Origin of the sequence: Undibacterium umbellatum (assembly GCF_014284125.1) — a bacterium.
Lineage (GTDB): Bacteria > Pseudomonadota > Gammaproteobacteria > Burkholderiales > Burkholderiaceae_D > Undibacterium > Undibacterium umbellatum.
The window spans coordinates 1-45424 of record NZ_JACOFX010000027.1; the positions used below are offsets into that span (position 1 = coordinate 1).

47 protein-coding genes and 2 pseudogenes are annotated in these 45424 nt (G+C 50.8%); 18 read left to right on the forward strand and 31 right to left on the reverse strand.

Annotation, left to right across the window (positions count from 1 at the left end):
* Nucleotides 1–1168: 1168 nt before the first annotated feature.
* From H8L47_RS27060 to H8L47_RS27070, 3 genes are all read left to right on the forward strand, one after another.
* Nucleotides 1169–2188 carry an extracellular catalytic domain type 1 short-chain-length polyhydroxyalkanoate depolymerase gene (locus tag H8L47_RS27060; protein ID WP_186956936.1) on the forward strand — a complete coding sequence of 340 codons (1020 nt, stop codon included), beginning with the start codon at nucleotides 1169–1171 and terminating at the stop codon, nucleotides 2186–2188.
* Between the two features lie 205 nt (nucleotides 2189–2393).
* On the forward strand, nucleotides 2394–3299 hold the full coding sequence (locus H8L47_RS27065) for a hypothetical protein (RefSeq protein ID WP_230413933.1): 906 nt from the start codon (nucleotides 2394–2396) through the stop codon (nucleotides 3297–3299).
* 539 nt (nucleotides 3300–3838) lie between these two features.
* Nucleotides 3839–4243 (forward strand): hypothetical protein, encoded by a 405-nt coding sequence (locus tag H8L47_RS27070; RefSeq protein WP_186956937.1) that lies wholly within the window; start codon nucleotides 3839–3841, stop codon nucleotides 4241–4243.
* 289 nt (nucleotides 4244–4532) lie between these two features.
* Here H8L47_RS27070 and H8L47_RS27075 read toward each other — a convergent pair whose 3' ends face one another.
* Both H8L47_RS27075 and H8L47_RS27080 read right to left on the reverse strand, forming a co-directional pair.
* Entirely contained in the window at nucleotides 4533–4943 is a 411-nt protein-coding gene (locus H8L47_RS27075) for a DUF4279 domain-containing protein (protein WP_186956938.1), read from the reverse strand.
* A 119-nt stretch (nucleotides 4944–5062) separates the two neighbouring features.
* Entirely contained in the window at nucleotides 5063–5506 is a 444-nt protein-coding gene (locus H8L47_RS27080; RefSeq protein WP_186956939.1) for a hotdog fold domain-containing protein, read from the reverse strand.
* Between the two features lie 167 nt (nucleotides 5507–5673).
* Between H8L47_RS27080 and H8L47_RS27085 the strand changes: the two genes are divergently transcribed.
* Entirely contained in the window at nucleotides 5674–6303 is a 630-nt protein-coding gene (locus tag H8L47_RS27085; RefSeq protein WP_186956940.1) for a TetR/AcrR family transcriptional regulator, read from the forward strand.
* Nucleotides 6304–6585: 282 nt separating this feature from the next.
* Nucleotides 6586–7113 carry a hypothetical protein gene (locus H8L47_RS27090; RefSeq protein WP_186956941.1) on the forward strand — a complete coding sequence of 176 codons (528 nt, stop codon included), beginning with the start codon at nucleotides 6586–6588 and terminating at the stop codon, nucleotides 7111–7113.
* A 247-nt stretch (nucleotides 7114–7360) separates the two neighbouring features.
* On the opposite strand, the gene H8L47_RS27095 is transcribed toward H8L47_RS27090, so the two are convergent.
* The gene (locus tag H8L47_RS27095) at nucleotides 7361–8698 is read right to left on the reverse strand and encodes a hypothetical protein (RefSeq protein WP_186956942.1); all 1338 of its coding nucleotides are present in this window, start codon (nucleotides 8696–8698) and stop codon (nucleotides 7361–7363) included.
* A 306-nt stretch (nucleotides 8699–9004) separates the two neighbouring features.
* On the opposite strand from H8L47_RS27095, the gene H8L47_RS27100 reads away from it, so the two are divergent.
* Nucleotides 9005–9448: a hypothetical protein gene (locus tag H8L47_RS27100; protein ID WP_186956943.1), complete on the forward strand. Its 444-nt coding sequence runs from the start codon at nucleotides 9005–9007 to the stop codon at nucleotides 9446–9448.
* Between the two features lie 1003 nt (nucleotides 9449–10451).
* Here H8L47_RS27100 and rsgA read toward each other — a convergent pair.
* The 3 genes from rsgA to H8L47_RS27115 all read right to left on the reverse strand — a co-directional run bounded on the left by rsgA (nucleotide 10452) and on the right by H8L47_RS27115 (nucleotide 15036).
* Nucleotides 10452–11534 carry a ribosome small subunit-dependent GTPase A gene (gene rsgA, locus H8L47_RS27105; RefSeq protein WP_186956944.1) on the reverse strand — a complete coding sequence of 361 codons (1083 nt, stop codon included), beginning with the start codon at nucleotides 11532–11534 and terminating at the stop codon, nucleotides 10452–10454.
* 341 nt (nucleotides 11535–11875) lie between these two features.
* Complete coding sequence (locus tag H8L47_RS27110) at nucleotides 11876–14059, reverse strand: DUF4214 domain-containing protein (protein ID WP_186956945.1); 2184 nt, start codon at nucleotides 14057–14059, stop codon at nucleotides 11876–11878.
* Between the two features lie 212 nt (nucleotides 14060–14271).
* The gene (locus tag H8L47_RS27115; RefSeq protein WP_186956946.1) at nucleotides 14272–15036 is read right to left on the reverse strand and encodes an SDR family oxidoreductase; all 765 of its coding nucleotides are present in this window, start codon (nucleotides 15034–15036) and stop codon (nucleotides 14272–14274) included.
* 469 nt (nucleotides 15037–15505) lie between these two features.
* On the opposite strand from H8L47_RS27115, the gene H8L47_RS27120 reads away from it, so the two are divergent.
* Nucleotides 15506–16864: a glycosyl hydrolase family 18 protein gene (locus H8L47_RS27120; RefSeq protein ID WP_186956947.1), complete on the forward strand. Its 1359-nt coding sequence runs from the start codon at nucleotides 15506–15508 to the stop codon at nucleotides 16862–16864.
* A 74-nt stretch (nucleotides 16865–16938) separates the two neighbouring features.
* Here the strand turns inward: H8L47_RS27120 and eutC are convergent, their stop codons facing one another.
* From eutC to eat, 3 genes are read right to left on the reverse strand one after another with little or no spacing between them, the layout of a single operon-like run.
* Nucleotides 16939–17739 (reverse strand): ethanolamine ammonia-lyase subunit EutC, encoded by an 801-nt coding sequence (gene eutC / locus H8L47_RS27125; RefSeq protein WP_186956948.1) that lies wholly within the window; start codon nucleotides 17737–17739, stop codon nucleotides 16939–16941.
* Between the two features lie 6 nt (nucleotides 17740–17745).
* A complete protein-coding gene (locus tag H8L47_RS27130; RefSeq protein WP_186956981.1) occupies nucleotides 17746–19143 on the reverse strand; it encodes an ethanolamine ammonia-lyase subunit EutB in 1398 nt (465 codons plus the stop codon).
* 2 nt (nucleotides 19144–19145) lie between these two features.
* A complete protein-coding gene (gene eat, locus H8L47_RS27135; RefSeq protein WP_186956949.1) occupies nucleotides 19146–20561 on the reverse strand; it encodes an ethanolamine permease in 1416 nt (471 codons plus the stop codon).
* A 181-nt stretch (nucleotides 20562–20742) separates the two neighbouring features.
* Here eat and H8L47_RS27140 point away from each other — a divergent pair, with 181 nt between their 5' ends.
* Nucleotides 20743–21150, forward strand: coding sequence for a hypothetical protein (locus H8L47_RS27140; protein WP_186956950.1), 408 nt, complete (start codon nucleotides 20743–20745; stop codon nucleotides 21148–21150).
* A gap of 170 nt (nucleotides 21151–21320) precedes the next feature.
* Here H8L47_RS27140 and H8L47_RS27145 read toward each other — a convergent pair whose 3' ends face one another.
* The 7 genes from H8L47_RS27145 to H8L47_RS27175 all read right to left on the reverse strand — a co-directional run bounded on the left by H8L47_RS27145 (nucleotide 21321) and on the right by H8L47_RS27175 (nucleotide 25324).
* Entirely contained in the window at nucleotides 21321–21527 is a 207-nt protein-coding gene (locus tag H8L47_RS27145; RefSeq protein WP_186956951.1) for a hypothetical protein, read from the reverse strand.
* Complete coding sequence (locus H8L47_RS27150; protein ID WP_186956952.1) at nucleotides 21517–22110, reverse strand: RNA polymerase sigma factor; 594 nt, start codon at nucleotides 22108–22110, stop codon at nucleotides 21517–21519. The genes H8L47_RS27145 and H8L47_RS27150 overlap by 11 nt, the downstream gene beginning before the upstream one ends.
* Before the next feature lies 1 nt (nucleotide 22111).
* Nucleotides 22112–22321, reverse strand: coding sequence for a YgaP family membrane protein (locus H8L47_RS27155; protein WP_186956953.1), 210 nt, complete (start codon nucleotides 22319–22321; stop codon nucleotides 22112–22114).
* Nucleotides 22322–22419: 98 nt separating this feature from the next.
* A complete protein-coding gene (locus tag H8L47_RS27160; protein ID WP_186956954.1) occupies nucleotides 22420–22761 on the reverse strand; it encodes a low molecular weight protein tyrosine phosphatase family protein in 342 nt (113 codons plus the stop codon).
* A gap of 45 nt (nucleotides 22762–22806) precedes the next feature.
* The gene (locus H8L47_RS27165; protein ID WP_186956955.1) at nucleotides 22807–23514 is read right to left on the reverse strand and encodes a hypothetical protein; all 708 of its coding nucleotides are present in this window, start codon (nucleotides 23512–23514) and stop codon (nucleotides 22807–22809) included.
* 143 nt (nucleotides 23515–23657) lie between these two features.
* A complete protein-coding gene (locus H8L47_RS27170; RefSeq protein ID WP_186956956.1) occupies nucleotides 23658–23990 on the reverse strand; it encodes a DMT family transporter in 333 nt (110 codons plus the stop codon).
* A 182-nt stretch (nucleotides 23991–24172) separates the two neighbouring features.
* Nucleotides 24173–25324: a serine hydrolase domain-containing protein gene (locus tag H8L47_RS27175; RefSeq protein ID WP_186956957.1), complete on the reverse strand. Its 1152-nt coding sequence runs from the start codon at nucleotides 25322–25324 to the stop codon at nucleotides 24173–24175.
* Nucleotides 25325–25575: 251 nt separating this feature from the next.
* Here H8L47_RS27175 and H8L47_RS27180 point away from each other — a divergent pair, with 251 nt between their 5' ends.
* A complete protein-coding gene (locus H8L47_RS27180) occupies nucleotides 25576–26397 on the forward strand; it encodes an APH(3') family aminoglycoside O-phosphotransferase (RefSeq protein ID WP_230413934.1) in 822 nt (273 codons plus the stop codon).
* Nucleotides 26398–26561: 164 nt separating this feature from the next.
* Here the strand turns inward: H8L47_RS27180 and H8L47_RS27185 are convergent, their stop codons facing one another.
* From H8L47_RS27185 to H8L47_RS27200, 4 genes and pseudogenes are all read right to left on the reverse strand, one after another.
* Nucleotides 26562–27284, reverse strand: a complete 723-nt coding sequence (locus H8L47_RS27185; protein WP_186956958.1) for a lysozyme inhibitor LprI family protein — start codon at nucleotides 27282–27284, stop codon at nucleotides 26562–26564.
* Between the two features lie 277 nt (nucleotides 27285–27561).
* Nucleotides 27562–27867 (reverse strand): annotated as a pseudogene (locus H8L47_RS27190) (DUF6714 family protein); the annotation flags it as partial.
* An 18-nt stretch (nucleotides 27868–27885) separates the two neighbouring features.
* Complete coding sequence (locus tag H8L47_RS27195; protein ID WP_186956960.1) at nucleotides 27886–28110, reverse strand: hypothetical protein; 225 nt, start codon at nucleotides 28108–28110, stop codon at nucleotides 27886–27888.
* Between the two features lie 28 nt (nucleotides 28111–28138).
* Nucleotides 28139–28891 (reverse strand): SIMPL domain-containing protein, encoded by a 753-nt coding sequence (locus H8L47_RS27200; RefSeq protein WP_186956961.1) that lies wholly within the window; start codon nucleotides 28889–28891, stop codon nucleotides 28139–28141.
* Between the two features lie 253 nt (nucleotides 28892–29144).
* Between H8L47_RS27200 and H8L47_RS27205 the strand changes: the two genes are divergently transcribed.
* Nucleotides 29145–29627 carry a hypothetical protein gene (locus H8L47_RS27205; RefSeq protein ID WP_186956962.1) on the forward strand — a complete coding sequence of 161 codons (483 nt, stop codon included), beginning with the start codon at nucleotides 29145–29147 and terminating at the stop codon, nucleotides 29625–29627.
* A 94-nt stretch (nucleotides 29628–29721) separates the two neighbouring features.
* Here H8L47_RS27205 and H8L47_RS27210 read toward each other — a convergent pair whose 3' ends face one another.
* Complete coding sequence (locus H8L47_RS27210; protein WP_186956963.1) at nucleotides 29722–30249, reverse strand: hypothetical protein; 528 nt, start codon at nucleotides 30247–30249, stop codon at nucleotides 29722–29724.
* 58 nt (nucleotides 30250–30307) lie between these two features.
* Here H8L47_RS27210 and H8L47_RS27215 point away from each other — a divergent pair, with 58 nt between their 5' ends.
* A complete protein-coding gene (locus H8L47_RS27215) occupies nucleotides 30308–30883 on the forward strand; it encodes a hypothetical protein (RefSeq protein ID WP_186956964.1) in 576 nt (191 codons plus the stop codon).
* Nucleotides 30884–31069: 186 nt separating this feature from the next.
* Here H8L47_RS27215 and H8L47_RS27220 read toward each other — a convergent pair whose 3' ends face one another.
* Nucleotides 31070–31231 (reverse strand): hypothetical protein, encoded by a 162-nt coding sequence (locus H8L47_RS27220; protein ID WP_186956965.1) that lies wholly within the window; start codon nucleotides 31229–31231, stop codon nucleotides 31070–31072.
* Between the two features lie 129 nt (nucleotides 31232–31360).
* Here H8L47_RS27220 and H8L47_RS27225 point away from each other — a divergent pair, with 129 nt between their 5' ends.
* The 4 genes from H8L47_RS27225 (at nucleotide 31361) to H8L47_RS27240 (ending at nucleotide 34257) form a co-directional block, all read left to right on the forward strand.
* Complete coding sequence (locus tag H8L47_RS27225) at nucleotides 31361–32041, forward strand: hypothetical protein (RefSeq protein ID WP_186956966.1); 681 nt, start codon at nucleotides 31361–31363, stop codon at nucleotides 32039–32041.
* Between the two features lie 84 nt (nucleotides 32042–32125).
* A complete protein-coding gene (locus tag H8L47_RS27230) occupies nucleotides 32126–32449 on the forward strand; it encodes an HdeA/HdeB family chaperone (protein WP_186956967.1) in 324 nt (107 codons plus the stop codon).
* A 5-nt stretch (nucleotides 32450–32454) separates the two neighbouring features.
* Nucleotides 32455–33006, forward strand: coding sequence for a hypothetical protein (locus H8L47_RS27235; protein WP_222616704.1), 552 nt, complete (start codon nucleotides 32455–32457; stop codon nucleotides 33004–33006).
* 153 nt (nucleotides 33007–33159) lie between these two features.
* Nucleotides 33160–34257, forward strand: a complete 1098-nt coding sequence (locus H8L47_RS27240) for a suppressor of fused domain protein (RefSeq protein ID WP_186956969.1) — start codon at nucleotides 33160–33162, stop codon at nucleotides 34255–34257.
* 380 nt (nucleotides 34258–34637) lie between these two features.
* Here the strand turns inward: H8L47_RS27240 and H8L47_RS27245 are convergent, their stop codons facing one another.
* A complete protein-coding gene (locus tag H8L47_RS27245; RefSeq protein ID WP_222616705.1) occupies nucleotides 34638–35141 on the reverse strand; it encodes a YHS domain-containing (seleno)protein in 504 nt (167 codons plus the stop codon).
* A gap of 332 nt (nucleotides 35142–35473) precedes the next feature.
* A complete protein-coding gene (locus H8L47_RS27250) occupies nucleotides 35474–36091 on the reverse strand; it encodes a TetR/AcrR family transcriptional regulator (protein WP_186956970.1) in 618 nt (205 codons plus the stop codon).
* Nucleotides 36092–36211: 120 nt separating this feature from the next.
* Between H8L47_RS27250 and H8L47_RS27255 the strand changes: the two genes are divergently transcribed.
* Entirely contained in the window at nucleotides 36212–37249 is a 1038-nt protein-coding gene (locus H8L47_RS27255) for a zinc-dependent alcohol dehydrogenase family protein (RefSeq protein WP_186956971.1), read from the forward strand.
* Between the two features lie 387 nt (nucleotides 37250–37636).
* Here H8L47_RS27255 and H8L47_RS27260 read toward each other — a convergent pair whose 3' ends face one another.
* Nucleotides 37637–38539, reverse strand: a complete 903-nt coding sequence (locus H8L47_RS27260; protein ID WP_186956972.1) for a LysR family transcriptional regulator — start codon at nucleotides 38537–38539, stop codon at nucleotides 37637–37639.
* 152 nt (nucleotides 38540–38691) lie between these two features.
* Here H8L47_RS27260 and H8L47_RS27265 point away from each other — a divergent pair, with 152 nt between their 5' ends.
* Both H8L47_RS27265 and H8L47_RS27270 read left to right on the forward strand, forming a co-directional pair.
* Complete coding sequence (locus H8L47_RS27265; RefSeq protein WP_186956973.1) at nucleotides 38692–39276, forward strand: carboxymuconolactone decarboxylase family protein; 585 nt, start codon at nucleotides 38692–38694, stop codon at nucleotides 39274–39276.
* Between the two features lie 63 nt (nucleotides 39277–39339).
* The gene (locus H8L47_RS27270; protein WP_186956974.1) at nucleotides 39340–39621 is read left to right on the forward strand and encodes a DUF1330 domain-containing protein; all 282 of its coding nucleotides are present in this window, start codon (nucleotides 39340–39342) and stop codon (nucleotides 39619–39621) included.
* A gap of 591 nt (nucleotides 39622–40212) precedes the next feature.
* Here the strand turns inward: H8L47_RS27270 and H8L47_RS27275 are convergent.
* The 6 genes and pseudogenes from H8L47_RS27275 to H8L47_RS27300 all read right to left on the reverse strand — a co-directional run.
* The gene (locus H8L47_RS27275; protein ID WP_186956975.1) at nucleotides 40213–40722 is read right to left on the reverse strand and encodes a YHS domain-containing (seleno)protein; all 510 of its coding nucleotides are present in this window, start codon (nucleotides 40720–40722) and stop codon (nucleotides 40213–40215) included.
* Between the two features lie 19 nt (nucleotides 40723–40741).
* The gene (locus tag H8L47_RS27280) at nucleotides 40742–41968 is read right to left on the reverse strand and encodes an ABC transporter permease (RefSeq protein WP_186956976.1); all 1227 of its coding nucleotides are present in this window, start codon (nucleotides 41966–41968) and stop codon (nucleotides 40742–40744) included.
* Nucleotides 41965–42939, reverse strand: coding sequence for an ABC transporter ATP-binding protein (locus H8L47_RS27285; protein ID WP_186956977.1), 975 nt, complete (start codon nucleotides 42937–42939; stop codon nucleotides 41965–41967). Before H8L47_RS27285 ends, H8L47_RS27280 begins: the two co-directional genes overlap by 4 nt.
* Complete coding sequence (locus tag H8L47_RS27290) at nucleotides 42929–44113, reverse strand: 3-oxoacyl-[acyl-carrier-protein] synthase III C-terminal domain-containing protein (protein ID WP_186956978.1); 1185 nt, start codon at nucleotides 44111–44113, stop codon at nucleotides 42929–42931. Before H8L47_RS27290 ends, H8L47_RS27285 begins: the two co-directional genes overlap by 11 nt.
* 60 nt (nucleotides 44114–44173) lie before the next feature.
* Nucleotides 44174–44830 carry a hypothetical protein gene (locus tag H8L47_RS27295; protein ID WP_186956979.1) on the reverse strand — a complete coding sequence of 219 codons (657 nt, stop codon included), beginning with the start codon at nucleotides 44828–44830 and terminating at the stop codon, nucleotides 44174–44176.
* Between the two features lie 492 nt (nucleotides 44831–45322).
* A pseudogene (locus tag H8L47_RS27300) lies at nucleotides 45323–45424 on the reverse strand (IS5/IS1182 family transposase); the annotation flags it as partial.

Consider the following 45424-nt stretch of genomic DNA (forward strand, 5'->3'; position numbering starts at 1 on the left):
CACACGTTGAAGCAAAAGGCACGACGGCATTTTGAAACAAACATGTGGTGGCGCAGTAAATATGATCGCGGTGTGTTGCGAGTATCTTGTTCGACTACTTGACTACCGGGGGCTAATGGGTGACCCCATTTTTTCGACCCCATTTTTTCTGCTGCTGTTTGGGGTGCCGGTACAAGTGTTGGGTGCTCTGTGGCTTGTGCAATGAATAAATGCAGCTATTAGTAGTTTCTTAAAGGTGAAAAAATTGAAACTAAGAGTTCGATCTAAAGATTTGTTTGTCGCTGCCTTGCTTTCCATTATCAATGCTGTGATTTTTGGTTTATTTGAGAAATTTTTTCAATCGACTTTATCTTTCGTTTGTTCATTTTATTTGTATTATCTGGCAAGAAAACTTTCCAAACAGGAGCGATGCGATTTGGAATCCGCAAAAGATCGACCTGATATTTAAAGGATCGAGTAAGTGAAGGCCGGGGTCACCCATTATCCCCCGGTAGTCAAGCAGTCGAACAACATACTCGCAACACACCGCGATCATATTTACCACGCCACCACATACTTGTTTCAAAATGCCGTCGTGCCTTTTGCTTCAACGTGTGGTTGCGTGAATCGCAGCTTCACCCATGTGGATCTAGCGGAACATAAAGCTGGATTTCGCCCAAGTAGCACAGCTACTCCAGAAGCATCTCAGTACCGCGTTGCGTCCAGGTGATGGGCAGATCTATGGCTACCGGATTCGGTTCCAACCCCTTGTGGCTCGCATTGCAGACGGCTTATTGTGAAACAACGATTGCGATGGCAGATATACGCTCAGTCCTTTAGCACTCCGTCATGCTGATTAGTTTTCCCCCGGCCACACTCCCGCCCCGTGTACACCTTCTTGACTTCTAAAACCCGATGCGGAAGTGTGTTCCCGTACATATAAATTCAACGTTACCGTTTACTGTTACCTGATCAGGCTGGGCATGCGATCTGTGTGCCGTCTGCATCTGCTTGCTTTCCATCGATTATTTTTCGGCGTGCCTCTGTGCAAGCTGCACGATGATTGCAGCAACTTTATCGATAAGGTGAAAGCGATGCAACAAATTGTTGCTGGGTTGTTGGCCGTTACTTTGCACGGTGTTGGTGTCCGGTATATGTTTGATTTGGTGCGTAAGCGAAGCAAGCAATCATGACAAAACGCATTAGCAGGGCATTATGGGGTAGTTCTTTCAAGCGCATCTTGGGCACGATGGCAAGGACAGCCACGCGCGCTGGGGCCAGGGCGGTCACCAAGGCGCTGGCACTGCCAAAGACGCGTAAGCCAGCCAAAGCTGCCAAGCCAGCATCCAGTAAGAATAGCAATTGGGCTGCGGGTATCACGGTTGGCGTGGCTGGGGCGCGGCGCTATTGCTTGTACCGGCCTCCTGGTGTGCGGCGTACAGAGCGCCTGCCACTCATGGTCATGTTGCACGGTTGCCTGCAAGATGCTACAGCACTGGCTGCCACTAGCAAGATGAACCGGCTGGCCGCGAGCAAACGCTTTTTGGTGCTTTATCCCGAGCAGGACAAGATCTCAAATGGCAACGCTTGCTGGAACTGGTATGAGACACGTTTGGGCAAAGCACAACGTGAAGCCAGGTCCATTGATGCCGTGATTGACCAGTTGTGCCAGTCGCAGCCGATAGACCCGCAGCGTATAGCCGTGGCGGGTTTGTCCGCAGGTGCCAGCATGGCAGCCTTGCTGGCATTGAGTCATCCCGAGCGTTTCAAGGCGCTTGCCATGCACTCTGGCATCGCCACCGGGCTGGCGCATTCTTCGGCAAGTGCAGTCATGGCGATGCGCGGGCGAAAGCAGGATGCAGCACCGTTACCAACTGGATTGATGCTGCCTGCCTTGCTGGTGATACAGGGCAGCCAGGATCGCGTGGTGGCACCCGCCAATGCCGTCTTGATTGCGCGACAATGGGCAGCCCAGTCCGGCGCGCGGGTGGGGCAGACACGTATAGTGCAACGCGGTACTCGTTACCCTGCCACAGTGACTGATTTTCGCAGCAAGGGGCAAGTCGTGGTCAGCTTGTGCGAGATCACTGGGCTGGATCATGCCTGGAGTGGTGGCGCTGCTGGCCATGCCTATAGTGATCCGAAAGGGCCGGATGCATCAGGCATGATCTGGGCCTTTGCCAGCAAGCAGTTTGCCCGGCTGACTTGACTCCTGGTGCTGGATGACAGCATGGCTGCGCCGTTGGCTATTGTCACGAATTGATAGCCATCAAAGACCGCTGCATTGTGTTGGGCAGCACACAGACATCAAGTCGCTCTATGCCTATGCTGAATGCATATCCCGGTGGTTTGCACTGAGTAAAACCCCGTGTGTCATGTCGAGAAAAACCAATAGAAAGTAGAAGGATAGCCCTATGAACAACAATGCCGCTGACGTAAATATGTTGGTAGTCGCCCAGGAAAATGCATCCCAGACCGAGGCTTCAGGCGTGTCCTGGGGGGCAGTGCTTGGCGGTGCTGTGGCGGCGGCTGCGCTGTCCCTGATACTCTTGATGCTGGGCGCGGGCCTGGGGCTGTCGTCGGTATCACCATGGTCTTATAACGCCAAGGTGATGGGTATATCGACCATCGCCTGGCTGGCATTCACGCAGCTTGCAGCATCTGGTATTGGTGGTTACATTGCTGGCCGCCTGCGCACCAGATGGCTCAATGTGCACGACAATGAAGTGTACTTTCGCGACACTGCGCATGGCATGCTGGCATGGGCAGTTGCGTCGTTGCTGACAGCAGGTTTGCTGACCAGTGCAGCAACCAGTGTGCTCGGTGGTGCTGCCGATGTGGCAGGCACTGCCGTGAGCGCCACCAACTTGGCTGGCAATGCAAAAGTTAATCCGGTAGATTATTTTACCGATTTGTTGCTGCGTTCTGAACAAGTGACAGTTGCAGCAGACAGCACTGTTATTAACAGTAGTGGTAACAGCAATGGCGTGCGCCTTGAAGTCAGCCGGATTTTATCGACCAATGTCGTCAACGGTGCCTTGTCACCAAGCGACCGTGATTACCTCGCCAGACTGGTTGCCAGACGCGCTGACATGAGCCAAATGGATGCCACAAAACGTGTTGACGCAGTGTTTGAACAATTCAACAAGTCAGTCACAGAGGCTAAAAATTCAGCAAAAATTGCCGCTGACCTGGCGCGCAAGGCGGCTGCCAATTCTGCCTTGTGGATGTTTGTCGCCTTGCTGCTGGGTGCATTCGTTGCCAGCCTGGCAGCCACGCTGGGCGGACGCCAACGTGACAAGGCACATTTGACTGCATGATTCTCGCCCTTGTTCAACAACTGGACAAGGGCCTCTACCACCTTACAACTCCTGGAGCTTATCATGCGTTCTATCTTACTTTTACTGCTTGGCATACCACTGCCTATCGTTATCCTGATTGCGCTGTTTGTGCATTAAATGTTGAGGATTTTGCAAGGTCAGCTATCAAGCTGACCTTTGTTTTTTTGAAGATAGCAGTCTGCATAGGTTACGAGTGCGATCGCAGCTGCTGACCATGAAATTTACGCTCTGCTTGCATTGAGTCAGCATGCCGGGTTTATGCATAGTATGTGGCACGTCGATGCGCCGCAATGCTAGAGACAAATAGTGAAAACACATCTGAGCGCAGGAATGTCACATACATGTTGTCACAAGTGATTGTATTTCCTGGGATTGATAATGGGTAGAATGCTTAATTGCGAGTATTCGAAATACTCAAAAGAGACCTGCCACGACTTTTCTGACCTCGATTTTCTGTTTTGATCTCGACTTTCCATTATTATTGATACCTGCCCAAATCGCTTCAACTGAAACTTGACATGCGCTTATCCACTTTTGAAACCAGGCTTACCCAAACAAGGGCCATGCCCGCGCTCCTGTTATTTTGCCTGACATGCGGCGCCCCCAGTCTTGCCATGGCTGATGACTGGAGTGGGTTTCTGGGTCTTCTTATCGTATTGTTTTCATTCCCGGTTGCAGCCATAAGTCTGGTCGTGAGCCTGGTCCTGGTCACCAAGGGTAAGTTCAGGCAACCGGGCTTTTTCGCAAAGTATGCAGCCGCTTTTACTCTATTGGCAGTCATACTCGTGATTGCCAGCTATACGTGGCAAGATCGTAAATCGCTGCATTATGCACTGACAGGTGAATTTGTACTGCTGGTCATCATCCTGCTACCGGGGTTTATACAATATGTGCGGCGTCATCGGCATAATGAAGAATCTTAAGAAGAATGAAGCCCGGGCAGCGTAATCGTACACAACTGTGCTCCCGAAAAAAGAGCATATCTCATGCCTATTACATGCCCATCGCTACGCCATTTCAACATGGTATGGTTTTAATTGATTGAAAACCGCAATCCAGTCATGGTGCAGAAGCGGTGCAATGAAGGCTGCATTCGTACTACAATGATCTCACCGAAATTTTTCAGGAGAGATATTGGATCGCTTGTACGAATTTGGGGTTCTGAAATTGCCAATTCAATTTGAATCACAATTTCATGGTAAGTTCATCCGCTTAACCGCCATAGATGCTGAATTCTACAGGCAAGCCAATTTCAGCAATGACAGCGGCAGATTTGGCATCCAGCATAAACTCAACACAGGAATCCGCTCCATCTTCTTCTGTTTTAACAATGCATATGTTAAGCCAGACATACTCTGCATTTGGCAAACTACCGAACAAATCACGGGCATGTCCAAAAGTCGATTTTAATAAGGCAAGATGATCCATGATAGGCATGGCATATGAGACATCGTCGCTTTTCCAAAACCAAAAACCAAATTTCGAGATAATCTCTTTCGGAGAGCGAGTTGCACGCACACTTCCTTTTCGACCAGAAGATCGAGGATGGACCTTTAGAATTTGTGTGATTTCTTCGGGATCAAGGAGATCACCCGTTATTCTCAGAGCGAGAGTTGTTTGCATAAAAATCTCTGGTTTTCTTGATCCTCGGTATCTTCAACTGCTTGGACCTGATAGCCATGATACTTTATAAATGCATGTGTAACCCGGGTCACCAGATCACACATACAGAAGCTGACAGCTTACTCCGCCAACTTCACATTCATGGTAATCCGCGCCGTGAAGACTTTGAGGCCTGCAGTATCTAGCACATCCACTGTCACGATCTTGTCGCCTGCGGTGCTCCAGTCCAGCCCGCTGCCGTCAGCGATGGCGGTGACATCGGTCTTGGCTTTGGCCAGGTACTCTACCGTCATGCCTTTGGGTATCCAGCGCCCGCCCTTGGGTATGGAGACATCGGTCATGGTGCCTGCCACCAGTTCAGCGGCATTGCACAGGGCAATCGCATGGATGGTGCCGAGGTGGTTGGTGATCTCGCGACGGAAGGGGATCTGGGCTTCTGCATAGCCAGGGCGCAGCGTGCTGAGGGTGGGGTTGATGGTGCTGAAGTAGGGGGCCATCTGGCACACCATTTTGCTGAATTGTTCTGCGCCTGCCATGTTGAACATGTCTAATGCTTGACTCATTTTCTCGCTCCTAAGGTAAATGTGACGAACTTCTATTTATGGAATATTATTCTGTTACAGAAGAATATTCTATAATAATTTTCGGTGTCAAGAGTTTTACTGTGGGCTGTCCTGCGGTATCATCAGGCCCATACTCTCCCGGCAATCCAAATTTTTGGTCGTGAAACTTGGCAACAGCAGACGTACTTGAACGCAATTATCCCGGCAGGCGCGCGCAGTTAAAACGCGATATCTTGCTGGGTGCACTGGCATGTTTTAATCAACATGGCCTGGACCTGACGACGATAGAAATCATCAGGGAGCATTGCGACACCAGCGTGGGCAATATCTATCACCATTTTGGCAGCAAGGATGGTCTGGTGGCGGCGCTATTCTTCAGCGCGCTGGAAGATCAGGCACGCTTGCTGGCGACCTATCTGGAAAAGGCCGACACTGCCCAGCAAGGAGTGGCTGCCATCGTTGGCAGTTACATAGACTGGGTGACAGATCAGCCGGAACTGGCGCGTTTCCAATACCAGGCGCGGGCCGCGATTGCCAAGGGGCCGCAGGCGGATGAGCTGGCGGCAAAAAACCGCAGCCGCAATAAACATATCTTTAGCTGGTGGTCAGCGCCTGCCAGGCATGCTTTTATCAAGCATATCCCCGTTGACTTGCTGCCGTCGCTGTTGATAGGTCAGGCAGAAAACTATTGCCGCGCCTGGTTGTCTGGCCGCATCGTGACCTCGCCCAAAAAATACCGCGCTTATCTGACGCAGGCGGCATGGCTGTCTCTGGCGATTGCGCCAGACTTGAAGTGAACAGTCGTGTAGATTGAGCAGGTCCCGTTCGTACGATTAGCGCAGCGTAATCGTACAAATGCAAGCATGATTTTTGACCTTGGCCGCTGGTCGAGAACGCATTGAGATAGCCCGTTTTTGACAAAATCTGATGCGAGCATTAAGTAGATTAAGATATCGGGGAAAATTTATAGCGGTAATGATTTGAAACTCAACATCAGTACGATTACGCTACGCCAATCACACCTACAGAGCTAATCTATAAATAGAGGTATTTTTTAAGCCATTTGACAGAGGTAATAAATGTACTTTTCAAAAAATCTAATTGCGCAAAGCTTATTCATAAGGCATTTTCAGTACTGTCTCAAGTCGTTAATCATTATTCTTGGAATTGTATTGACGTCTGGCTCGCAAGCGTATCGTCCTGTTCCACCGACTTTGATATATGAAAGTGTTAGTTTGAACGGGTTAAAGTTAATTTACAAAACTGCGTTTGAAAATGAAGGATTCATACTCACAGAAGAAAATGAAATTCCAAACCGTGGTCTAGTGCATACGTCTTTGGTTTTCAATTTTCCCCTTACAGAAAATTGTATAAGGAAGGTGAACGGCAATATCAACTTGCAGATTACCGCTGAAGATTTACAGATGAAGAGTGAGAGCTCAAAAGCAAAATGTCAGCCTTGTCGTGTCACATTGGGAAGTATATCGTCTCTCCAATTCCCTGATATATCTATGGAGGAACGTGATAAGTTATATACAGCAATGTCGAACGCTTTGAAAAAGGCAGATGAGCAAATAAAAATTGTGTTGCCACGCAAGTTATTATGAGTTCACCCTACGCACAGTTCATTTTCAAACATCGCCGATAAGTAGGGAGCATTGTAATGCGCCGCATGGTGTTACAAGGTTCTGAAAGTTGGGGTCCATTCAGACATTTTCTTAGTTTAGAATTGTCGTAATGTAAGCGTAGTAATCGGCTCACTGCCGAAAATCGCGCCGAAGCAAACTTAACTCAAGAGATGCAGATGCACGTTTTGTCATCCGACAGAGGGCTGATATCCGCTGTTTGTCCAGGCTATTTTTGTGGGGCTGGGCAAGTCTCCGGCATATTGCGCTGTTTCAGGAAAGAGGTCAGCTCTTTATTATCGATCTGGATGGCTTGTTTGTAGACTGAATAGCCCTCGTCGACTGGTGCCGCTTCCGGGCAGATAAATTCCAGCAACTGCTGGTCATTGAGTTTGTTGATGACTTCCAGCAGGTTGGGTGACAGGCGGGTGTAAGCACTGAAGGCGCCGTTGCCGCCGCGGTTCATGCTGCGCAGGCTGGCACCGCTTTTGATCAGGTAAGCCAGCAAACCTGCACCGCCATCCGTGGCGTGGTCGAGGCCACCTTTGTACCTCAATTTATGGGCCAGCGCATCTGCTTCCTTGCCGGTCATGTCACGCAGGCGCGCTTGTATGCTTTGCCGGTCTGCATCGCTGTAGGTGCCCATCTCAACGAAAGAAAAACGTTGCAGTGTCCAGATTTCCAGCGGTGACAATGTGGAAGTTTCCTCGGCATGGAGATCAGGGGCCGCGCCTGCGTCCAGGGCAAACAGGATAAGCGCGGGCTTGCTGCTTTCCATTGCCATCGATAACAGGGAGCGGCCATTGACCGCTACTTTCATGTTGACGCCATGTGCTTGCAGATAACGCAGGGTCTTGAGCAATTGTGCGGTATCTCCATTGCGCTGCTGGTTCACGAGGTCCCACCAGGATGGCTCAACGGTAGTGCCATCCCCAGCAGCGGAATAGATATCGGAAGGGCAGGCCAGAGCCAGTTTTTGTTCAACAAAGACGTCGAGTAAACTGGTGTCCATGCGCTGCATTACCCGGTCCAGATAAGTACAGTAAGCCCATTGCTCGGTATTGCGCGCCAGCCGGTCCAGCAACATGGCCTGCAGACTCACTGCATCTGCTCTTGGCAAGATACATTCATCCAGCACACGTAGCCTGGTGGCGTCGTCATGAACGTCAGATGCCAGCTCGATTTTCAGGGTGGCGCTGTCGCCGCCGCAGGCATTGATGCGCAAGGGATTGTTTTGCCAGGCTGCGCTTTCTGCCTGTGCCTGTTGTGCAAGATTCTGATCCTTTTTCATATCACTTGCCTGTTTCACGATATAGCTGGTCGCCATGCTGCCGGCCATGCAGACGGGGAAAACCAGCAAGGGCGATGCCAGTGATATCAGCAAGCGCGGCAGAAAAGATTTTTCCGATTTGATAAAAATAACGATCATCGCGATCAGACTGAACAGTGCGCTACCGGCCGCTGCAATGATGAGTTCTTCCAGCTCAGAGCGCTGGGAAAAGGCAAATGCCGGGCTGGCGAAGGAGAAGCAAAATAGTGTGAACAGCAGGCGGTAAAGACGTGGCATGGTTGGACTTCATCTGTAGAACTTTGCATGCACTTGCGGCAGGCAAGTTTTTGTTCAAGTAGTGGCGGGAAATTCTTTGGGACTATTTTTTTACATGTAGTGCGATTTTCGCTTCTGAATTGGGACTATAGCATGGTGTGGGATTTGGCTATTGATTACTGCTTACGGAAGGTAATATTCACATTCATTATTTCTTCGGAGGTGCGAAAAAAAGTATGGTTAAGAGTGAGAACTATAGATAGAATTAAATTAGGCAGCAAGAGTTTAGTCAGGAAATTTCGGCATCATTACCCAGGGGAAATGAAAATGATTGAAGTCATTTTTTCCAATATTTCCAATATCATTGGAACAATATTAATTGCCGCACTTGTTGCGTGGTTCTCATATAGAAATGGGAGTAAGGTACGTAAAGCTACGGCTTGCGAAACATTTCGTAAAGCCATTTCAACTTCGCTCCAAGGTCTTTATCCGATTCCAGTTGATTGGCCTGATAGCACCACAGGAATTAGACACATTCTTAATCGTCAATTTCCTGTTATTCAGGCTGCTGTGAATGAATTTCGTAATTATGTCCCATGGTATAGCAGGAAAAAATTTGATAAAGCTTGGCGTCAGTATCGTAACGCCTATGAGGACGATGAGAGTGCAGAGTGCTATCACCACTATGAATCCTTTGAAGACAATTCGGATCACAAAGCTGTGTTTAAAGCCAATGTAGATCGATTAATGTCGTTTGCGAAAGACGTGTAAGTTAAAAATGCAATTCGTAAATTATGTTGCGTGTAGATGTTCACATCAAACTACGTTATATTTCAACCTCCCTCTGGATTTGAATCTGCAGTGAAGTGAAAAGTTTAAGATCGACGTAAGTGGATAAATTATGGATTAAAGAATCCGCATGCAACACGTCATACAACATGTGTGTTGCGTCTTGAAATCCGGGCTAATGTAATTCCATATCAGTACAACTTCATCGCCCGAGCCGCTCGTATCTTCGCGGAGTACCTTTGAGCGTGACATGGACATTGCCAGACTAATGCGACGTTGAAAGGCTGAGTGTTGGGCTGGAAAGACGTAGCCCAACCTACGATGTGGAACGCAAGACTCATTCTTGTTGCTTGGGAATATTTGAGTTTACACCTATATTTATTGCTTTTCTTTGCTATTATTAAAAGGAGCGTTGAACTACTCAGATAGCTCAACGCTCTAGGTTGATATCAGTGAAGTATTAAAAGTGCGGCAATGAACACTTTTTCAATACTGATATTCAGCTCAAAGTTACTACCAAATCGTATTTGTACTTTCATTTCCAAAGTCCTCCTTTCGGAGCAAACTTTTGATTAAGAATGGCACCCGTAAAGTTTTCGACGCTAAACCGGGTGCCATTTCTTTTTCTAATTCACTCTACTTACAGGTTAGTTGAAATTATCAAAACGTGCAGACGAAATTGTTACTCTGTGCAAAAAGTTGGAGCCAAGCAAAATTGTTAGTCTCCGCAAAATGTTGGGACTATGCAAAAATTGTACGCCTTAAGAAATATTTTTTCCGGCTCGAAAACTGCATCATGCACAAGTATGAGAGGAATAATCAACGCCGATGGGCGCCCAGCCTGCACTGGAGCAACGACTTTGGGATGTGCTGTACAGGGTATGGGCAGCATGCTTAATACAGCCCTCGACAATACACAGCTATCCAGCGAAGGGAGCGGCAAATTGCATCAGCTACATGCCGCTGCCTTCAATTCATTCCCAATCTACCCCCGCTTCACCCTATCCCTTTCCTTCACCGACCGCATCAACACCTTCCACTTCGACCGTGCTGCAATCCTGTCCAGCGGGGTTTGCTGGTTGCGGCGGGTTTCGCGTAGCAGCTTTTGATAGTTCTTGAGTCTGTCTTCATCCACTTGGGCGCGCACGGCGCAGCCGGGTTCGCTTTGGTGGCTGCAGTCGCGGAACTGGCATTCTGCGGCGAGGGCGTCGATGTCGGCAAAGCTGGCACTTAAAGCTTCTTCATCGAGATTGAGTTGCAGGGTGCGCAGGCCAGGGGTGTCGATGATGCAGGCACCGTCAGGGCACAGGTGTAGCGAACGTGCAGTGGTGGTATGTTGGCCACGGCCATCGCTGGCGCGCACGGCTCCGGTATCTTGCGCGCTGCTGGTCAGGGTATTGGTTAGCGTGGATTTGCCAGCGCCGGATGAGCCCAGCAAGATCAGGGTCTGGCCTGCTGCCATCCAGGGGGCCAGCAAGTCTGCGGCCATGCTGCTTTGACCATTCACGGCAAACACAGGCACACTGGCCAAGAGGCGTTGTTCTACTTCTGCCAGGCGTGAAGGTGCATCTTCATGCACATCGGCCTTGGTCAGTACAACCACGGGTGCTACTTCAGCAGCATGCACCAGTGCCAGATAGCGTTCCAGTCTGCGCAGGTTGAAGTCATTGTCCAGGCCCATCACCAGCAGGGCAGTATCGATATTGCTGGCCAGGGCTTGCTGTCGGCCTTCATTGTTGCGCCGTGCCAGATGTGTCAATGGCGGCATGCGGGCTATGAAGTGGTAGCCGCTGGCCGCATTGCCACTCAATAGTCCCCAGTCACCAACAGCCAGGCTGTCTTCATCTGCCGCCAGTTCATGCAAGAGGCGCGGCAGGACGCGGGCTTGCATAGTGTTCATGCCATTGTGGGCGACCAGGCTGTCGCGGTGTACTTCAGTAATGCGCGCTATTTGCAGCGTTGTATCGGTGGCGGCGTCAGCATAATCTGCTGCCAGTGCGTGTAACTGGTTGGCGATAGCCGGTGTCAGGCCGATCAGGCGCAGGGATGCGAAATCAAAATTGATCATGATAAGTGTGTGTCCAGATTCAGGCGTGCATTTTTTTGAATGCACTAAACCATCCCGCAGGCACAGTAAAAACCAGGGCAAGCAGGAACGAAAAAAAGAAAATGGAAGTCGGCGCGCGATCAGACGCGCATCAGCACACTAGCGGAAGTATTTAAAAAGACGCCAGAAGACGATGTGGGCAGATCAGGCAGCCGACAGGAGGGCAATATCTATGGTTCTCATGCTTTTGTCTCCTGTTGTAGTTGGTGGAAGTCGTAGTGTGCCAGCACTGGGCGGGGGCGTCAAGTGACAACTGCCCAGTGCATGCAAGTTGCACATGGTGCAGGAATCAATACGCCAGCTCAGTAAGAAACAATATCAGTTACATCGATGTGACCAATGCCTGTGAGTTTGACCAGGACGTCACCGTAACCAACGTAATTACCAATATTGCTTTTATGCTGATAAAGATAGACGCCAGCCGCTTCGCCGCTATCGACGGCGATGATATATGCTTGTCCGGCTGCCCATAATAATGCTTGCTTTGTCGCGATAGCGCCATCGACAATATTTTTTGGCAGGCTGTCGAAGTCAGAAGTAGTGATCGCGAAATAGCCAAGTGTTGTCGCCGCCAATCCTGTGATGAACTTGTCTGTACCAGTAGCATTGAAATTGCTGATCGTCGTCAGCGTATTTTTGATGTTTCTGAATGAAGTAGTTTTTATATTTAACAGATCGTTCCCATCACCGGTCGTAGCAAGCAGTAAATTTGTTGTGCTAAAGCCACTGGTACTAAAATTGAATGTGCCTGATTTACCTTCTGCTTCGACTATGTCTACTATGCCGCTGATACCCAGGACGTTGATGGAGGCTCCCGGCACATTGACATTCACCCTGGTAGAAGAACTGCTGGCCGACGCGCCAAGTGATAGCGTGCCCGTGCCATCCAGGTTAATGATGACAGAGCCAGTGCTAAGAGCTGCTGCTGCAGGCAAGAAAGTGGAATACGTAGAGTTGTGAGGTCCTGTCATGCTGACATTAACAGCACCTGTTGCTGCGTCATTATAGATATAAGACCCCGCCCGCATTCCCAGGCCAGTAATGGTATAAGAGCCTGCGCCACCAAGTTTGAGCATGGAAGTCATATTGCTGACATCGACATTGGTCGCCACATTGCTCATTATCGAATGCAGCCCGTCATTGTTGTCCTTGATGTTGAGTGTGCCGTCTTTATCCGTAAGACGAATGTCACGAAACTGGCTATTCTCTATAACGAACTTGCTGTTGCCGCCCAAAGTCAGGCTGGATGCCTTGACAGAAGTGATGTTGACCTGCTGGCCATTGTTCACCGTCAGCGCACTATCATTGGTGCCGTACATATTGATGGCGATGGCGCGCGAAGGTGAGAGTGTCAGGCCGCTTTCGTCACCCCGCAAAATGATGCTGTTGATACCCAGCATGTTGGCTGTGCCTACAGTCGCAGTGCCACTGTCTGTAATTTCCAGTATATGTTCACCTGCAGTGGCATTGATGAAGTTAAGAGTTGCCGTCGTCAGGTTGGCATTTGTTGTTCTGATATAGGCGCGCCCCTCTTCTGCTGTCTGGATCACGCTCTGATTAGCACCACCCAATGTAACCGATGAACTGCCGGTAATATTGTTGAGCTGCACGGTTTGACCGGCCAGATTGCCCAGCACGATATTGTCACCACCGTTGAGCTTGTTGGCATTGATGTATTTGAAGCTGTTCATGAATTCTGCGCCAGCAAAACTCGTGTCCGAGCCTGCTTGCAAGTTCAGGGTTTGTACGCCCGTAACGGTAGTTGATGCATGGCTGACTGGTGAAAAATAGGTATTCACATTCAGTGCCACATTGCCACCACCACCGGTGAGACTGGTGTTGGGTTTCAGTAGCTGGCTATCATCAGCAGAAAAACTGAAGTCAGTATTCTTACTCGTATTATTCTGGCCAGATATCACTGTAACAATTGCTGTATTGGCGAGTCTGTGACTATCATACGGTGCACTGGAAATCAATTTTTCAATCGCAATGCCCAGGTTGTTGACTGCATCCGTGCCGCTGGCATTATCAATCACTGGTGCCAGCCAGCCCTTGGCCAGGTTGAATGCAATGCCACCCATGCTATAGGCATAGGTTGCCGCCGCATCCTTTGCCAGTTTCTGGGTGAAGGCAATTGACGCCGCATTCTTGGCCTGCACCGCCACCAGATCTGCCCCGGTGGCACCACTCAAAATCGCAATCGCAGCCGCACCTATGCTGACCTTGCCGGATTTGATCTGGCTGCTCCAGTAAGCCAAACCCTCTGCGTCAGCCTTGTGGTTGAACAGATTGTTATACAGGGCATTGATGGTTTGTTCAGTCGTGAACCCGGCAAAGGCACTGGCATATTCTTTTTGCTCAGAAAAGCTTTGGGCGATTTGAAGCAGACTCAGATTCGCATCCTTCCAATATGCCAGGCCCGCTTTGTCGGCAGGGCGGTTGAAATAAGCGATGTACAGATTCTGGATGTCGACTTCGATAGCCATGTTAAAAACCTTGATGCAGAGTGAGGTGCGTGGCATAGACATGCCAAAAGAGCCGGCATCATCGCAAAAAACAGGAGGATTGTATACACGTGGTCGACTTGCCATGATGCAGATTTACTGCGGACATTGTGATGAATCAGAGTAAAACCTTAGCAGGCACCTGCAGCAGCAAGTGCCTTTAGTTTAATTATCAAGTCCGCATCAAGTTTGCATCAAGTTCTGTTCACCGACACCCCACCATCCACCAGCATGGAGCTGCCCGTCATGAATGAAGAAGCATCCGATGCCAGGAACAGCGCTGCCTGCGCGATTTCTTCTGGCTGGGCCAGGCGCTTCAAGGCATGCAGGCTGGCGGTATGGGCCATGGCTTCTGGTGTGTGGTTCATTTCATGCGCCATCGGTGTCGCCGTGCCACCAGGAAGGATGGCGTTCACGCGTATGCCCTGCGCACCAAATTCTGTTGCCAGTGCCTGTGTCAATCCATTCAGCCCGGCCTTGCTGGCGGCATAGGCGGCAGCGCCAGGGAAACCGACCGTGTGGCCGACAAAGGTGGAAGTGAAAATCAGGCTGCCACCACCGCGTTTCAACATCGCCGGGATTTGGTATTTGGCGCCAAAGAATGCGCTGTTCAAATTGGTGTCCAGCGTGTCTTGCCAGCCTGCGGCAGATACCTGATGTGTAGGCCCCATTTCACCCATGGTCCCGGCATTATTGAAGGCGATATCGAGGCCACCAAATTCACGCTCTGCAAAATCGACCAGGCTTTTCGCATAGGACTCTTGCCTGACATCGCCTGCAATGGCGGCTGCGCGCCCGCCTTCTTGCTGTATTTGCGCGACCAGCTTGTCCAGCTCGGCCTGACGCCGTGCTCCCACAATTACTGCTGCCCCCATGCGGGCAAACAGCAGTGCTGCTGCGCGGCCTATGCCAGAGCTGGCACCGGTGATGATGGCGACCTTATTGTTCAGTACTGTCATGCTCTTCCTCTTTGTAATGTTGGACAAGAGCGTGCAGTATTGATGTTCAGGCCTGGTCAGTCTCGCCAGAAACGGACTAGGGATTTTTCGGTGGAGAAACATGGTCATGTTTGTGGGGCAAGTACCGATAGGGGGGGGCAAAGGAAATGCTGACCATTCCCGCATCAAGCACATTTGTAACGGCAGTAATGTGCAGCCCAGCATGCTGTTGCAAAAAAAGCCAGCATAAAATTGTTTTTTTGCTATAATAAAAATGTTAACATTTCTGCAAGAGCTTGGCCAAATGCCAGACTCTGGAATAGTTAATGACGATGACCTTTTAGCGTAACGGCAAAGGTCAATAAGCCTGACTGCTTTTGAAGACATAGATCCTGCGCGAGTATCAAGACAGCTCTCCTGCCCTTGGATTTAAGGCCATGCAGGGCAGCAGTCTGCGCGACTCAATCCATCACATCAAAGGAGTATCAAAATGACGAACCTGGCAAACGGTATCAATGCGTGGCTCTTTTTGAACGAAGATGAACCACCCGGCACCAACTACAACAGCGCAAACAGTTGCTTTCAAACGCTGATTAACTACAGAACGTACGACAGCGCCAATTTTCTTGGCATTGCATTCTTTGAGATCACGCCTGCCACCAACGGTTACACCATAGAAATAGGCAGCGCATCTCATCAGGGTGGGCTGAGCAATCAGGATTATCTGAATTCTGTGCTGCATGACGCCCGTCAGGTCAATCCAAACATCAAGTTCCTGGCGACCATGGTGTATTCGGGTAGTAATACCCTGGCAGGGATATTTACCGCTGGCGGCGACCCGCAAACAGAGGCCACCGCATTTGCGAATAACCTGGTTGCCTATCTGCAAAACACTGGAATGAATGGCCTCGATGTTGACTGGGAAGGAGATGTTTCCGATAACATGACCCAGGCGCAGTTTAAAATCCTGTTCACTACGATACGCCAGGTATTTGATCAGCAGCCGGTCAAATATTACCTTTCGTTCACACCTGCATGGCCTACCGATACGATAGATTATCCTACCGTCAATAGCGCTTTTGATTTTGTCTCACCACAATTCTACGATGGCACACCGTTGTCCAGCTTCCTTCATGCTGGCATATCCCCGTCTGTGATAGGCTATGGCGCTCAGTTTGAACCAGGCAATTCAGCTCCAAATACGAGCGCGCAACAAGTTTGGAGCGCTGTCAGCAATGGCTTTAGCAGCGGTGGCAGCCAGTACAGTTATCAGGACATTTTTATGTGGCGCCTGAACTCTGGTAATTTCCAGTTCGAACAGGCACAGTTCATGATTCTCTCGCAATTAGCGAACCCGCCTGCAGGTAATGCTTTCGACGACACGGCAATTATCGCTGCTGCTGGCAATCCTATTTTGACGCAAATGACGGTACGCTCGGGCGACGTACTCAACGCCATCCAGTCCGTCAATACCGGTACCGGCCCCTACAATACTGGTACCCAGAGAAATACGGAAACAGGCGTCTTTACCACCTTGCAGCATGGCGGCAATAGTGGCACTGGCCAGGTAATCAATATTCCGTATAACGATCCTATCGTATCGATCTCTGGCTTTACCGGCACATGGTTTGGCTGGCAATGTGTCTTGCAACTGACCCTGACCGGAAAAAGCGGCACCAATTATGGCCCCTTCGGCAGCATGGCCCACGCCAGCTCCCGCAACGCTTTTTCACAGACCGCACAGCCAGGTCAAAGCGTCGTTGCCTTTAAAGGCTCTACCGTCACGGTGCCTTTGGCAGACGGTAGCCAGACAGCGATCATCGCAAAACTGAATGCTGTTTTTGCCTGAGTAATTTTTTGCCGGGTCTGCACGGGAAACTGTGCGGGTCCGGTGAAATCAGTTGCAAATACAGTTGGCGTATCTTACTTTTCCAGCAAGAAATTGTTTGTACCTTTACCGCCAAGCTTAACTGGCGCGTCGGTTTCATCCTTCAATGCCACCCCCGTCAGGCCACGTTTGCGCGCTTCTGTCAGCAAGTAATGCAGTTTATAGGCCGCCTGCTCATAGCTGAGCCCATCCGGGCGTATGTTGGAGATGCAGTTGCGGGCGGCGTCAGTCAGGCCAGGCTGCGGAGCCCAGCTCAGATAGGCACCCATGCTGTCGGGTGAACTCAGGCCCGGCCTTTCGCCGATCAGGACAAGCACGGAGCGGGCATTGAGCAATGCGCCTGTTTCGTCGCCGAGTGCGACCCTGGCTTGCGTGGCAATGATGATGGGGGCCAGGCTCCAGTTGTCGGGCGTGAGTCTGGCCTGCAAACTGCTCAGCAAAGGCAGGGCGTTTTGCGCAACGGCGGGGGCAGATAAGCCGTCAGCAATGACGATGGCGAGATCAGTTGGCGGTAAAGATAATTGTCTCAGATGCTGCCTTGCTTCTTCATTCAATCTGCGACCCAGGTCTGGCCGCTGTAAATAGGTATTGCGGTCAATTGCTGCGCTGTTGACGTGCAGGCTTTGGTACCCGGCTTGCTGCAACGCCTCTGCCATTGCGATGACATCCAACGTCTGATGCACGGCATCACGGGCACGCGCATGGGCGAGCTGGAAAGCCAGTTGCGCACCGGTCGGCAGGCTGACACCAGCGCGGCCCAGGGCGATGCGCGCCTGGGTGAACTGGCGCAGGTCTTGCCAGGGATTGGTGTGAACGGGTGGCTTGGGGGTAGTCATTGAGGTTCAGCTTAGGCGCCGCAAAGCAGTTTCAAAACCAGAGGGCAAGGCATCATGCAAATGCAATTGCTCATCGTGTTTGTATATCTCCATCTGCTTGAGCCATGCTTCAAACTCAGGCGCTGCCCGCAGGCCCAGCACGCGGCGCAGATACAGGGCGTCATGGAAAGACGTGCTCTGGTAGTTGAGCATGATGTCGTCCGAACCCGGCACGCCCATGATGAAATTGCAGCCTGCGGTGGCGAGTGAAGTCAACAAAATATCCATGTCATCCTGGTCAGCTTCGGCATGGTTGGTGTAGCAGACATCGCAACCCATGGGCAAGCCCAGCAGTTTGGCGCAGAAATGGTCTTCGAGACCAGCGCGTATGATTTGCTTGCCGTCGTAAAGATATTCAGGCCCGATGAAACCGACCACAGAATTCACCAGCAAGGGCTGGAATTTGCGAGCCACGGCATAGGCACGAGCCTCACAGGTTTGCTGGTCCATGCCATGATGCGCGTTCGCTGACAAAGCGCTGCCCTGGCCGGTTTCAAAGTACATGACATTCTGACCCACCGTGCCGCGCCCCAGTGAAAGGGCGGCGCTGCGTGCTTCTGCCAGCAGCGCGAGGTTGATACCAAAGCTGCTGTTGGCAGATTCGGTGCCTGCGATGGACTGGAACACCAGATCGACTGGCGCACCACGCTCGATTGCAGCCATGGTATTGGTCACATGGGTGAGCACGCAAGACTGAGTGGGTATCGCATATTGTTCTATGATGGCATCCAGCATGTGCAACAGCTTGATGACTTGCGGCACATTGTCGCTGGCGGGATTGATGCCTATCACAGCGTCGCCACTGCCATACAATAATCCATCGAGTATGCTGGCGGCGATGCCTGTCGCGTCGTCAGTAGGGTGGTTAGGTTGCAGGCGTGTGGCGATACGGTTTTCCAGACCCAGGGTATTGCGGAAAGCAGTAACGACACGGCATTTTTTTGCCACCAAAATCAAATCCTGCACGCGCATGAGCTTGCTGACAGCGGCTGCCATTTCTGGTGTGATGCCGGGTGCCAGCGCCGTTAGCGTCGCGGTATCTGCCGCATCGGACAATAACCAGTTACGAAAATCCCCCACGCTCAAGTGGCTGATGGCGTTGAAGGCAGCGGCATCATGTTCGTCAATGATAAGACGGGTGACTTCATCGCTCTCGTAAGGCACCAATGCTTCATTGAGGAAGGTTTTTAACGGCAACTCCGCCAGACACATTTGTGCGACCACGCGCTCTTCTGCACTTGATGCTGCCACACCTGCCAGCAAGTCGCCAGAACGTAGCGGCGTAGCCTTGGCCAGCAAGTCTCTGAGGTCGCGGAACTGGTAAGTGCGTGTGCCGACGATGTGGGTAAATTGCGCTGCTTGCATAGTCATCTTGCCGGGGTTTTCGTGGTCATGGAATTGCTGTCTGCTTCATCCTGCATGGGTGACCGTTTGCCCACTGTCATCGCATGATAGACATAGGCCAGCGCCAGGAACAGGCAGAAGATTCCGAATATCAACAGATTATAGTAAATCATGGTGACCATGCAGATGCAGGCGCAGATCAGGGCGAATGCAGGCGAATAAGGATAGAACGGCGCACGGAATGGCCGCACCAGGTGTGGCTCTGTGCGGCGCAGTTTGAACAGGCTGAGCATGCTGACGATATACATCAGCAGCGCGCCAAAGACACTCATGGTGAGTATATTCGCGGTCAAACTCTGGCCACCTATCTTGATCAGTTCATCGCTATAAATCGCAGCGATACCGATGGCACCGCCAGCCAGAATTGCCCGGTGCGGTGTCTTGAAGCGCGGGTGTATCTTGGCAAAAAAAAGCGGCAGATAATTCTCACGCGCCAGCGCAAAAATCTGGCGTGAATAACCAAGTATGATGCCGTGGAAAGAAGCGATCAAACCAAACAGTCCCAGCCACACCAGCATATGCAGCCAGTTGCTGTTATCGCCCACCACCAGCTTCATCGCCTGCGGCAGCGGGTCGTTGATATTCGCCAGCTTGGTCCAGTCACCCACACCACCGGCAAACACCATCACGCCTATCGCCAATGTCACCAGGGTGATGATGCCGCCTATATAGGCGATGGGGATGGAACGTTGCGGGTTGCGCGATTCTTCTGCTGCCATCGCCACGCCTTCTATCGCCAGAAAAAACCATATCGCAAACGGGATGGCTGCGAACATACCTGGCAGTGAAGCAAGGCTGAAATGATCTTGCCCGGCCCAGCCACCCTTGGTGAAGTTGGACATGCTAAAACCAGGCGACACTACACCCATGAACACCAGCAATTCAAATATCGCCAGCAGCGTGACGGCAAGCTCAAAATTGGCCGCGATTTGTATGCCCAAAATATTCAGTGTCATGAACACCAGATAGGCAGTTACTGCCGCTGTCTTGGGATTGATTTCAGGAAATTGCACATTCAGGTAAGCACCTATCGCCAGCGCAATGGCTGGTGGCGCAAATACAAATTCGATGAGGGTAGCGGCCCCGGCAAAGAAACCACCTAGCGGCCCAAACGCCCGCTTGCTATACGCAAACGGCCCGCCCGCATGCGGGATGGCCGTGGTCAGTTCAGTGAAACTGAAGATAAAGCTGGTGTACATCGCCGCAATGAACAAGGCCGTGACCGTGAAACCCAGTGTACCCGCAGAAGCCCAGCCATAACTCCAGCCAAAATACTCACCCGAGATGACCAGCCCAACTGCGATGCCCCACAACTGCAAACTGCCCAGCGTAGGTTTCAAATGCGCAGTCGTGCTTGACGTGGCCTGATTGGGTGTCATGGATAGCCTCACTGTGGGGTAGGGGTGAGTCAAGTATCCATGATTCGGGGCGTTATCACAAGTGCCAGATATGGGTTGGAAGGGAGGTTCTAATTCGTATATTCTGTGAACCAAGACAAGTTATTATTACGCTCAACTTATACTGCAATTTTTAGCTATCACAAAAAAACGAGGCCCGGCCATGAGTTTGAATGCCCATTTATATATAGCAGAGACATTTTCCTATGCAAATTTGCGTGGCTTCATTCTTGAACGTGGGGGCTGGGAGGTCCAGTCGAATTCAAAAGAGGCGGTACAGTTCTTTTTGCCATTTACAGAAGGACACGCTCATGTCTTCATGGATTTGATCTACAAGGAAGAGATATGGGACGATAGTGATATAGTTTATCTACAAAAAATTCAAGAAAAATTAGGTACAGAGCCAAAAGCAAGCATATTCTTTGACTTTGGCAATGAGACATGCCCACAGTCTTATTGTGAACTGGCATATGATTTTTGCCGTAAATGGCATGCGATCTTTGAAAATCCTGCTGAACAGCTATTTTCTTGTGAACAGCTTAAAGAGAAATTGAAATTGGTAGATGTGTGATTGCTTCCGAATACTCTCCTGCTCATTCACTGTAACACTTGTACTCAATGTGTAGGTTGGGCTACGTCTTACCAGCCCAACACTGGGCGCTTAAAAAACGTATACGTCTGTTGAGGCCGAGTGTTGGGCTGGTGAAGCGTAGCCCAACCTACGAGAAGCCTAATCCACGGTTAGCTTTTCTTCCGCCTCTCATACAAAGTCTCAATCAAACCCATAGTCCAACACATGGGACACCCACGCATCAACAAAAATGCACCAATGAGCGCGAGGCCCGACCACATCATGCCCAAAGGTTCGAGAAAGAATGCGGCAATCACCAAACCCAATGCACCAAGACCGCGCAACAAATGCACCGTCACAGACGTACTACAAAACATGATTGCCTCCATCGTGTTGCGTAACTCCGGCAACTTCCGGCGCACCATCCTTGAGCCAGTAACCACTGTTCAGCAATTGCTCACGCACTTGCGCACGGGCGCGGTGCAAGCGGCTTTTGACGGCTTCCAGGCTCAGGCCCAATTGCGCTGCTACTTCCGGCGCAGTCAGTTCATGCACGTCGCGCAGGATCAGCACTTCTCGATAGGGTGGGGATAAACGCTCCATCGCCCGCACCAGGTCCAGTCTCAGGTCTGTGGGCACCTTGGTAGCCGCAGGCATCTCGCTTTCATCGAGCTCGTCCAGCGCATCATGATATTTTTTTATGCGCAACAAACGAAAACACTCACGCTCGACGATGCGAAACATCCAGGTGGCAAAGGTGGCCACGCAGCGCAGTGCACCAACTTTGCGGTACAGCGACCACAAGGCCATTTGTACTGCGTCTTCGGCATCTTCTGCGTTCGAGCAGGTACGGCGGGCAAAGCGTTTGAGGTCGGGCTGGCAAACTGTCAGCAGCTCGGCAATGGCTGTACCATCACCTTGCTGGGCAGCTTCCAGTAATTGGGTGCGGGACAGGCTCATCTCAGTTATCCAGGTATTTGCGCCCCACCATGGCACAGGCGGGACAAAAGCCGACAAAGGCTGTCATGACCATGGTGACAGCACTGGCAATGATAATCCAGTTCAGCGTGCCCTGGAACTGTCCGCTGAAGGCCAGCCAGCCCAGCGCGATACCGCTGATGATGCGCAGTGCGCGTTCCCAATGGGGCAAATTGCGTTTGATATGAAACATGGTGAACTCCTCTTTGTAATGAATGACACTGACCAAGAGTGTTTATCCAGCTAAAAGGATTCAGTTTTTTTCAAGATAATTGAAAATAATGAGAAAAATCAGTTCAAACCGAGGATGTCGCCTACTGATTGTTGCAATTGTTCTACCAGTTCGGCATCCATATACTTGTATTCATCAGGGATATCCAGCACATGCACAGGCTTGTGGCCTATCAGGTTACGGTAGCTGGCCATCAGGCGTGACTTGTGTTTTTCTTCCATGACAAAAATCTGGTCTGCCCATTCTATGTCAGCGGCAGAGACTGGGTGACGGGCATTGGGGCTGGTGCCACCAGAGCGGGCGCGCACCATGGGGTGCTTGCGCCAGACCTGCTCAGCAGTCGGGCTGCGCCACTGGTTGCGGCTGCAGACGAAGAGGGCGTTGATGGGGGTGTCAGGCATATTGCAGGCTTGGGATAGCAAAACCGCCATCATGCCAGATACTGGCTATTTCTTGGTGACTTGCATCTGGGCATTGGCTATGTCTATGATACCTGTGGTCTTGCAATTCTCGGGTGTGGCGATCGCACCTGCCTCAAGCATAGCTGGTTCGCATATGTCAGCGTCGAGCCAGAGTTGCAGATGGCCGTCTTTCTTGAGATTGGTAACGGCTACCAGTGCGCTGGTTTCATACAGGTCGCTCATGTTTTTGACGCCCTTGAGTTCAAACACGCCGCCCAGTGTCACTGACAACATGATGCCGTAACTGGTGTCGTAGTAAGGATCTACATTGCCGTCGCCAGTCTCTTTCAGGTAGTAGCAGTCGCTGACCAGCAGTTTTTCAGCCATGCCCAGTTTGCTGTATAGCGTTATTTTTGGAGAGAGGCAGTGCTTGTTTTTAAGGGTAGCCAGGGTTTGCTTGTGCTGGGCAGGCGTCAGGTATTGCGAGAGCGCAGCGGGATCTTCGAGCAGGTGCGTAGAAAATTTCTCTGCTTCGGGTGCTGCCTGCAAACCAGAGTGATCTTCATTGCCTGCCATAAAGATGAGTTCATCTGGTGTGCTGCTAACTGCTGGAATGCTTGCGCTGGATGCGGTGACGACGTTGGCAGTTGGGCTGGCAGGCACAGCAGCATTGCTATGCCATGAACGCCCAAAAAACATCGTTGTTGCGAGGACAGCAGCGCCCAAGGTAATAATCGGGACCGACTTGTTCATAGAGTCTAAGGATATGGGGGAATTGCAATAACCGCCACCATAAACGACTGGCCGCAATCTCACCACGATTTTTACTCAACGTAACATAAATGCATGGCAGAAATCAGTGAGAGAAATAGCGAATATGTGCCTGGAAATGTAGCTCAATGTTGCCCGCTACCTGAAAACACATTCATCACAATGACACCGGCAATGATCAAGGCCATGCCCAGCAGCGCAGGCGTATCCAGCTTTTGTCCAAACATGAACCAGCCCACAGCGGTAATGAGCACAATGCCCACACCCGACCAGACGGCATAGGCAATGCCCACAGGGATGACCTTCAGCGTCAGCGACAAGAAGTAAAACGCCAGTGCATATCCCACTACAACCAGCACCGAAGGCCCCAGCCGTGTGAAGCCTTCACTTGATTTAAGTGCCGATGTGGCGATGGTTTCTGAGACGATGGCGATAGCCAGAAAAAGCCAGTTTTTCATGATGGATGTCCTTGGTGAGAGGGCATTATGCATGTTGACAGATGTGCTGAACAGTCTTGTCAGTTCATCGAATGTCTGCGCAAATTACCCTGCAAATCACGCGTCACACCGGCTATATAAAGAACAGATGAAGTTGGCGCATTGTCATTGCCCCTGTCATGATCAGACAGGGGCAGGCCAAATTACTTCGCCGCGTCGTCGTACAGTGCAGCAATGCCACCCGCCAGCGCATGCGGTTGCGCGCCCTGCAGATTGGTCAGCACCACCACAGTTAAGCGCTTTTCTGGCAGGTGCACACGCCAGGTGGCTGCGCCGCCACCATAAGAAATAGCGGGCTGTTTGCCAAAGGGCATGAACATGAAGCCCAGGCCAAAGTCACCATTTTGGCCATTCCGCAGTTTGTAGGGAGTGCTCATTTCCCCGAGCAATGCAGGCTTGATGAACTTGCCGCTGGCCAGCCCTTGTTCAAAATTGACGAGGTCGTGGATATTGCCATTCAAGAGTCCGGCAGGGGCCATATGATCGGGCATGAACTTCGCGCCATAATGGTAAATCTTGTCTTGCATGACGACGGGGCGGCCATTTTTCATTTCCAGCTTGCTATGGTCTTTAGTGATATCGAGAGAAGTATATAAATCACTGCGGCCAGGGATGATAGACCAGGCATCACCAAATTTTGCACCCGTGATACCCATGGGCTGGAACAAACGGGTTTGCAGGAACCGTTCGTACGGCATGCCACTGATTTTTTCTATGACCATGCCCAGCAGCATATAGCCAGTCTGGTTGTATACAGATTTTTCACCGGCGGGCTGTAGTGGCAATTTTTCCAGCTCCTGCAAGAGTATGTCGCGGTCACCGCTGATGGTGATGATATTGACGTCATCGGTGATTGCATCCGGCAAGCCTGAAGTATGCGAGAGGCAATGACGCAGTGTGACGCCAGACCAGGCCGCAGGCAGTTGTGGCAGGATTTTTGTGATGGAGTCGTCGAGTTTAATGCGGCCATCCTGCACCAGTAACATGATGGCGCTCGCCGTAAAGGTCTTGGTCATCGAGGCCAGTGGATAGACAGTATCTGCCCTGGTTGCCACATTGTGTTCTATGCTGGCCACGCCATAAGTGCCTTCCTTGATAAGCTTGTTATCACGTAGCACAGCCACTGCCATGCCGGGTATGCGCCGCTTTTGCATCTCGGCACGCACATAATCATCGATAGTATCGGCATGTGCCTGCATGGGGGTAGCTGCGAAACTGCCCAGCAGCGCCAGGCTCAATGCTATTGCACGATATTTGGGGAACGGGGATACTGCGGAGTGCGGTATTGATTGCATTGATTTTTCCTAGGTTGGTTTTCATGCTGGCTGGCCGGATCAGGGCACATCGCCATCACACTGCTTCTTGTCAGTTGATAAGTACAGGCTTACTTTATCGCAAGCTTAAACGGGCCGCTAAGGAGAAAAGATAGATTGCAAAAACAGGGGAATGGACTGCAAAAATCGCAGATGAATGACAAGGCCATGTATGGCAGCAAAGATCAAAGTTGAATAAAATAGCTTGAATTAAGCTGCGTAGCCCAAAGATCATGGACACCCGCAAACCTAAGTTGCCGCCCATGCACCCCATGCACCCCTGGTACCAATTACCGACTGCCATCACACGCTTCATTGCAGACGCATCGCTCACCGCCGATGACATCGGCGAATCACCGTGCAGTGTGTATCGCTTCAGCAAAGGCGGCGAAAACTTCTTTCTCAAGACTTCGCCACCCGTGCTGGCACCCACAACTTATAGCGTCAAACGCGAAGCACAGGCCTTGCAATGGTTGAGCGGGCGCATAGGCGTGCCTGAACTGGTGGCTGTGGTTGACAACGAGTATGGCGAAGCCATGATCACCCGCGCCGTACTTGGTAAGCCCTTGTCTGCACGCATAGAAGCCGGGCAGCCTGTCAGCCATTTATTCCTCGAAGCCCTGCGCCAGTTGCAGGGCATACCTATCAAGGATTGCCCCTTGCATGCAGGCGCAGCCATTCGCCTGAAGGAACTGGAATATCTGGTCAGCAAAGGCTTGCATGACCAGGAGTATGTGCTTGACCAATGGCCGGGCCTGCATGACGAGCAAGACCTGCTCAGGCAATTGCGTGCCACAATGCCTGAAGAAGACCTGGTATTCGCCCATGGCGACCTGGGCGACAGCAATCTCTTTGTCGATGCGAACGACCAGCTCTATTTCATCGATCTTGGCCGAGCAGGCATTGCCGACCGCTGGATGGACATCGCCTTTGCCCACCGCAATTTGCGTGAGGATGTTTCTGGTAAAGTGGCGGATGAATTTCTGAAATCGCTGCCTTATGTGGATGAACCAGCCAAGCGGGAATTTTTTATGCAACTGGATGAGTTGTTTTAGTGGTGTGAGTTTCATTGCGCAAGCGCACGCTGAAAAGCAATGGCAAAAATTCTTACCAGGTAAGCTCCGCTACGCTCAGCATCGCAGTGATGTGCGGATAAAAAAGTGCGCATGGGACCTCAGGTTACACACGATCAGTAAAACGTTCACTCACCGCGCTAGCCTTAATCTGCTACGCAAGCCTTCTTCGACTTATCTGCGCGCAGAAAGCTTGCTCCGTTCGCAAAACTGGCTTGGGCACCACAGCGTGAAGAGCATCCATCACCTTCTGCTGACAAGACGATCTGGTGTTGTTTGACGGTCAGCTTGATCTGGCAGTTCTGAAAATCATGTTCGCCTTTTTCAGGCAAATAGCTATACACATTGCCAGCCATTGCAAACTTGCCATTGAGGCTGCAATTGTGTCCATTCGATTGCACGAGTATGGTATTTACCTGTGCCTGGGCATTGCCTAGGCTTTTGATTGCCAGACAGTCCTGTACGATCGCGTGTTTGCCATTGGCAAATTCCATGTTATGGCTGAATTCGTAGTTACCATCCAGCTTGCTATTTGCCGGTGTATCTTCATTCCATTGCGTAAGAAATGCGATGCGGCCAACATACGCATTTTCCAGGCATTGCACATTCTTGCAGGCATCGCGTGTCGTGCGCAACCAGCGTTGTTGGCTGGATTTGAGTAACTCGCTGGTATCGGTGCCGGTGGCTGGCCTGGACGTTTTTATCGTAGACTTGTAGGCACCGGCAAGCTGTTCGTCCAGTGTAGAGAGACTGCCGGTTTCACATATCATGCGCTCTACCGGTTTGGTGGCCTTGCTGCAATCAAAGCTGGCGGCCTGAGAGGTGCTGGCCAGCGTGGTAAATAAGGCGAAAATGAAAAGCAGGCGCATAGCTTGGTGATGTAAGTTGTGACTAAAGAAGCTAATTTTATGTCAATTCATGTACTCTCTGTCACAGATTTCTAGGCCATAACTCAACAATCGTCATTACCTTAATTTGGTACCTTGCCGTTGCTGCGGCAATTGCAGTAACGCCAACCATCTCCCTGCCGGGTGAGTTTGGTGACACCAGTACGCGGGGCGAGGTCTTCTTTGCTGAAATTGGTGCTGGCCTGGCAGACTGCTGGTAGGTACGTCGACCGCATCATATAAAGGACATCAAGGCGAATTACTCATTCCAGTAGCCTAGCAGGGCATTGAAGATATGCTCCCACTCATGGCTAAAGTCTTCGTCATCAAGCCTCAGATTGAGGTAATCGATGACGATCGTTCTTTGTGCAGCATTCATGAGCGCAAACTTCTCTTCCTTGACGCTGCTTTGTGTCAGGTAGTAAAGCAAGTCAGTGTTGAGTTGCCCGTCCAGGTCTGCCAGCATAAAGGCGGGAAGATGGAAACGCATGCCTGCTGCATCAAAAAAAGACAAGCTGCTGTAGCAGAAATTTAAGGCATCTATGTTGATACGCCGCCAGTCAGTTTTTTCATCTTTTACCCGCTAGGCAGCGCAGGCTTGTTCACCTGCAAAATCATCCAGCCCCTGAGCTTCATATAAGCCTGTGCCTTCACCTAACTGGACATCAGCAAACGCCAGCTGTATTGCATGTTTGAGCGACGTTACGCGCTCGCCCAGTTGTTGCCGCGCTTGTGCCTGCGCGATGGTGGCAGCTTCATAGCCGTCAGCGCGCATGGCATCGACATCCTGTTGTGTGGGGTAGCTCATGATCCCAAGCTGTGTTTATGAAGATTTATCAGCGCTCGATACTATACTCTATCGTCACCACCACCCGCGCTACCTTGTCTATCGTGGTCTTGTCGTAAGTGCCGCCATATTCATCCGAGCTGGTTTCTGTGCCCACTGGCAGGATATAGAACGCACCTTGCGAGGCAGAGCGCATGCTGCCAACCTTGACTGCACCGTATTTGGCAAACTCAGAGGCGCGCTTGTTGGCGTTCTCAGTGGCGGCACCGATCAGCGACATTTTGATGTCTTCCAGCTTGGAAACCAAAAACTGTGGTGCGCTGTAAAAGACTGGCTGGCCATCGGCTTCCAGTTGCAGGGCAGCACGGCTGACATTGGTGATCTTGGTCAAGTCCTTGGATGTCACCAGGATGCTTTGCGTAGCCTTGTAGCCGCGTTGTACCTGGCGGTTGCGGCCTTCTGGCAATTCTTCGATGACCATATTGGGTTCGACCGCTTCTTCCGATTCTTTCAGGGCAGCCTTCTCGAAAGCTTGCTTGGCCAAAAATTCATCCAGGATAGGACGTGATTTACGCAGCTTGGCCAGTGCCTCGGCAAAACTGGGCGCAACCACCGCCACGCCTATACGCCACTCTGCATAATCGGCTTGTATGGGTTTTTCTGCCAAACCCTTGACTGAGATACTCTGCTTGCCCGAGCCTATATGCTTGGCCTGCACACCAAAAATAAAGGCGGCGGCAGACATGCCCAGGGCCAGTAAAACACCGAGTATGACCAGGGCGCGGGATAAGTCTTTGTTCATTGTCGTCTCCGGGGGAAGGACAGGGATGTTGGAATCTGCTGTTGGGCACAAAATGCGTTGGCAAGCGCTGCTAAAATACAGCCTGATATGAACGCTGTTGATATACTGCGCCCAAGCATTTGCTTTCCCTATACACTTTGCATTTTGTTGCAAATTTGTCTGACAAAATCTGCGCAACCGGGCTTCAGTTGGAGGCCGGTTTTAATGCGCGGTGATGTAAAACCTTTGCCTGGTCAAAGCCGGTACTTCAATCATGAGCGATTACACCCCCCAACTATTTGCCTTACGCCAGATGCTGTACAGAATGCTGCCACTGGCTGCAGCCTTGCTGGCATTTTTCCTCATTTACCTGCTTGTCGGCGAGATGTTCAGTGCTATTGTCCTTATCCTTGCGACAGGTGGGATAACGCTGATGTACATGGGGTGGTTCTTGAGTGCCTGGTCGAAAGGCTTGATCGATACTCCAAGACGGCAATGGCATGTTGCGTTTGATAATGGCATGATCAAAATCAATGCAGCGTGGGGGGCTACCCAGATTCCGCTGGGCGCCATCAGCAGCCTGACTCTGGTGTGCGATGATAATTGGGATTTGATCAAAGGCATGGAAGATCAATGCCTGAAGTTAACCCTTGCCAAAGGCTGGCCCATCATCATCCCGGGCAGTGCTGGCAATTTTGAAGCTACGCTGGAGGCGATAAAGCAGCATAGGCAAGTTGAGATTTTGTTGGTGAATTAGTATGCAAGAGAGGTGGCCTGGCATGAGGAAAGTACCGATGGGACGCTGCTTGTCTTGTCCAGAGGGGGGGGCAGGATATCATTCCAAGAAATTCCTAACAAGCGGTGCGGTGATCGTCGTCATTGAGTCTGTAAGCAGTTTTCGCATAGTCCAGATCTGCCAATTGTGCATTTTTTTCAGCCTGCACCAAGTCGCTCTTCTCCAGGACATCGATCAGTTCAGGTGTCATGATCAACGCACCATCCTGGTCGGCAAACATGGCGGCCATGGCAGCAGCACTGGCTTGCTCCACAGCCCATTCGGTGACACCGTCCAGGGCGGCGGGGTGTTCTTCTACAAAATAATGAGCCAGGTCAGCCAGTGCATAAAAATAGTAATTGCGCAGCATTTCAGCATGGCTCAAACCCTGTTCATCCAGGGCGGCTTTGTTTAAATGTCTTTCAAATTGCCGGGCCTGGGTTTTAAGCTTTTGTTCTTTCTCCAGTGAGGCCTGGGCGCGGGCAATAAAATGTTGGCCAAGTTCATGGGTCCTTGCATCCGGCGCTGTCATCGCAGGGAAGTTTTGCATGCGTGCGAGCGCTTGCAAGGCAACATGGAGTTTGATTTTTCTTGTATTCTGCATCTGGTTTTTACGTGTGAAATGAGTTCACGTATTATAGATAAATCCTGCACAGCTACTTATGACCATCACCATTAAACAACTGCAGCAGAATCTGCCTGCCATCGATTTGTTGGCAGACTATGCTGATCTGGGCATTTATCCTGAAGAAAAACAGCAATTGCCCTCATGGCTGGACCTGAGTGCCGCAGAGGATTTCATTGCCTTAGGCAGGGAGGGGTCGGATGGCGTATTTTTATTGGGCGTGACCAGCGGCCAGGTGGTGTATGTGAGTTCAGAAGGACGGGCAGGCTGTATCGCAGCGTCGCTGGATGATTTCTTGCAGTTACTGATTGCCCATCCTTACTGGCAAGACTTGCTCAAATTTTCTGCTGCGGGCAACTTGCTGGAGATGCAACGGGTTGCGCCCTATCTGGAAGAGTCCTTGCAAGAAGATGAACCTGATATTGACGACATACGCGAAGAACTTTTGGCCTTCCTGGGTTTGGCTGAAGGTGAAGCGCATATAGCCAGGCTGCACCAGGCGGTGACAGCCTTGTCAGGCAAGGTCGCCATCAAGGCAGAGGATGGCAGTCAATATCAAAGTTTGTTCAATCGTTTTACCGTGGACGACAATCCCATGTGGAGAGCAGGCTGAGTCTCAGATGCCAGCGCTTATCATTTTCTCTTGACGGTTGCATGTCTCATAGGCAATGCAGTATCTTCATGAGGTAGGTTATCAATCAACCAATCATGCAAGCTTGCTGATCAAATTGATATCCGTGTGTGTGATTATTTTCCGGCATTGAATAGTGTCAATAGCCATGCTGAAGTGCTTCAAGTATCATCGTTCGCTTCTGTTCTCTTGCGGTTGATACTGGTCTCCGTCGGTAACAAGGCTGTTATTATTCTTCAACTGGTTCAGGGTATACCAGGCATGGCGCGAGACATTTTTCAACATGGTGACAGGGACTGCAGGGCTGGCTGTATTAGCAGCCCTGGTCATCACCTTGGCCGTGCATACAGGCAGCTTGCAAGCCTCTTCAGATTTTCCCTCGCTATATTGACACTTTTCCTCTGTGCATGCACCAGTACAAATTTTGGCTGGCAAATCAATCAGGAATTACGGGTAGGCATGACGCGGTCTGAGGCCAGCGCCGCGCTGGACAGGCTGGAAGCCAGCGGCCGGCCGTTCATACGCAGGACGAATGAGACTGTCGGGGCAATGTGCAGCAGCATAAAGACCGCCAGCCTTTGTCGGGGCGATCAAAATTATCATCTTTATATGCTCTACCGGTACGACCAGTTTCCTTACGATGTATTGAAGCAGGTCGACAACGGCACGCCCTATTTGCAAGTCGATTTTGGCAGTGGTGCTGGTATGCGTTCTCTACAATTATTCTTCAGTGATAGAACACAGTTATTGCGCGGCTGGTTAGTCAGTAATGGTTACTGGAACGCTCGTTACATTCAGGAGCGTCTGGGTGCCAAATTCAGGCGTGTGTATGGCCTGGTCAGCTTGAGCAGCATGACCAAGGCTGAAGTATATGCCTTGATAGGGCCACCCAGGAAAATCATGGACCCACCTGCGAAACTGAGTCGTGAGTTATTTGATGATCATTACTGGGATGCACAATCGGCGGTGCCGCCTACAGGCAAATGGAGCGAACCATGGGAAGTCTATGAATACCCGCTCGAAGATGGATCAACGCGGTGCGTTTATCTGGTCTACTCCAAAGGAAAAACGCTCATTGCCTATGGTTATGACCATGCCCATCTGGAATCTGACCGCTATATGCGTGCACATGGGTTTTAAATATAGCAGTGGCACCTCCCGTAGTTCCTGAGCATTTTTTTCTACAAGAATGTCAATTTATTTTTTAGATGAGCGAGTGCAAATATGAAACACATTATCATGGCAGGTGCATTGCTCTTGTCGTGCTCCCCATCCAATGCGGCTGGTGTGTACACGGTAGGAGCAGGAAAAATTTCTTGCGAAGATTTTATTCGTGGCAAATCGAACCAGGCCGAGTCTATTCAGACCGCGCAGTGGGTGGCCGGATTTATTACCAGCTTTAATTTTTACTCGACAGGCAAGCAAGCGACACCGGAAACGGCTGAAGCCATGCAAAAAAGTTTGGAACTGTATTGCACCAAGAATCCGAAACATATGATCATTGAGGCGGCCGCAGCACTGGTTAAACAATACCGCTCCGAGCAGTAAAAACGATGAAAGAAACTATGAAAAATTTACATTCCGCTTGCCGTGCCTGGATGCTGAGTTGTTTGCTTGTCTTCATCCCTGTAGGGATAAGCTGTGCACAATCACCCTTGCCCCCCGCGTTAGACTCAAGAATCTCAGGATACGCAAGAGAGATGGGGACAATTGGATTTCTTGAAAAAACCAAATTGGGCATGTCGTATTGCGGTGTAACTTACCAGGATTTGGCAGGAAAGGCAACGCGAGAAAAAACTGCTTTTGAAATAAGAAACAAGGAATATGCAGAGTTGGTTGAAGCTGGCAGGCCAACATTCTATTTGTTAGTTGCAGAAATTGAAGGTAATTCACCTCGACAGGTAGCTACTTTTTGGGACAGCAAGACGGCAGAATCACAGGAGCAGACTTTAAATAAATGGAAGCAGGGTCTGCTAAAAGACTGGACCTCTTGCCTGGCTTTTATTGAAAGCGTACAGCGTGGCCAATATGAGATTAAGGTCATTTATCCCGAGATCTACCAGTCTGTCATGGCACGTAAAGAATCCAATAACCAGAAGCCTTGACCGTGCAGGGCGATTAGCTTCAAGCGGCCCGGCCTGTCTTCTTGCCTCTGCGGGATTTGACATCAAGCGTTGATGGAGCGGCGCAAATCATAATAATATTGGCTCTTACTTTGGGCTTGAATCTACTCTTTAGTATTTATTGGAAATCTCCTTATGTTCAACTGGCCAGGTCAATCTAAATCATCTCCATCAACCGAAAACCAAACCGCAAAAGCACTCACTACTGAAGAACAGGCCGAGCAATTGTGGCAAGCCGTTTATGAGGCGCGGGCAGCGGCTTACAGTGAACAGTTTGGTCCGCTGCCAGCTGATATCCTGAAGATGATGAATCTGAGCGGCGTCTGGCCGGGCGGTGGTTTGTATCAATTGGCGGCACCGCAGTTGTCGGCGACAGCGTGGCTGAGCTCCAGTTTTGGACTGAGCAATCCGGATATGCCAACGACTGTGATATCGGAGGAAGTGAGCAGTGAGCACGATCACTTGGGCCGCCCGACAAGAACCACGACGCGGCTGCTAAGCAAGGACAATATGGCGACTTACCCTGGTCGCCCTGGCTATGGCTATGAATTCATGGTCTTGACGCAAGGGCAGGAAGAATGGCCATTGTGGTTATTGCAATGGGCGGTAAATAGCGAGATCCAGCAAGATGTCGATTTCCTGGGGCGTGTCGATCAATACCAGGGCATGACAGTCGAAGACATTTACGTCGGTGGCGAGCAGATGGTGAATATCCTCATCACCAGGGCGCGCGCACCCTTGCCAGCCACGATCAGCCTGCCAAACGGTGAGATGAGCCTGCTGGTCGCCACCACCATTACCGATGATGAAATGATCTGGTCCAAGACCAATGGCCGCAATGCCCTCATGAACTTGCTGCAAAAGTCGGGCGTGGGCCAGTTCAGCCATCCAGACCGGCCTTCGGTCATTCATCCGCAAGGGGTGGACTATGCCAGCATCAAGAGCCGCGAACAGGCAGAAGCGCTGGCTGAGCAAGGTTTGCTGCGCAGGGGCTATTTGTTCCCGCTCCAGTTTGGCGGCGAAGAGACGGCCTTCAATGTTGCCTACATGCCGCGCCAGGGTTACATGCGCAAACTGTTTGCCGACAAGCAAATTAATGAGTTGGTGCAGCAAGGCCAGATCCAGAACTACCAGGCGCACCCTGAATACCTGGGCGACAGTTTTATCCCCAAACGCATACGCATACAAGCCACAGGTGATGCGAACCTGAATTTTGATATAGACATGTATTAACGGCTTGTTATTTTGAGAACTGCAGACTGCCCAAGCACATCAGCCTTGTGATACTGCTGGCAGTGAGCAACTACTGCCCGAAACCTGCACGACATGCAATGAGAGTAATGACAAAGCCAGTCTCATCAGCAATAAACTTGTGGCGCTGCCTCACCGAAAGAACGGCAAGAACTGACATGAAGTTTAACATCACTGCATTACTCTGGCTGGCAGGAGCCTGGCTTGCCAGTAATCGCTGCGGGGAGGGGGGGTATCTAGGGAATTATTGCGCCTAAATGAGAGAGGTGGAGTTGCCCCCACCTCTGGATTATCGGCCTCTCAGTTACCTGCCTGGCTTGTCGTACACACACCGCTTTGTTGATGCGTGCTAGTGGTCGTGCTTACAGGCTCTTCGGTGTTTTGGTTTTGATACTACCCCAATTCATTTCTGCTTTTTTCAGATTGCCTGGTACGTCTTCCAGCCATTTCTTTTGTACGTCTTTGTTCACATTCAGATAGAGTTTGCCATCAACGACGCGCCAAGCTTGCGGATCGCCATCCAGTTTCTTTTCCAGGGCGACACCCATGGCGCAGAAGCCGCCGTATTGTGGGGCGTACTTGGCGGGGTCGGTCTTGAATTTGTCACGGTTTTCTGTTGATGCAAAATGATAGGTCACGCCATCATGGGCCGCAGTGATGCTGGACTTGCCCATCGTTGGCGCACTGGCAGTGAAGTAAGCGACCGGGTCAAAACCTTTCAGACCTACGCCTTTAGCGTCAACATTGACGGCGCTGCTTGAGTTTTCATCATAAGCCATGGCGATTTGTGGCAGGCTGCCTATCATCGTCATCGAAGCGGCCATCACGGCCAGAGCAAGGCGACGGTTAAGAGAGAATTTTTGCATGATGTTTCCTTATAAAGAAAGATGAAAGTTTCTGAGATCTTTGCACGGCAAACTTGCCGGTGAGAGAACTATAGTTATTTCATTCTTGATTGAGAATATGCAAAAAAAGGAATCAATGATTCCATTTATCGGAATAATGGTGTGACGGTGGTGTGTCATGGCATTGGTATGACTGGCCATGCCAGGATTTGTACGCCCGCCAATGACAGCAGTGCAGGAAACATCAATAGATGATGAAAAGCTCAAACGGCAGAAATCTGATCACCGTGAAGAGCCCTTGTCTCCAGGGGCTGTCCTTCGCCACTGGCCCTGACAGGGCGCAGTGTTGATTGTCACTCAGGCCATGCGTGCATCGCCAAGTCGGCAATCGCCGCCAGGCTGGCCTGGCTGGCACCATCTTGCGCCTGTATGGCCATGCCCTGTATGGTGGCGGCAAAATATCCGGCAAGGCTAATGAGCTCAGCATCACCAGGGATTTCTCCGCGCTGCTGGCCAAGTTGCAGACGCGCCAGAATCGCCTCACGCGCAGATACTCTGCACGCTGTCAGATGGCGGGCGACCTGGGCTACATCAGGTGCGCTATGCAATACCCCGGTCGACACCATGCAACCTGTGGGCGTCGTGCCCCCTGCGAACTGTACGGCTGCATTGTGCAGCATTTGGTGGACGGCTTCCCTGGTGTTCGTGTCAGCTGCAAAGGCCTTGCCCATGAAGTTGCCATAATTGGCAATGTAGTAATTGATGGCTTCCTGATACAAAACTTCTTTTGATCCAAATGCGGCATACAGACTTGGCGGCGAAATGCCCATGGCATGGGTCAGCATGGATGTCGAGGTGCCTTCAAATCCATGACGCCAGAATAATTCCATGGCCTTATGCAAGGCTTGTTCGCGGTCAAAGGCGCGTGGGCGGCCAGCGTGGCGCTTGTTGGTTGATTGTTCTGTGTTCATTTTAATATTGTATCACTCGTTACAAAATAGATTGACGGCTATTTCGTCTTCGTTTTAATATGTAGTGGTCACTACAGAATCATCCTGATTTCTGCAAACGCAATTTTAGAAATGTAGACCATGAACAATTCAGCCCACACTATCAGTCATACCCGCAGTTTCCGTTTTAATGCCGAAGGCAACAGCCTGCGCCTGCATGCGCAAACCAGTTTGCCTTCCCTGGGTGAAAACCAGGTGTTGATTCAACTCGCCGCCTATAGCCTTAACTATCGTGATTTGCTCAATATGCAAGACATCAATGGTCGCCGCGCCGACTTGATCCCTCTGTCCGACGCTGCTGGTACCGTGGTGGCGGTTGGTAAGGCAGTGAGCAACTGGCAGCCCGGTGACCGTGTCAGCCCGAACTTCTTCCCGGCTTGGCATGATGGTGTGTTCGCGCCACATCATCTGGCATCTGCCTTGGGCGGTGGCCAGGTAGATGGTGTGCTGGCAGAGCATGTGGTGCTGGATGCAGATGCCATTGCCCGTATTCCCGCGCACCTGAGCTTTGCCCAGGCGGCTTGCCTGCCCTGTGCAGGTGTCACGGCCTGGCATGCCTTGTTCGAACGCGGCCAGTTGCAGGCTGGGCAAACCGTGCTGGTCCAGGGAACCGGGGGCGTCGCCATGATGGCCTTGCAACTGGCAACTGCGCATGGTGCCAGGGTGATCGTGACCTCGTCATCGGAAGAAAAACTGGCGCGCGCCCGCGAGCTGGGTGCCTGGCACACGATCAACTACCGCCAGACACCAGATTGGGATCTGCAGGCAATGGCGCTCACTGAAGGGCGCGGGGTGGATCACATCCTTGAACTTGGTGGGGCAGAAACCTATCAAAAATCCATTTCAGCGGTGGCTTTTGGTGGACAGATCGCTCAGATCGGGGTGTTGACAGGCTTTAACCTGGCACCCAATATGCTGCCTCTGCAATTTAAGAATGCCAACGTGAATGGTATTTGTGTCGGCTCTGTGGCACACCTGCGTGCCCTCAATCAATTTATGGAGCAGCATCAGATCACGCCACTGATTGATAAGACTTTTGCTTTTGAAGACAGTGCGGCCGCATTTGAACATCTGCGTAGTGCAGCGCACATGGGTAAAGTTGTGATACAGAATAGCTGATGCAGAGCAGGGCAGGTTGCGGCACAGGGGCTACCTGCCTGCAAACGAACAGGAAAGGGCGATTGCAGGCAAAGCAGGTGCTGGCAAGACTTGCCTCGCTCAGGCACTGCGATCTGACGGGTAGCCAGATTGCGCAACCGTGTGCAAGCCCCTGGACATGTGACCGGACAAGTGGGTGAATTGCGCGAGTTTGTGGCGGTTGATGTCGGCTAACTATTCGCCAGACAATTGTTCCAGTTCTATTGGCGAGGCACGCATTTTGCAAGGGTAAATGTGTCACTAATTAGCCTTTCGCGAGGCAAATCATGCTTCTAACCGATGACACTTCTGCCTTGCGTTACGACCATCTCCCCAGGTTTTTCACGCACTCCGTTACGTCAAAACAGTTTACTTTACAAGTTCGTCGAAGTACCGACAGACAATTTGGTAAAAACGTGCCACGTGAACCGGTTTTTCGCTCTGGTAGGCGTGTATGGCATGCACTGGCCAATGCGGGCCGGTGAACTGCGGTAGCACGCGCACCAACTCTCCGCTTTGCAGCAATGGTTTGGCTACGACGTCTGGGATTAACACCAAGCCCATATTGCGCAAGGCCAGCTCAATCGCGCTGGGCAGCGTGTTGACTTGGGCAAATCTGTAGAGGTTGACCATGGTCTTGTCTTGGGTCGCAACATGCTGCACGGCCATGTGGCGTTGCTGCCAACTGGCGGCAATCCAACGGTGTTCAGCAAGATCCGACAAGGTTTTTGGCTGACCACTGCGGCGCAGATACAGCGGACTCGCACAAAACACTTCAATCATTTGCCCTACCGGCAAGGCTCGGTAGCTGCTATCGGGCAGCTCGCCTGCATGAATCGCCACATCTAAACCATGTGTCACCAAGTCAAGCTCGCTGTCGCTGGCGATCAGATCGGGCTCCAGACCGGGGTATTCTTGACACAGCAGTTCAATCGCTGGCAAGGCAACGTTTGAGGCCAGAGCATGGGGGAAAGTCACCGCAAATCTCCCCTTGGGGGCTAAGCCGGCTTCAGTAACGTCCGCGAACACCATGTCGAGTTGATCGTGCAGTAGCTGACAGCGTTGCAGCAGTTTTTCGCCCAATGCGGTCGCCGCCACGCCGCGGGTGGTGCGGTTGAGCAGACGCGCGCCGATATCCAACTCCAGGGCTTTGATCTGCTGGCTGACCGCCGACTTGGTGATGTCGAGCTCCTCTGCTGCCTGCGTGAACGAACCTTTGCGGGCCACCAGGGCGAATACCATCAGTCGGGACAAGTTCTTTATATTGTTCATATAAACTAAACTATAAATCAAATAATCTAATATTGTTTAAATATTGTTTCATCCATACACTTACATTCATCTGAGCCAGACCTGTTGCCGTAAGGGCCTACAGGCTGACTTAGTGAACCTATTTTTCGGCCTCAACCCACAAAGGAAATCCCATGCTATCTGCCTACAAACTAACCCTGCCCGCGCTGACCATCGAAACCGCGTCACCCAGCGCCAGCGCCCTGCTCAAGGGTGCGAAAGCCAATTTTGGCTTTGTGCCCAACATGTTTACCCACATGGCACATGTACCCGGCTTGCTTTCGACTTACTTCCATGGCTACGAGCAGTTCCGCGCCAACTCTGGCTTCACGGCCGTTGAGCAAGAAGTGGTGTTTTTGACGATCTCGATCGAGAACGGTTGCGAGTATTGCGTCTCGGCGCATAGCATGGTTGCCGATGCGATGTCCAAGGTTCCTACCGACGTGACCAATGCACTGCGCGATGGCAAGCCGGTGACTGATGCTAAATTGGCCGCGCTGGCTACCTTCACCCGCACCATGGTGGTCACCCGTGGACTGCCAAGCCAGGCCGACGTAACCCAGTTTTTGGCGGCTGGCTATACCGAGACGCAAATTCTGGAAGTGATTTTGGCCATCTCGCTCAAAACCATCAGCAACTACACCAACCATCTGGCGCACACAAATGTGGACGCCGCGTTTGCATCACACGTTTGGAAAGATGCCAGGGCCGCCAAATAAGACTCTCACAGCGTCCGGACAGGGCGCTGTGATCTCACCACCATTTGAAATCAAAGGACTCCTATGCCCGCATACATCACCGTGAATTTCACGCCCGTTGACAAAGAAAAAATGCAGCAGTACGGCGCTGCCGTGCCTGCGACCTTGGCCACCTACTCCGGTGAGTACTTGGTGAAGGGCCCTGCCGAGCAACTGTTGGGTAACACCGGCTTTCAAATGCAGGTGATCTTGGTTTTTCCAACCAAAGAGCTGGCCACTGGCTGGTACCACTCGCCCGAGTACCAGAGATTGGTGCCGGTACGTGACGCCGGGATGCGCTCCCAGTTTCAGTTGATCGGTTCCTGATTTACGGCGTCTTTGCATGAATCGAAAGTTTGGTTGGAAAGTATGCAATCTGGCATGATTTTGCAATAATCCAGACCCCAAGAACGCGACGCCATACAAATTTAACGAAAGTCGCAGTACAAGGTGAGTACTCGCCTTAAGCGAAGTAATCTTGTGAAAAAAACGAAGTAACAGTGCGAACAAACGAATATGGTTTTCATTCAAGCGAATATAACCAATAAAAATCAACGACTTATCTTATGGTGCGAAGTAATTCTGAGAAAAAGTGAATGTTCGATCCGAGTTGTATTTTTAGCATTGTATGGATGCCAGCGGACGTATACTTAAACGCCAAGTGTGCCAATCCTATTCGTCGGCTTTCAGTAGATCCACGTACTCAATCCAGTCTATCCATGACGCTTCCAGCGGTTTGCTCATTTCATGCAGTCCATGTCAATATCATCATAGGCTGGGTGATTCGCTTCCCACTGCGGCTATGGCATGCATGATGCTCCGATATGATCATCTCGCTTAACGGGACAAAACCATCAATTCTTGGGTTCAAGCTCGATCGATGTCCGTTAGATTTGGTTTCTGCGGCTGATTCCTCGTTTAGTCTTTGCTTTCAGCATTTCGGGTTGCCAGTAAGGCCTTCTTCTTTTCTGGCCAATTGCTATCAGCTAACTTTACTTTTTCAGGAATGTCGCGTACCCATAGCCAATGGGCAAATTGATTCGTATTGAGGTAAAGTTTGTCATTTTCGATCTTCCAGCGATGTGGGTCGCCGGATGCGTAAATATTGTTGGCCATACCAAAGGCGCAATGCCCACCATATTGCGGCGCATATTTTTCAGGGTTCGTCATGAATAGCTCGCGGTTGAGCTCTGAAACAAAATGCCACGTCGCACCTTCCCATATAAAAGAATACGCCGCGTTGCCGCGTACAGGCTTTTCGTCCGTAAAATAGGCAACAGTGTCATATCCATCTACTGCGGGGCCATTTTTGGCTCCATAGATTGCAGATTGATTGCCAGATTGTGCGTGCGCATATTGTACGAACTGAAAGAACAACAATATGGGCAATATGAGAAAAGCACGAGGTATCCCTAAACTGAATTTCATAAAAGACTCCAATCAAAAGTTATTGCATGTGGCGGCGATAGCCGAGAATAGCGAGGCCCAACATGAGACACGCGAACAGCAGAATCGGCAGGCTTAGTTCGATTAACACCATCTGCTCAGCCTGCCGAAAAAGATCAGCACGCAGCACCCGTAAGAAATGCGTTAAGGGCAGAAATTCGCCCACGGTTTTTGCCCAGGTTGGCATAGAGTGGAACGGGAACATAAAGCCCGACAAAAGAATAGATGGAAGGTAAAAAAACACGCCTAATTGCATTGCCTGCATTTGCGTTCTTGCGACCAGAGAGAGAGAGGCGCCTAAGCCCAATTGACCCAAAATAAAACAAATCGCCGCAAACCATTGCGCCGGGCTTGCCCATGGAGTTTCAAATAATTGATGTGCGACACTTTGTAAAAGCGCAAATAGCAATAGCCCAATGGCAGCATAGGGCGAAAGCTTTCCACACACGATCAAACTCGCGTTGACTGGCATACTCATTAAGCTCTGCCAAGTACCGCGCTCGCGCTCTCTGACCAAAGAAAATGCAGCCATTAAGGTCAGCGTGAGGGTTAAGATGACACCTACCAACGCTGGTACTAAATAAGCACCGCTTCTGCTTGTTTGCAAGAATGCAGACTGACTGGTGAGCTTAATATCTCCCATTTCTGACTGCAGGCTTATTTGGGTCACGGGAAATTTTTCGTTTTCCTTTTTCTGTGAAAAGTACTCCTGCTGACTAGTTGCAGCGAATGTCGTCGAGGTCGCCAGCGCCGTTTGCAGCTTCGAGATAAGCATCGTCGTCATCGCAACATATGGGTCTGAACCGTCAAAAGTGAGAAGGATAGGTAATGCGAGAGTTTGATTCAAATAGTGGCTTGGTGCAGCTGGCAGTTGCAAGATGAAACGCACTTCACCTGATTGCAATGCTGCATAAGCTTCGCGTTCACTCATGGGTAAGCGCCGAATAGCGAGCAATTGTGTTTGATTGATGCTATCGATGATTTGTGATTGAATGTCCTTATCATACGCTTCAAATTTGACAGATTGACTGCTGCCATGGCTTACCCATGCACTTGGCCAATGTTTCGAATTTAAATCAATCGCAAAGCCGAACAAGAGGATTTGGGCAATAGGCACGCTGATCAGTAATATGGCAGTCAGTCGGTCGCGACTCAATTGCAAAAATTCCTTCTTCGCGATGCCCTTGATTCTTCGCCACGTCGCTTTTATCGAGTTCAAGTATTTCATTGTGACGCGCTTTGCGGGAGTTGCACAGTTGTAGACTGCCGTTCGGAAATGAGTAACACTGCACGCAAACTATCTTCTAAGTTCGGTAAGGAACAATGCGAAAAATACTCGAAATCTTCAGCCCATCGTGCCATTAATTGGCGGTGATACTCGCCGGTCTGCGCGGTGACAACGCGCAGACCTTGGTCGGTTTTTTCTGTAAATAGAACTGATAGCTCTTGAGAAATCGCATTTGTTAATTTCTGCGAAGCCGCCGAGTCTACCGGTCGCGTAAAGTGAAATACCGATAAACCTAAGTGAGAGATCAGCGCATCAGGTGTGCCATTGTATTCGATGCGACCACGATGCAAGTGAATTAGCTGATCTGCCCGATGCGCTTCGTGGGGATCGTGTGAGCTGATAATGATGCTGGCGCCTCGCTGTCTTTCCAAATCGATTTGCTCCCAAATGCAGGCTTTTGCATCGAGATCAACGCCCGCTGTCGGTTCGTCTAAGAGTAGCAGGTTTGGCCTGGATAACATGCTGGATGCAAAGGCTAGTCGTTGCCTCCATCCACCAGATAATTGGTCCACGCGTTTTTGTAGGATAGGCGCTAAGGCATACGCATCACACACTTCTGCACAGCGCTCCTGAGGATTATCTATATCAAGCATGCTTGCGCGAAATCGTAGATTTTCGATCGCACTCAATTCATCATAGAGCCCGCCCTGCTGCGGCATGTAACCGATCTTGGCACGCTCTGCAGCTGCACGCGACACTAATGAAGCAGTCAACACTTTGCCTTGCCCCGTAATCTTTGCTTGGCCTTGCAAGCCTGCGATCAATTTGAGCAGGCTAGACTTACCCGCTCCGTTAGCACCATACAATAGTGTCACACCAACGTTCAAATGGAGGTCCACATCTCTTAGTATTTGGTGCTTTCCGTGGTACAAGCCCACTTGCTGCAAGACGACCGCAGTCTCAATCTTCAAGGACAAATCCTCCATAAGAGTACTGCGTCGCTTCCGCGCCCAAGAAAATGCAGCGTCGCTCCGCCATGTTTGTGTTTGGGGGCGATACGGTCACTTGCTGGCGCGAAGTAATGGCATGATCCAGTGCAGCCCAAATGCTCGCACTGCCTAAATTGCCTACCTCCTGTGCATGTCGCGAAATTCTGTCGATAGGTATGTCCCAATATTTCGCCAACCAAGGTGCAACCGCTCCGCTGGCTTGATGGGGCACGATGAAATCAGCCTGATGAATATCGATTCCGTGTTTGCGTAAGACTTCTCGCCCAGCATCGAGTAACATCGCCCCATGCTTTGCGACTGAAGTGAAATCATGTTCGAAATATAGTGGACCAGTTGGTGCGGCGGATCGATCTGAACCGCCAAAAGCTAGCCGCAATCCGGCGGCTGGTGCTTGTTGGCATTGTCCAAAGTAAGCATGGCTAATCCATTTTTGCGCCGACGACGAACCATCTTGTTTCGCGATTAAAGAGGCGGGATCTACTTCGCGTCTAGCCCCAATAATGACCGCGGCCGCTCCGTCTCCCATTTGTAAGAAATTGATCCATTGACTGCTATCTCTTTGCAAGAGCTCTGGCGAGAAATAGACCGAGCCGGTCTCAACACCGACAATTGCAACCGGTGCCGCATCCGCATGGGAGGTAAGTGCAAAGGCAAATTGTAGGGCATTGGCAAATCCTGTACAGGCTTGCCGAAGTTCGACATGTGGCCCCGTATAACCAAGTAAGCGCGCAATCTCTGCGGAGCCGCCGGGGAGCAACTGCGCAGGTGTCGCTGTATGGCTAATGAGGTAAGCAAGTGCAGAGACTGGGATATTTGCGCGATTGAGTGCGAGCGAAACGGCCTGGGCGGCTAACTCTGGATTACGTGAGCTTGGCCGCGGTGCCTCTTGCGCACTAGTAAAGTCTCGACACAAATGCCGCCGATGTACGGCGAGGCGAGGCGCAATAACTCTGACGTGACGATGGGTCGGTATCGAGAAATTACGCGAGATACGCTCACACAATTCCTCTGTGCCTATCGCCGGCCCGGGCAGTGCTGTTGCATGTCCTAGCAACTGGCGGCGATCTCGCTGAACAATTGGTGTTCCGATTGTTTCTGCGAGTGGTCGCACTATAGGGGTTTGAAACTTATTCATAGTGAAGTGACCAATGTGGTCCGCGCAAGGAATTCGACCTGCCTGCAACTAACTGATTAATTAGACGGGACATGGATTTCCCCGCCTGCTCAATCGATCAAGGCTAGGACGAATAGGCGACAGCAAATTCGATAGCTGAAGATCAATATCTAGATTGACTTTGGCAAGCGCCAAGGGTGTCATACCAAGCTTAATCGCCATGTTTCGAGCGACGCTCACGTGTCTTGCCTCGTCGCGCGCAATCTCACCTAGAATGTCACGGATCTGCGCGTGGTTTCTCAATCCCGCATGCGGATGCAATAAAGTAGAGATCAGACGGCAGACACTCAAATCCAAAGCCGCCACTTGCGCAAAATGAAGGGCCGAGTTCTTAGTCAGCATGCGCCGAAAAAAACGCGACATAGCATCGACTGGCAAATGTATACTCGGTTTAGGCAGCTCGCTTCGTAGGCTCTCCAAGTAACTAGCGTGGCGCAATTCGTCCGCAGCGATGCCATACATCTCCTCAGCTTCCTCGGACGTGACCCCTTTTAATAGACTATGGCTAAACGCATGCACCGCAGATTCTTCACCGCAGGCAAGAAATGGCAAACAATTCGCTAAATCAAGTGCTTGGATTTCCGACAGGTTGTTGCAATCGATTTTCAATGAAGACGTGATTTTCGTTTCGCATTGAATCTTATGAAGCTCGACATCGGTGACGCTACTCTTTAGCATATTCAGGGAAAAACAGTGAAACGACTTAGTTTCTAGTCCCGTCGATCTCAGCTTGTGTTCTAGTCTAGTTAACATAAAATTCACTGGTAAGAGGATTAGGATGCGAGAAGTTAAATACAACAAATCATCCATCGGATGAATATCTATTTTGCATCGAAAACTTACAAGCTTCGCACGGAATCGCACACCCCATAGGCTGCACGCTAAGGCCCAAAAAGCGCTCTGCTCGATCTAGTTTTTGATTTATCTCCATATCTCATCGGCGCAATGGAAGAATTGCCCATCGGTATTAGTCGAATGAGATTCAAATTCCTTACATCACCCATCAACAATCTTTGAAGTCGAATTCGTTTGTTTCAGTTGCGAGCTCAAATAAGAAGTGCAACAGATGTAGCTGATGGAGCCCATCAGCGCTTGTAAGGTCGCTCCTTCATTGGTGCCCTAGCCGAATCAGGCGCTACGATCTAAGAACCTGTTCGAGATCTTTTTTGATCACCCCCGCCGCAAGAGCAAAGTGAGGAATGCCAAATTAACGAATTGCAAGCTGGTATTCAATTGTCGCTCACAGTTTTTCCAAAGGCGATGGCATTTCTC

Coding starts and splice junctions, on each gene's coding strand:
- H8L47_RS27060 (WP_186956936.1), top strand. CDS start 1,169: ATGACAAAACGCATTAGCAGGGCATTATGGGGTAGTTCTTTCAAGCGC.
- H8L47_RS27065 (WP_230413933.1), top strand. CDS start 2,394: ATGAACAACAATGCCGCTGACGTAAATATGTTGGTAGTCGCCCAGGAA.
- H8L47_RS27070 (WP_186956937.1), top strand. CDS start 3,839: ATGCGCTTATCCACTTTTGAAACCAGGCTTACCCAAACAAGGGCCATG.
- H8L47_RS27075 (WP_186956938.1), bottom strand. CDS start 4,943: ATGCAAACAACTCTCGCTCTGAGAATAACGGGTGATCTCCTTGATCCC.
- H8L47_RS27080 (WP_186956939.1), bottom strand. CDS start 5,506: ATGAGTCAAGCATTAGACATGTTCAACATGGCAGGCGCAGAACAATTC.
- H8L47_RS27090 (WP_186956941.1), top strand. CDS start 6,586: ATGTACTTTTCAAAAAATCTAATTGCGCAAAGCTTATTCATAAGGCAT.
- H8L47_RS27095 (WP_186956942.1), bottom strand. CDS start 8,698: ATGCCACGTCTTTACCGCCTGCTGTTCACACTATTTTGCTTCTCCTTC.
- H8L47_RS27100 (WP_186956943.1), top strand. CDS start 9,005: ATGATTGAAGTCATTTTTTCCAATATTTCCAATATCATTGGAACAATA.
- rsgA (WP_186956944.1), bottom strand. CDS start 11,534: ATGATCAATTTTGATTTCGCATCCCTGCGCCTGATCGGCCTGACACCG.
- H8L47_RS27110 (WP_186956945.1), bottom strand. CDS start 14,059: ATGGCTATCGAAGTCGACATCCAGAATCTGTACATCGCTTATTTCAAC.
- H8L47_RS27115 (WP_186956946.1), bottom strand. CDS start 15,036: ATGACAGTACTGAACAATAAGGTCGCCATCATCACCGGTGCCAGCTCT.
- H8L47_RS27120 (WP_186956947.1), top strand. CDS start 15,506: ATGACGAACCTGGCAAACGGTATCAATGCGTGGCTCTTTTTGAACGAA.
- eutC (WP_186956948.1), bottom strand. CDS start 17,739: ATGACTACCCCCAAGCCACCCGTTCACACCAATCCCTGGCAAGACCTG.
- H8L47_RS27130 (WP_186956981.1), bottom strand. CDS start 19,143: ATGCAAGCAGCGCAATTTACCCACATCGTCGGCACACGCACTTACCAG.
- eat (WP_186956949.1), bottom strand. CDS start 20,561: ATGACACCCAATCAGGCCACGTCAAGCACGACTGCGCATTTGAAACCT.
- H8L47_RS27140 (WP_186956950.1), top strand. CDS start 20,743: ATGAGTTTGAATGCCCATTTATATATAGCAGAGACATTTTCCTATGCA.
- H8L47_RS27145 (WP_186956951.1), bottom strand. CDS start 21,527: ATGTTTTGTAGTACGTCTGTGACGGTGCATTTGTTGCGCGGTCTTGGT.
- H8L47_RS27150 (WP_186956952.1), bottom strand. CDS start 22,110: ATGAGCCTGTCCCGCACCCAATTACTGGAAGCTGCCCAGCAAGGTGAT.
- H8L47_RS27155 (WP_186956953.1), bottom strand. CDS start 22,321: ATGTTTCATATCAAACGCAATTTGCCCCATTGGGAACGCGCACTGCGC.
- H8L47_RS27160 (WP_186956954.1), bottom strand. CDS start 22,761: ATGCCTGACACCCCCATCAACGCCCTCTTCGTCTGCAGCCGCAACCAG.
- H8L47_RS27165 (WP_186956955.1), bottom strand. CDS start 23,514: ATGAACAAGTCGGTCCCGATTATTACCTTGGGCGCTGCTGTCCTCGCA.
- H8L47_RS27170 (WP_186956956.1), bottom strand. CDS start 23,990: ATGAAAAACTGGCTTTTTCTGGCTATCGCCATCGTCTCAGAAACCATC.
- H8L47_RS27175 (WP_186956957.1), bottom strand. CDS start 25,324: ATGCAATCAATACCGCACTCCGCAGTATCCCCGTTCCCCAAATATCGT.
- H8L47_RS27180 (WP_230413934.1), top strand. CDS start 25,576: ATGGACACCCGCAAACCTAAGTTGCCGCCCATGCACCCCATGCACCCC.
- H8L47_RS27185 (WP_186956958.1), bottom strand. CDS start 27,284: ATGCGCCTGCTTTTCATTTTCGCCTTATTTACCACGCTGGCCAGCACC.
- H8L47_RS27195 (WP_186956960.1), bottom strand. CDS start 28,110: ATGAGCTACCCCACACAACAGGATGTCGATGCCATGCGCGCTGACGGC.
- H8L47_RS27200 (WP_186956961.1), bottom strand. CDS start 28,891: ATGAACAAAGACTTATCCCGCGCCCTGGTCATACTCGGTGTTTTACTG.
- H8L47_RS27205 (WP_186956962.1), top strand. CDS start 29,145: ATGAGCGATTACACCCCCCAACTATTTGCCTTACGCCAGATGCTGTAC.
- H8L47_RS27210 (WP_186956963.1), bottom strand. CDS start 30,249: ATGCAGAATACAAGAAAAATCAAACTCCATGTTGCCTTGCAAGCGCTC.
- H8L47_RS27215 (WP_186956964.1), top strand. CDS start 30,308: ATGACCATCACCATTAAACAACTGCAGCAGAATCTGCCTGCCATCGAT.
- H8L47_RS27220 (WP_186956965.1), bottom strand. CDS start 31,231: ATGACCAGGGCTGCTAATACAGCCAGCCCTGCAGTCCCTGTCACCATG.
- H8L47_RS27225 (WP_186956966.1), top strand. CDS start 31,361: ATGACGCGGTCTGAGGCCAGCGCCGCGCTGGACAGGCTGGAAGCCAGC.
- H8L47_RS27230 (WP_186956967.1), top strand. CDS start 32,126: ATGAAACACATTATCATGGCAGGTGCATTGCTCTTGTCGTGCTCCCCA.
- H8L47_RS27235 (WP_222616704.1), top strand. CDS start 32,455: ATGAAAGAAACTATGAAAAATTTACATTCCGCTTGCCGTGCCTGGATG.
- H8L47_RS27240 (WP_186956969.1), top strand. CDS start 33,160: ATGTTCAACTGGCCAGGTCAATCTAAATCATCTCCATCAACCGAAAAC.
- H8L47_RS27245 (WP_222616705.1), bottom strand. CDS start 35,141: ATGCAAAAATTCTCTCTTAACCGTCGCCTTGCTCTGGCCGTGATGGCC.
- H8L47_RS27250 (WP_186956970.1), bottom strand. CDS start 36,091: ATGAACACAGAACAATCAACCAACAAGCGCCACGCTGGCCGCCCACGC.
- H8L47_RS27255 (WP_186956971.1), top strand. CDS start 36,212: ATGAACAATTCAGCCCACACTATCAGTCATACCCGCAGTTTCCGTTTT.
- H8L47_RS27260 (WP_186956972.1), bottom strand. CDS start 38,539: ATGAACAATATAAAGAACTTGTCCCGACTGATGGTATTCGCCCTGGTG.
- H8L47_RS27265 (WP_186956973.1), top strand. CDS start 38,692: ATGCTATCTGCCTACAAACTAACCCTGCCCGCGCTGACCATCGAAACC.
- H8L47_RS27270 (WP_186956974.1), top strand. CDS start 39,340: ATGCCCGCATACATCACCGTGAATTTCACGCCCGTTGACAAAGAAAAA.
- H8L47_RS27275 (WP_186956975.1), bottom strand. CDS start 40,722: ATGAAATTCAGTTTAGGGATACCTCGTGCTTTTCTCATATTGCCCATA.
- H8L47_RS27280 (WP_186956976.1), bottom strand. CDS start 41,968: ATGAAATACTTGAACTCGATAAAAGCGACGTGGCGAAGAATCAAGGGC.
- H8L47_RS27290 (WP_186956978.1), bottom strand. CDS start 44,113: ATGAATAAGTTTCAAACCCCTATAGTGCGACCACTCGCAGAAACAATC.
- H8L47_RS27295 (WP_186956979.1), bottom strand. CDS start 44,830: ATGCTAAAGAGTAGCGTCACCGATGTCGAGCTTCATAAGATTCAATGC.